This window comes from Cryobacterium sp. CAN_C2 (genome assembly GCF_015751745.1).
GTDB lineage: Bacteria > Actinomycetota > Actinomycetes > Actinomycetales > Microbacteriaceae > Cryobacterium.
On the sequence record NZ_JADOUX010000010.1, the window covers coordinates 1 to 57,245 of the forward strand.

56 protein-coding genes (1 of these 56 running past the window's edge) are annotated in these 57,245 nt (G+C 63.5%); 33 read left to right on the top strand and 23 right to left on the bottom strand.

Annotation, left to right across the window (positions count from 1 at the left end; all coding sequences use genetic code 11):
• Positions 1-105 precede the first annotated feature (105 nt).
• The gene (locus tag IWX77_RS09480) at positions 106-681 is read right to left on the bottom strand and encodes a hypothetical protein (RefSeq protein ID WP_196844275.1); all 576 of its coding nucleotides are present in this window, start codon (positions 679-681) and stop codon (positions 106-108) included.
• Positions 682-878: 197 nt separating this feature from the next.
• Here IWX77_RS09480 and IWX77_RS09485 point away from each other — a divergent pair, with 197 nt between their 5' ends.
• Entirely contained in the window at positions 879-1,019 is a 141-nt protein-coding gene (locus IWX77_RS09485) for a hypothetical protein (RefSeq protein WP_196844276.1), read from the top strand.
• A gap of 230 nt (positions 1,020-1,249) precedes the next feature.
• On the opposite strand, the gene IWX77_RS09490 is transcribed toward IWX77_RS09485, so the two are convergent.
• Complete coding sequence (locus tag IWX77_RS09490) at positions 1,250-1,828, bottom strand: transposase (RefSeq protein WP_196844277.1); 579 nt, start codon at positions 1,826-1,828, stop codon at positions 1,250-1,252.
• A 158-nt stretch (positions 1,829-1,986) separates the two neighbouring features.
• Between IWX77_RS09490 and coaE the strand changes: the two genes are divergently transcribed.
• Positions 1,987-2,652 carry a dephospho-CoA kinase gene (gene coaE, locus IWX77_RS09495; RefSeq protein WP_196844278.1) on the top strand — a complete coding sequence of 222 codons (666 nt, stop codon included), beginning with the start codon at positions 1,987-1,989 and terminating at the stop codon, positions 2,650-2,652.
• Between the two features lie 29 nt (positions 2,653-2,681).
• Positions 2,682-4,745 (top strand): excinuclease ABC subunit UvrB, encoded by a 2,064-nt coding sequence (gene uvrB / locus IWX77_RS09500; RefSeq protein WP_196844279.1) that lies wholly within the window; start codon positions 2,682-2,684, stop codon positions 4,743-4,745.
• 120 nt (positions 4,746-4,865) lie between these two features.
• On the opposite strand, the gene IWX77_RS17135 is transcribed toward uvrB, so the two are convergent.
• Together IWX77_RS17135 and IWX77_RS09505 are read right to left on the bottom strand one after the other, a co-directional pair.
• Positions 4,866-4,991, bottom strand: coding sequence for a hypothetical protein (locus tag IWX77_RS17135; protein ID WP_297413036.1), 126 nt, complete (start codon positions 4,989-4,991; stop codon positions 4,866-4,868).
• Positions 4,992-5,118: 127 nt separating this feature from the next.
• Positions 5,119-5,766, bottom strand: coding sequence for a PadR family transcriptional regulator (locus IWX77_RS09505; protein WP_196844280.1), 648 nt, complete (start codon positions 5,764-5,766; stop codon positions 5,119-5,121).
• 201 nt (positions 5,767-5,967) lie between these two features.
• Between IWX77_RS09505 and uvrA the strand changes: the two genes are divergently transcribed.
• The 10 genes from uvrA (at position 5,968) to IWX77_RS09555 (ending at position 17,541) form a co-directional block, all read left to right on the top strand.
• Positions 5,968-8,835: an excinuclease ABC subunit UvrA gene (gene uvrA / locus IWX77_RS09510; protein ID WP_196844281.1), complete on the top strand. Its 2,868-nt coding sequence runs from the start codon at positions 5,968-5,970 to the stop codon at positions 8,833-8,835.
• Positions 8,836-8,849: 14 nt separating this feature from the next.
• The gene (gene uvrC, locus IWX77_RS09515; RefSeq protein ID WP_196844282.1) at positions 8,850-10,760 is read left to right on the top strand and encodes an excinuclease ABC subunit UvrC; all 1,911 of its coding nucleotides are present in this window, start codon (positions 8,850-8,852) and stop codon (positions 10,758-10,760) included.
• Between the two features lie 71 nt (positions 10,761-10,831).
• Positions 10,832-11,707 (top strand): RNase adapter RapZ, encoded by an 876-nt coding sequence (gene rapZ, locus IWX77_RS09520; RefSeq protein WP_196844283.1) that lies wholly within the window; start codon positions 10,832-10,834, stop codon positions 11,705-11,707.
• Positions 11,708-11,791: 84 nt separating this feature from the next.
• Positions 11,792-12,781, top strand: a complete 990-nt coding sequence (gene whiA / locus IWX77_RS09525; protein WP_196844371.1) for a DNA-binding protein WhiA — start codon at positions 11,792-11,794, stop codon at positions 12,779-12,781.
• A 108-nt stretch (positions 12,782-12,889) separates the two neighbouring features.
• Positions 12,890-13,516, top strand: a complete 627-nt coding sequence (locus IWX77_RS09530; RefSeq protein WP_196844284.1) for a superoxide dismutase — start codon at positions 12,890-12,892, stop codon at positions 13,514-13,516.
• 115 nt (positions 13,517-13,631) lie between these two features.
• Positions 13,632-14,639 (top strand): type I glyceraldehyde-3-phosphate dehydrogenase, encoded by a 1,008-nt coding sequence (gene gap / locus IWX77_RS09535; protein ID WP_196844285.1) that lies wholly within the window; start codon positions 13,632-13,634, stop codon positions 14,637-14,639.
• Between the two features lie 10 nt (positions 14,640-14,649).
• Positions 14,650-15,864: a phosphoglycerate kinase gene (locus IWX77_RS09540; RefSeq protein WP_196844286.1), complete on the top strand. Its 1,215-nt coding sequence runs from the start codon at positions 14,650-14,652 to the stop codon at positions 15,862-15,864.
• Positions 15,855-16,655, top strand: coding sequence for a triose-phosphate isomerase (tpiA, locus tag IWX77_RS09545; protein ID WP_196844287.1), 801 nt, complete (start codon positions 15,855-15,857; stop codon positions 16,653-16,655). Before IWX77_RS09540 ends, tpiA begins: the two co-directional genes overlap by 10 nt.
• Before the next feature lie 131 nt (positions 16,656-16,786).
• The gene (gene secG / locus IWX77_RS09550; protein ID WP_196844288.1) at positions 16,787-17,038 is read left to right on the top strand and encodes a preprotein translocase subunit SecG; all 252 of its coding nucleotides are present in this window, start codon (positions 16,787-16,789) and stop codon (positions 17,036-17,038) included.
• Positions 17,039-17,172: 134 nt separating this feature from the next.
• Positions 17,173-17,541, top strand: a complete 369-nt coding sequence (locus IWX77_RS09555; protein WP_092107849.1) for an RNA polymerase-binding protein RbpA — start codon at positions 17,173-17,175, stop codon at positions 17,539-17,541.
• A gap of 85 nt (positions 17,542-17,626) precedes the next feature.
• Here IWX77_RS09555 and pgl read toward each other — a convergent pair whose 3' ends face one another.
• From pgl to tkt, 6 genes are all read right to left on the bottom strand, one after another.
• Entirely contained in the window at positions 17,627-18,436 is an 810-nt protein-coding gene (gene pgl, locus IWX77_RS09560) for a 6-phosphogluconolactonase (RefSeq protein ID WP_196844289.1), read from the bottom strand.
• Entirely contained in the window at positions 18,433-19,401 is a 969-nt protein-coding gene (locus tag IWX77_RS09565) for a glucose-6-phosphate dehydrogenase assembly protein OpcA (RefSeq protein WP_196844290.1), read from the bottom strand. Before IWX77_RS09565 ends, pgl begins: the two co-directional genes overlap by 4 nt.
• A complete protein-coding gene (gene zwf, locus IWX77_RS09570; RefSeq protein ID WP_196844291.1) occupies positions 19,398-20,939 on the bottom strand; it encodes a glucose-6-phosphate dehydrogenase in 1,542 nt (513 codons plus the stop codon). Before zwf ends, IWX77_RS09565 begins: the two co-directional genes overlap by 4 nt.
• A gap of 136 nt (positions 20,940-21,075) precedes the next feature.
• Positions 21,076-22,677, bottom strand: a complete 1,602-nt coding sequence (locus IWX77_RS09575; RefSeq protein ID WP_196844292.1) for a glucose-6-phosphate isomerase — start codon at positions 22,675-22,677, stop codon at positions 21,076-21,078.
• Complete coding sequence (gene tal, locus IWX77_RS09580) at positions 22,677-23,804, bottom strand: transaldolase (RefSeq protein ID WP_196844293.1); 1,128 nt, start codon at positions 23,802-23,804, stop codon at positions 22,677-22,679. Before tal ends, IWX77_RS09575 begins: the two co-directional genes overlap by 1 nt.
• A gap of 118 nt (positions 23,805-23,922) precedes the next feature.
• Positions 23,923-26,016, bottom strand: a complete 2,094-nt coding sequence (gene tkt, locus IWX77_RS09585; RefSeq protein ID WP_196844294.1) for a transketolase — start codon at positions 26,014-26,016, stop codon at positions 23,923-23,925.
• Positions 26,017-26,347: 331 nt separating this feature from the next.
• Here tkt and IWX77_RS09590 point away from each other — a divergent pair, with 331 nt between their 5' ends.
• A complete protein-coding gene (locus IWX77_RS09590) occupies positions 26,348-27,268 on the top strand; it encodes a heme o synthase (RefSeq protein WP_196844372.1) in 921 nt (306 codons plus the stop codon).
• 41 nt (positions 27,269-27,309) lie between these two features.
• On the opposite strand, the gene IWX77_RS09595 is transcribed toward IWX77_RS09590, so the two are convergent.
• Positions 27,310-27,897, bottom strand: coding sequence for a hypothetical protein (locus IWX77_RS09595; RefSeq protein ID WP_196844295.1), 588 nt, complete (start codon positions 27,895-27,897; stop codon positions 27,310-27,312).
• Positions 27,898-28,087: 190 nt separating this feature from the next.
• On the opposite strand from IWX77_RS09595, the gene IWX77_RS09600 reads away from it, so the two are divergent.
• Complete coding sequence (locus IWX77_RS09600; RefSeq protein ID WP_196844296.1) at positions 28,088-28,627, top strand: NAD-dependent epimerase/dehydratase family protein; 540 nt, start codon at positions 28,088-28,090, stop codon at positions 28,625-28,627.
• A 3-nt stretch (positions 28,628-28,630) separates the two neighbouring features.
• The gene (locus IWX77_RS09605) at positions 28,631-29,008 is read left to right on the top strand and encodes a hypothetical protein (RefSeq protein WP_196844297.1); all 378 of its coding nucleotides are present in this window, start codon (positions 28,631-28,633) and stop codon (positions 29,006-29,008) included.
• A 40-nt stretch (positions 29,009-29,048) separates the two neighbouring features.
• Here the strand turns inward: IWX77_RS09605 and IWX77_RS09610 are convergent, their stop codons facing one another.
• Positions 29,049-29,993 carry a COX15/CtaA family protein gene (locus tag IWX77_RS09610; protein WP_297413159.1) on the bottom strand — a complete coding sequence of 315 codons (945 nt, stop codon included), beginning with the start codon at positions 29,991-29,993 and terminating at the stop codon, positions 29,049-29,051.
• Positions 29,994-30,326: 333 nt separating this feature from the next.
• On the opposite strand from IWX77_RS09610, the gene sufB reads away from it, so the two are divergent.
• The 8 genes from sufB to IWX77_RS09650 all read left to right on the top strand — a co-directional run bounded on the left by sufB (position 30,327) and on the right by IWX77_RS09650 (position 38,430).
• Complete coding sequence (gene sufB / locus IWX77_RS09615; RefSeq protein WP_196844299.1) at positions 30,327-31,745, top strand: Fe-S cluster assembly protein SufB; 1,419 nt, start codon at positions 30,327-30,329, stop codon at positions 31,743-31,745.
• Entirely contained in the window at positions 31,746-32,993 is a 1,248-nt protein-coding gene (sufD, locus tag IWX77_RS09620; protein ID WP_196844300.1) for a Fe-S cluster assembly protein SufD, read from the top strand.
• 2 nt (positions 32,994-32,995) lie between these two features.
• Positions 32,996-33,322 carry a non-heme iron oxygenase ferredoxin subunit gene (locus IWX77_RS09625; protein ID WP_196844301.1) on the top strand — a complete coding sequence of 109 codons (327 nt, stop codon included), beginning with the start codon at positions 32,996-32,998 and terminating at the stop codon, positions 33,320-33,322.
• Positions 33,323-33,363: 41 nt separating this feature from the next.
• Positions 33,364-34,128, top strand: a complete 765-nt coding sequence (sufC, locus tag IWX77_RS09630) for a Fe-S cluster assembly ATPase SufC (protein ID WP_196844302.1) — start codon at positions 33,364-33,366, stop codon at positions 34,126-34,128.
• Between the two features lie 4 nt (positions 34,129-34,132).
• On the top strand, positions 34,133-34,462 hold the full coding sequence (locus tag IWX77_RS09635; RefSeq protein WP_092107875.1) for a metal-sulfur cluster assembly factor: 330 nt from the start codon (positions 34,133-34,135) through the stop codon (positions 34,460-34,462).
• A 304-nt stretch (positions 34,463-34,766) separates the two neighbouring features.
• Entirely contained in the window at positions 34,767-35,396 is a 630-nt protein-coding gene (locus IWX77_RS09640) for a TetR/AcrR family transcriptional regulator (RefSeq protein WP_196844303.1), read from the top strand.
• 117 nt (positions 35,397-35,513) lie between these two features.
• The gene (locus tag IWX77_RS09645) at positions 35,514-37,112 is read left to right on the top strand and encodes an ABC-F family ATP-binding cassette domain-containing protein (protein ID WP_196844304.1); all 1,599 of its coding nucleotides are present in this window, start codon (positions 35,514-35,516) and stop codon (positions 37,110-37,112) included.
• 55 nt (positions 37,113-37,167) lie between these two features.
• Positions 37,168-38,430 (top strand): glycosyltransferase, encoded by a 1,263-nt coding sequence (locus IWX77_RS09650; RefSeq protein WP_297413162.1) that lies wholly within the window; start codon positions 37,168-37,170, stop codon positions 38,428-38,430.
• 39 nt (positions 38,431-38,469) lie between these two features.
• Here IWX77_RS09650 and IWX77_RS09655 read toward each other — a convergent pair whose 3' ends face one another.
• Positions 38,470-39,318, bottom strand: coding sequence for an SURF1 family cytochrome oxidase biogenesis protein (locus tag IWX77_RS09655; RefSeq protein ID WP_196844305.1), 849 nt, complete (start codon positions 39,316-39,318; stop codon positions 38,470-38,472).
• A 268-nt stretch (positions 39,319-39,586) separates the two neighbouring features.
• Entirely contained in the window at positions 39,587-39,865 is a 279-nt protein-coding gene (locus tag IWX77_RS09660; RefSeq protein WP_196844374.1) for a DUF3099 domain-containing protein, read from the bottom strand.
• Between the two features lie 252 nt (positions 39,866-40,117).
• On the opposite strand from IWX77_RS09660, the gene IWX77_RS09665 reads away from it, so the two are divergent.
• Positions 40,118-40,828, top strand: coding sequence for a beta-ketoacyl-ACP reductase (locus IWX77_RS09665; RefSeq protein WP_196844306.1), 711 nt, complete (start codon positions 40,118-40,120; stop codon positions 40,826-40,828).
• 31 nt (positions 40,829-40,859) lie between these two features.
• Here IWX77_RS09665 and serB read toward each other — a convergent pair whose 3' ends face one another.
• On the bottom strand, positions 40,860-41,513 hold the full coding sequence (gene serB / locus IWX77_RS09670) for a phosphoserine phosphatase SerB (RefSeq protein WP_196844307.1): 654 nt from the start codon (positions 41,511-41,513) through the stop codon (positions 40,860-40,862).
• The gene (locus tag IWX77_RS09675) at positions 41,510-42,754 is read right to left on the bottom strand and encodes a glucose-1-phosphate adenylyltransferase (RefSeq protein ID WP_196844308.1); all 1,245 of its coding nucleotides are present in this window, start codon (positions 42,752-42,754) and stop codon (positions 41,510-41,512) included. The genes serB and IWX77_RS09675 overlap by 4 nt, the downstream gene beginning before the upstream one ends.
• 79 nt (positions 42,755-42,833) lie before the next feature.
• Between IWX77_RS09675 and glgA the strand changes: the two genes are divergently transcribed.
• From glgA to IWX77_RS09690, 3 genes are all read left to right on the top strand, one after another.
• A complete protein-coding gene (gene glgA / locus IWX77_RS09680; protein ID WP_196844309.1) occupies positions 42,834-44,015 on the top strand; it encodes a glycogen synthase in 1,182 nt (393 codons plus the stop codon).
• Positions 44,016-44,097: 82 nt separating this feature from the next.
• On the top strand, positions 44,098-44,880 hold the full coding sequence (locus IWX77_RS09685) for an ABC transporter ATP-binding protein (RefSeq protein ID WP_196844310.1): 783 nt from the start codon (positions 44,098-44,100) through the stop codon (positions 44,878-44,880).
• A 194-nt stretch (positions 44,881-45,074) separates the two neighbouring features.
• Positions 45,075-45,326: a type B 50S ribosomal protein L31 gene (locus IWX77_RS09690; RefSeq protein ID WP_092107894.1), complete on the top strand. Its 252-nt coding sequence runs from the start codon at positions 45,075-45,077 to the stop codon at positions 45,324-45,326.
• Between the two features lie 144 nt (positions 45,327-45,470).
• On the opposite strand, the gene IWX77_RS09695 is transcribed toward IWX77_RS09690, so the two are convergent.
• From IWX77_RS09695 to treS, 4 genes are all read right to left on the bottom strand, one after another.
• Entirely contained in the window at positions 45,471-46,157 is a 687-nt protein-coding gene (locus IWX77_RS09695; protein WP_196844311.1) for an exonuclease domain-containing protein, read from the bottom strand.
• Positions 46,158-46,246: 89 nt separating this feature from the next.
• Entirely contained in the window at positions 46,247-46,960 is a 714-nt protein-coding gene (locus tag IWX77_RS09700; RefSeq protein ID WP_196844312.1) for a GAF and ANTAR domain-containing protein, read from the bottom strand.
• A gap of 28 nt (positions 46,961-46,988) precedes the next feature.
• Positions 46,989-47,681 carry a GAF and ANTAR domain-containing protein gene (locus IWX77_RS09705; RefSeq protein WP_196844313.1) on the bottom strand — a complete coding sequence of 231 codons (693 nt, stop codon included), beginning with the start codon at positions 47,679-47,681 and terminating at the stop codon, positions 46,989-46,991.
• Positions 47,682-47,827: 146 nt separating this feature from the next.
• Positions 47,828-49,525, bottom strand: coding sequence for a maltose alpha-D-glucosyltransferase (treS, locus tag IWX77_RS09710; RefSeq protein ID WP_196844314.1), 1,698 nt, complete (start codon positions 49,523-49,525; stop codon positions 47,828-47,830).
• Between the two features lie 116 nt (positions 49,526-49,641).
• Here treS and IWX77_RS09715 point away from each other — a divergent pair, with 116 nt between their 5' ends.
• Both IWX77_RS09715 and IWX77_RS09720 read left to right on the top strand, forming a co-directional pair.
• Entirely contained in the window at positions 49,642-50,577 is a 936-nt protein-coding gene (locus tag IWX77_RS09715) for an alpha/beta fold hydrolase (RefSeq protein ID WP_196844315.1), read from the top strand.
• Complete coding sequence (locus IWX77_RS09720) at positions 50,574-51,644, top strand: glycosyltransferase family 4 protein (RefSeq protein ID WP_196844316.1); 1,071 nt, start codon at positions 50,574-50,576, stop codon at positions 51,642-51,644. The genes IWX77_RS09715 and IWX77_RS09720 overlap by 4 nt, the downstream gene beginning before the upstream one ends.
• A 299-nt stretch (positions 51,645-51,943) precedes the next feature.
• Here the strand turns inward: IWX77_RS09720 and IWX77_RS09725 are convergent, their stop codons facing one another.
• Both IWX77_RS09725 and IWX77_RS09730 read right to left on the bottom strand, forming a co-directional pair.
• Positions 51,944-52,537 (bottom strand): histidine phosphatase family protein, encoded by a 594-nt coding sequence (locus IWX77_RS09725; protein WP_297413167.1) that lies wholly within the window; start codon positions 52,535-52,537, stop codon positions 51,944-51,946.
• Between the two features lie 66 nt (positions 52,538-52,603).
• Positions 52,604-53,527 carry a Sir2 family NAD-dependent protein deacetylase gene (locus IWX77_RS09730; protein ID WP_196844317.1) on the bottom strand — a complete coding sequence of 308 codons (924 nt, stop codon included), beginning with the start codon at positions 53,525-53,527 and terminating at the stop codon, positions 52,604-52,606.
• A gap of 129 nt (positions 53,528-53,656) precedes the next feature.
• Here IWX77_RS09730 and IWX77_RS09735 point away from each other — a divergent pair, with 129 nt between their 5' ends.
• Both IWX77_RS09735 and IWX77_RS09740 read left to right on the top strand, forming a co-directional pair.
• A complete protein-coding gene (locus IWX77_RS09735) occupies positions 53,657-54,466 on the top strand; it encodes a TrmH family RNA methyltransferase (protein ID WP_196844318.1) in 810 nt (269 codons plus the stop codon).
• Positions 54,467-54,519: 53 nt separating this feature from the next.
• Positions 54,520-55,761, top strand: a complete 1,242-nt coding sequence (locus IWX77_RS09740) for a D-alanyl-D-alanine carboxypeptidase family protein (RefSeq protein ID WP_196844319.1) — start codon at positions 54,520-54,522, stop codon at positions 55,759-55,761.
• A gap of 25 nt (positions 55,762-55,786) precedes the next feature.
• Here the strand turns inward: IWX77_RS09740 and IWX77_RS09745 are convergent, their stop codons facing one another.
• Positions 55,787-56,575 carry an SGNH/GDSL hydrolase family protein gene (locus IWX77_RS09745; RefSeq protein WP_196844320.1) on the bottom strand — a complete coding sequence of 263 codons (789 nt, stop codon included), beginning with the start codon at positions 56,573-56,575 and terminating at the stop codon, positions 55,787-55,789.
• 84 nt (positions 56,576-56,659) lie between these two features.
• On the opposite strand from IWX77_RS09745, the gene IWX77_RS09750 reads away from it, so the two are divergent.
• Positions 56,660-57,245: the start of a DEAD/DEAH box helicase gene (locus tag IWX77_RS09750; RefSeq protein ID WP_297413168.1), read on the top strand. 1,232 nt of this gene lie beyond the right edge of the window; only the first 586 of its 1,818 coding nucleotides appear in the window; the start codon lies at positions 56,660-56,662; its stop codon lies beyond the right edge, outside the window.

Consider the following 57,245-nt stretch of genomic DNA (forward strand, 5'->3'; position numbering starts at 1 on the left):
CGGAAATATTCGGTGGCCCCGAAACGCGCTACTCGCCACATCACCCCGTGGCCCCGAACGTCAATAACACTGGCCCCCACGAGCGCAAATACTCAGTGGCCCGCATCAAAACCCGGTAAGCGCCTTTTGCAGAGCCTCAGATGAATCGTGCGTCTGCGATGAGATCAGCAGGATTCGTCCCCGCACCGACAACGCCCATTCACCGTCCATTGGAAGTACGTAGACACAGGCGAGTCCACGGCCGAAGGCTTCTTCGGCTGCTCTCGCAATATCGGGATAGCGAGATCCCAGCGGTTCTGGGGTCATGATCCGCATCCTCCACTCAACGAGGCCTTCGGCCGTCAGCGTCGACGGAGCCGCGAGAGATTTCCAATCGAGCGGCTCCGGGATCTCCGCGGCCAGAACAGAATCGTCAAGTGCAGCCGAGTACATGGCCCATACGCTGTCCCAGGCTGCAACCCAAATCTGAGCGAGGCGCTGGCGTTCCGTCGGCGATGCCGGCGATTCGGTTGTCACTAATTGAGGGCTCGCAGCTGGTACGCCGCCCAACTCCTCGAGGCCCCACACCGCGCGTGCGTAAATCAGGTGCTCTGATTCCGAGTCGCTGTAGAGAAAGATTGGGCCCTCACTGGGCGTGTAATCCGCATCCTCGCGAATGTCGATCCGATCGATGTACTGCACGGTGCCATCCCTCCATCGTTTGGAACTTATTACTACCTGTTCCCTCTGCGAGGCTAACGAGGAGACGTCCCAGAGGGAACATCAATGTTTCGCCGGAAGCCCGTTCTGGCGCTCTCGATGCGCATAGTCAAGTCCAGCATAGACATGCTCTCTAAGGTCATTCATAGGGGCAAGCCATAGGGCCGACCTCGGCCGTCTTGATCGTGCTGATCGTGCTGATCGTGCTGAACGTGCTGAACGTGCTGAACGTGCTGAACGGTAGTCAGGGCCAGAGGAGGATCGGTCCGGATATTCGCGCCAAGAGGGCGACCACAGAAGTAACGCGAAGTCGGGTCTGACCAGTATTGGAACGGTGGTTGGCGCTAAGCCGTAGCTCCAGGTCATTAGCCACGCCGTCGACGTCGACTGGGACCCTTGGGGTCTCAGTTCCCACCCTCAACCGATGGGTCCCCGCGACCGACCGCTGAAACTGCGCCTTACCGTACTCTGAGCTCCTTTTTCTCAAGCGCCCCAGATGGCCCGAACTCGGGCGTTAGCGTCGGATATTTCACTTTTTCACAAGCCACCCCTACCCGGCGGAAAGTGGGATGAAGTTGGGCTCGAAACCGAGGGATACCATGCGGCTTTGCAGTCGTTTCTTGGCGCGTTCGGGGATTGTTTTGTCGTAATGATCGACGCCGAATTCTTCATAAGCGACCCCGTCGTGGAGCCTGTTCCAGACGATGACGAGCAGGGTGTGTTGGAGTGCGCCGACGGCGCTCGGGGCGCCGGTATGGGATTGGATGCGCCGGTATTTCACTGCAAGATACGTCGTTTTCGACCGGGACACGGGCAGCGTAGCGATTACCAGTGCGGCTCTGAGGTAGTGGTCGCCGGGGCGGGTCTGGGTGGATTTGGTACGTCCGGCGGACTCGTTCCGGCTCGGACACACTCCCGCCCACGATGCTAAATGTCCCGCCGTGTCAAAGACCTTCATGTCGACGCCGGCTTCGGCGATGATGACGTTGGCGACATTTGTCGAGATCCCGGGAATGGTCATCAGCAGCTCCCGGGCGAAGGAAAAAGGTTCCAGCACCGTGTCAATGCGGGCGTAAAGGGTCGTGAGGGTCGCCTCGATCTGGTCGATACGGTCCAGGTGCAGCTTCACCTTGAAACTTCTCAGGAATGCGCAGGGCGGGGCCGTTGGAGTGGGAAGCGTTGTGGACTCAGGGTCGACCTTCACCAGCTGGTTTCCGAACCGTGAGGCTCCCGAACCGTGGGGCGCCGACGCCCAATTCGAAGGATGCGACCAGATAGCATTGCGGAATGTATCTGATTGGGCTGACGGGCGGGATCGCGTCGGGCAAGAGTACCGTGACGAAGCGACTGGCCTCCTGGGGCGCCGTGGGTATCGACGCCGACCAGCTGGCCCGTGAAGTGGTTGAACCCGGCACGCGTGGCCTCGCCGCGATCGCCGCCGAATTCGGCAACGATATCCTGCTGGCCGACGGCACGCTGAATCGACCAGCGTTGGGCGCCGTCATCTTCACCGACCCGATCCGGAGGGAGCGGCTGAACGCCATCACGCATCCGGCGGTGCGGCAGCTCACCCGTGACCGGGTTGCAGCCGCAGCAGCCGCCGACCCGCACGCGATCGTCGTCTACGACGTCCCGCTCCTGGCCGAAGCTATCGCCGGCGGCCTGGTCACGTTTGATCTGATCGTCGTCGTGCAGGCCGACGCCGAAACCCGAATCCAGCGCATGGTGCAGTTGCGCGGCCTGACCAGGGAGGAGGCGACGCACCGCATCTCCGCGCAGGCGAGCGACGCGGACCGCCTCGCCCTGGCCGATGTCGTCATCGACAACACCGGCACCGTCGACGCCACCCTGGCCCAGGTCGACGCACTCTGGGAACGGGTGCGCGCGGCTGAAGCCGGCGAGAGCGCCCCGAGCAAAGACATCCGCTCGCCGCAGTCAGCCCGCGAAAGCTGAGTGTCAGACCCCCTTTGTAGAATGGAATCATGGAACCAACGCGCTCTGTGAACCCGTTTGAAGTCGTCAGTGAGTACACGCCGAGCGGCGACCAGCCCACTGCGATCGCTGATCTGGCTGCCCGCATCAATGCTGGCGAAACCGACATCGTATTGCTCGGCGCCACCGGCACCGGTAAGTCGGCGACGACGGCTTGGTTGATCGAGCAGGTGCAACGTCCGACGCTCGTTCTGGCCCACAACAAGACGCTAGCGGCCCAGCTGGTCAACGAGTTTCGCGACCTCATGCCGAATAACGCGGTCGAATACTTCGTCTCGTACTACGACTACTACCAGCCGGAAGCCTACGTTCCGCAGACCGACACGTTCATCGAGAAGGACTCGTCCATCAATGAAGAAGTCGAACGGCTACGGCACTCCACCACCAACTCGCTGCTGAGCCGCCGCGACGTCATCGTGGTGTCGACCGTGTCCTGCATCTACGGCCTCGGCACCCCCGAGGGCTACCTCGAAGCCATGATCGCGCTGCAGGTCGGCCAGAGGATCAGCCGGGACTTTCTCGTTCGTAAATTCGTCGCGATGCAGTACAAGCGCAATGACGTTGATTTCTCCCGCGGAAACTTTCGAGTGCGCGGCGACACCATCGAAATCATCCCCATGTACGAAGAACTTGCCATCCGTATCGAATTGTTCGGCGACGAGATCGAGGCGCTGTACAGCCTGCACCCGCTCACCGGCGACATCGTCAAGAAACTTGACGCGGTCTCCGTCTTTCCCGGCTCGCACTACGTCGCGAGCGACGACGTCATGCGCCGGGCGATCGGCACCATCCAGATTGAACTTGCCGAACGCTTGGGGGTGCTCGAGCGTGAGGGCAAGCTGCTCGAAGCCCAACGGCTGCGCATGCGCACCACCTTCGACCTCGAGATGATGGAGCAGATCGGCTTCTGCTCCGGCATCGAAAACTATTCCCGGCACATTGACGCACGCGAACCGGGCGAGGCCCCGCACTGCCTGCTCGACTATTTTCCCGACGATTTTCTGATGGTCATCGACGAGTCGCACGTGACCGTGCCGCAGATCGGGGCCATGTACGAGGGCGATTCTTCTCGCAAGCGCACCCTGGTTGACCACGGCTTCCGACTTCCAAGCGCGCTTGATAACCGACCGCTTAAATTTAACGAGTTCAAGAACCGGGTTGGTCAAACCGTGTACCTGTCGGCGACGCCGGGTAAGTACGAGATGGGTATCGCCGATGGCATTGTCGAGCAGATTATTCGCCCGACCGGGCTGATTGACCCGCAGATCATCGTCAAGCCGAGCGCTGGACAGATCGACGACCTGCTCGATGAGATTAAGAAGCGCACCGAACGCAATGAACGCGTGCTCGTTACGACGCTTACCAAGAAGATGGCCGAGAACCTCACGGACTTTCTCACCGAGGCGGGGGTGCGGGTGCGCTACCTGCACTCGGACGTCGACACGCTGCGCAGGGTGGAACTGCTCACCGAACTGCGAGCCGGTATCTACGACGTACTCGTCGGCATCAACCTGCTGCGTGAAGGCCTCGACCTGCCCGAAGTGTCCCTCGTCGCCATCCTCGACGCCGACAAGGAAGGGTTCCTCCGTTCCGCCACGTCGCTCATTCAGACCATTGGTAGGGCCGCCCGCAACGTGTCGGGCGAAGTACACATGTACGCCGACCGACTCACCGCCTCGATGGAGAAAGCCATCGACGAGACCGATCGGCGCCGCGAGAAGCAGGTCGCCTACAACACCCTGCACGGCATCGACCCGACCCCGCTACGCAAGCGCATCGGCGACATCACGGAGGCGCTCGCCCGTGAGGAAGCCGACACCGCCGAGCTGCTCGCCGGCCGTGACGCACGCCGCAAGAGTTCAACGCCCACGCGCCGGGTCGGCCTCGCCGCCAATGGTGCCAATGACCTCGAGTCGATCATCTCCGACCTCAACTCGCAGATGCTCGAGGCGGCCGGAGAGCTCAAATTTGAGCTGGCCGCGCGCTTGCGCGATGAGCTCTCGGAGCTCAAGCGCGAATTGCGTCAGATGGAGAAGGCCGGCCACCTGCAGTAGCTCCGCAGCGCCGAACCGTCGCCGAACCGTGAGTTTCGGCCCTGATTTTGTGGGCAACTGGTCCGAAACTCACGGGTCGGCGACGACTTCACCGGTCTACCGGGCCGGTTAGACCCTGGCTCAGCCGATCACGATCGCCTGGCTGAGCCTGTTGCCCTCGATGACGACCTCGCTGCTGGTCGGTGGAGTCAGCCCGCCCGCCACGGTCAGCAGGGCCGATTCACCCGAAGCGGATGACCCCATCACCGCGACGAGTTAGCCGCGCCTAACGGTGAGGTCGACCCCGGCCCGAGCTGTGATCGCGGTCTCGGCGCGACCGTACCGTATCGAGACGCCGTCACGACTCAGCAGCACGTCACCAGCACGTCGTCGGTCATGAGCGCCCCTGCGCTGCCGTCATATGCGCTGCGGGTGCCTCCGTTGAAGCAGCAGCCTTGGCCGGGCGGCCCCGCTTGGGCACCTCGGTGTTCAGGGGCAGGGGAGCGGCTGTTCCGGCGCCCACCGCGCGTGCCAGCCGGGCCTCGCAGTGGTCGAGCCAGCGCGCCTCTGACTCCGTTGCGAAGATGAGCGAGTCGATCACGAGCAGCCAGGCGAGTTGCTCAGATGATCCTGGGTCGGTGGTTGAGTTTTTCGTACGGTTCAGCTCCTGGAGCGTGCGCACTGTCGCGCTGCGCTGCACGTGGATCACGTGGGCGATGTCCACGCCCGGAAGCGTCACGGCGATCGCGAGCTTGATGGCGAGCTCGTCGCGGGTTGCCCTCGTGCGCACGACCGGGGAGCCGAGCCAATCGGCGACCTCTGCGCGCCCGGCGGCCGTGATCTCGACATAGTTCTGGCCACCGGCGTCGATATCGGCCTTCTGCACCAGGCCGTCCCGCTCAAGGCGGTCGAGCGTGTTATAGATCTGGCCGACGTTGAGCGGCCAGGTCGACCCGGTACGACGATCGAACTCGGCCCGGAGCTGGTAGCCGTAACACGGCCCCTGGTTCAGGATGGCGAGCAGACTCTGGCGAACAGACATACGGCCTCCGGCAATTCTTACGGCTAATAAGTACCGAGTATATACATACCCGGCAGCTAGACGTGTGATCTCGTGGCGCGTGTCTACGAAAGCGGGACTCGTTGCAACCGGGCAATGGCGGCACACGTGCCATGAGCGCAATCCGCGGATGAATGGCGCCTCCGGTACGAGACTGTCGGTGGCGTTGCATAGACTCGATGGGTGTCGATTACGAAGGTAGAAACAGGTCCGAAACTCAGTGTGCGCGGAGCCCGCGTACACAACCTCCACAACGTTGATCTGGAGATTCCGCGCGATTCGCTCGTCGTCTTCACCGGGCTCTCGGGCTCGGGCAAGTCGTCCCTCGCCTTCGACACGATCTTTGCCGAGGGCCAGCGCCGCTATGTGGAGTCGCTCTCGGCCTATGCCCGGCAGTTTCTCGGCCAGGTCGACCGGCCCGACGTCGACTTCATCGAGGGGCTGAGCCCGGCGGTCTCGATTGACCAGAAGTCAACCAACCGCAACCCGCGCTCCACGGTCGGTACGATCACCGAAATCTATGACTACATGCGCCTGCTCTGGGCCCGTATCGGCGTGCCGCATTGCGCTATCTGCGGCGAGGTCATCCAGTCCCAGACGGTGCAGCAGATCGCCGACCAGCTCATGGAGCTGAAGGCTGGCATCCGATATCAGGTGGTTAGCCCCGTCATTTCGCAGAAGAAGGGTGAGTTCGTCGACCTGTTCCAGGAACTCGCCGGCGGAGGCTACTCCCGCGCGATCGTCGATGGCACCCAGATCCAGCTGAGCGAACCGCCCGTGCTCAAAAAGCAGCAGAAGCACGACATCTCCGTCGTCGTTGACCGGCTCGTGGCCGGCCCCGAGCTGCTCAGCCGCCTCACCGACTCACTCGAAACTGCCCTTAAACTCACCGACGGCCTCGTGCAGATCAACTTTCTCGACGAAGAAGGCGACAAGGCCTGGCAGAACTACTCCGAGAAGTTGTCCTGCCCGAACAACCACCCGGTGCAGCTGACCGAAATCGAACCGCGCACCTTTTCCTTCAACGCCCCGTTCGGCGCCTGCCCGGAATGTTCCGGCCTTGGCACCCGAATGTCCGTTGACGAAGACCTGTTGCTCGGCGACCCCGATCTAAGCATCGCCGAGGGCGTCGTACTGCCCTGGACCACCCAGGGCAAAGGCCTGTTCCAGTACTACGAAAAGCTGCTCGATGGCCTCGCTCGCGATCTCGGCTTCTCCCTCGACACTCCGTGGGGCGATCTGAACGGTGAGGTGCAGAACGCCGTCATGCGTGGCGACAACTTTGAGGTGCGGGTCAAGTGGAAGAACCGCTACGGCCGTGAAATGAGCTACACCTCGGGTTTCGAGGGTGTCGTGCCCTACATCGAACGCCAGTACCTGCAGGCCGAGAGCGACACGCAGCGTCAGCGATGGGCGGAATATCTGCGCGAGGTCGACTGTCACGTCTGCAACGGCACCAGGCTCAAGCCCGAGGTACTCGCTGTGCTCGTGCACGAGCACAGCATCGCCGATGTCTGCGCACTCAGTTTGAGCGACGCCCGCGAGTTCATGGCCAAGCTGACCCTGACCGACCGGGAAGCGGTCATCGCCGCGCAGGTGCTGCGCGAAATTCGCGCGCGCCTCGACTTTTTGATTCGGGTCGGACTGACCTACCTCAACCTGTCCAGGGCCGCGGCGACCCTCTCGGGTGGTGAGGCGCAGCGCATCCGCTTGGCAACCCAGATCGGGTCGGGCCTCACCGGGGTACTCTACGTGCTCGATGAACCGAGTATCGGCCTGCACCAGCGCGACAACCGTCGCCTGATCGAAACCCTGGTCACCCTGCGCGACCTCGGCAACACGCTCATCGTGGTCGAACACGACGAAGACACCATCAAAACGGCCGATTGGATCGTCGACATCGGCCCGGGCGCCGGGGTCAATGGCGGTCACGTCGTGCACTCCGGCTCCTATAAAGGTCTGCTGGCGAACACGAAATCACTCACCGGCGACTACCTGGCCGGGCGCAAGTCCATTGCCACTCCGCAGACCCGCCGCCCGATCGACCCGGAACGCATGATCGGTGTGACCGGTGCGGAGGTCAATAACCTGCAGAAGGTATCGGTGACGTTCCCACTCGGCACCTTCACGGCCGTCACCGGGGTCAGCGGCTCAGGCAAATCGTCGCTCGTCAACGACATTCTCTACCGGGTGCTCGCCAACCGCCTCAACGGTGCCCGCAAGCTGCCAGGCAAGCACACCCGCGTGACCGGGCTGGAGCAGCTCGACAAGGTCATCCACGTCGACCAGGCGCCGATTGGCCGTACCCCGCGCTCCAACCCGGCCACCTACACCGGAGTGTTCGACAAGATTCGCACCCTGTTCTCCGAAACCATCGAATCAAAAACCCGCGGCTACCTGCCCGGACGGTTCAGCTTCAACGTCAAGGGCGGACGCTGTGAAGCCTGCTCCGGGGACGGCACGATCAAGATCGAGATGAACTTTCTGCCCGACGTCTACGTGGCGTGCGAGGTGTGCGGGGGAGACCGGTACAACCGCGACACGCTCACCGTGCACTACAAGGGCAAGAACATCGCCGAGGTACTGGACATGCCCATCAGCGAGGCGGCCGATTTCTTTGAACCGATCTCGTCGATCCACCGCTTCCTCAAAACTCTCGTCGAGGTGGGCCTCGGCTATGTGCGCTTGGGCCAGAGCGCCACCACCCTCTCCGGTGGCGAAGCGCAGCGGGTGAAGCTCGCCACTGAGCTGCAGCGTCGGTCCAACGGGCGCAGTGTGTACGTGCTCGATGAGCCCACCACCGGGCTGCACTTTGAAGACGTGCGCAAACTGCTACTCGTGCTCAACAGCCTCGTCGACAAGGGCAACACCGTCATCGTGATCGAGCACAACCTCGACGTGATCAAGTCCGCCGACTGGGTCATCGACCTCGGTCCCGAGGGAGGTTCCGGCGGCGGCAAGGTACTCGCCGTCGGCACCCCCGAGCACATCGCCACGGTTAAAAAGAGCTTCACCGGCACCTTCCTGAAGGAGGTCCTGGCTGCCGGCTAGGCGGCCGCTCGGCCATGTCTGACGCCCTGAGCTATCGCCCCAGAACGGGCGAGATTCCCACGACCCCGGGGGTCTACCGGTTTCGTGACGCAACCGGGCGCATCCTCTACGTCGGTAAGGCCAAAAACCTACGGGCGCGCCTGAGCAACTACTTCGCACCGCTGAGCAGCCTGCACGATCGCACACGACGCATGGTGACCACCGCGACCGGCGTGGAGTGGACCGTCGTCGGCACCGAGGTCGAGGCTCTGCAGCTCGAGTGGATGTGGATCAATGAGTTCGATCCCCCGTTCAACGTGCAGTTCAAGGACGACAAGTCCTACCCGTACCTGGCGGTGACCCTGGGCGACGAGGCACCGCGCGCCCTGGTCACCCGCACCGAGGGCATCAAGGGCGCACGCTATTTCGGACCGTACCCCAAAGTCTGGGCCGTGCACGAAACCATCGAGCTCATGCTCAAAGCCTTCCCCATCCGCACCTGTAACAATGCCAACTACAAGCGGGCGACGCAGAGCGGCAAACCGTGCTTCGCCGGCCAGATCGGGCGGTGTTTCGGTCCGTGCTCCGGCCTGGTGTCCATCGAAGATCACCGCAAAATCGTGAACAAATTTGTGAGCTTCATGGGCAGCCACGACAAGAAGCTCATCAATGAGCTCACCCAGGAGATGAAAGACGCCGCGGCCGCCCAACAGTACGAGATCGCGGCGAAGCGACGGGACCAGGTGCGGGCCCTCAACGCCGTGCTCGAGAAGAGTGCGGTCGTGCTGCGCGATAACGTCGACATTGACCTTTTCGCCGTCGAGCAAGACGAACTCGCGGCCGCCGTTCAGCTGTTCATTGTGCGCGGCGGACGCATTCGCGGTGTTCGCGGATGGATGGTCGACAAGGAACTCGACGTCACCATGAGTGAACTCATCGACTCCATGATGCAGACGGCCTACAACCACGACACCAGACCGCCGCGGGAGATCGTGCTCCCGGAGCTGCCCGACGACGCCGAAGCCCTCGAAGCCTCGCTGGCCGAGCTGGCCGGTCGCAAGGTGCGTCTCGTCGCTGCCCAGCGTGGTGAAAAGGCGGCCCTGCTCGTGACGGCCACCAATAACGCTAAACAGGCGCTCATGCTCTACAAGACGCGGCGGAGCTCCGACTTCGTGGCACGATCCAAGGCGCTCGAAGACATCCAGGACGCCCTTGAGATGCCGGCCGCTCCGCTGCGCATGGAGTGCTACGACGTGTCGCACCTGAGCGGCACCAATATCGTCGCGTCGATGGTCGTCTTCGAAGACGGGCTACCCCGCAAGGACGAATACCGCCGCTTCAATATTCCCGAATCGTCCGACGACACTGACTCGATTTACCAGATTCTGACTCGACGGCTTGCCTACTTGAAACCCGAGTCCGCGCCAGCGGATGCCGCAGGTCCAGCGCCGAGCGTCGTCGCCGCTGTCGACCCGACCGACATCGCCCAGATCGAGCACAAGCGCGCCAAATTCAAATACCAGCCGAACCTGCTCATCGTTGACGGCGGCCAACCGCAGGTTGCCGCCGCCAAACGTGCCCTCGCCGAGTCCGGCGTGACCGGCATTCAATTGTGCGGAATCGCCAAGCGACTGGAAGAAATCTGGCTTCCCGACTCCGACTACCCGGTGATCCTGCCGCGCAACAGTGACGCATTGTTTCTGATCCAGCGAATCCGCGATGAAGCACACCGGTTCGCGATTACGCATCAGCGCATCCGACGCAAGAAAGACATTTCCTCGATTCTGGGTGAAATCGCCGGACTCGGGCCGGCTCGGGTGAAAGTATTATTACAACATTTCGGGTCGGTGGCGCGACTCAGGGTTGCCTCCGTGGCGGAAATAGCGGATGTTCGCGGCATCGGCCCGGTGCTGGCCGAGTCGATCCACGCCCACCTGCGCGCCTGAAGGAACCGGAACGCCCCGGCGCTGGGTAGGCTTGATAGTCCACCCACTTCTCATTAAGGCGCTTTCAACGAATGACTACGGACCCCGACAAGCAGGAAGTGCTGATCGTTACGGGAATGTCCGGGGCGGGACGATCCACCGTCGCCAACGCCTTAGAGGACCTCGACTGGTACGTCGTTGATAACCTTCCACCGCAAATGCTGCGGCCGCTGGTCGATCTGGTCGAACGGGCCGGCGCCAACTTGCCCAGAATCGCGGCGGTTGTCGACATTCGGGGCCGCGACCTGTTCGGTGACTTTCTGGAGACCGTGCAGCAGCTGCGCAGCGGCGCCCAGGTGCAGGTGATCTTCCTTGAAGCCCGGGATGACGCGCTCGTGCGCCGTTTTGAATCCGTGCGTCGGCCGCATCCACTGCAGGGCGACGGAACGCTTCTCGACGGGATCGCGGCCGAGCGGTTCCGCCTACTTGCTGTTCGGGAGTCCAGCGACCTCGTCATTGACACCTCCGACCTCAACGTGCACCAGCTCGCGACGACGATCACCGAGCGGTTTGCCGCCGAGGGACGCGCGGGTGTGCAGCTGACCATCATGAGCTTCGGCTTCAAATACGGCATGCCGACGGACGTCGATCTGGTCGCGGATGCCCGCTTTCTGCCGAACCCGTTCTGGATCCCCGAGCTGCGCGCGCACACCGGCGTCGATCCGGAGGTGAGAGACTTTGTACTTGCCCAAATTGGTGCCCTCGATTTCATCGACCACTACGCCGCCGCCATGGCGCCGGTGTTGGCTGGCTTCCAGAGAGAGAACAAACGCCATGCCACCATCGGCATCGGGTGTACCGGAGGCAAACACCGCTCCGTCGCCATGGCCAGAGAACTGGCGTCTCGGCTCGAAAAACTTCCCGGCGTTGCGGTCAATATCAAACACCGCGACCTCGGACGCGAATAAGCGAGGCCGGGAGCAGCAGCCGCTGCTCCTCCGGGCTCTCACCACTCAGACCTAACGCAACGGATCAACAGAATGGAAAAGCGATTGGCACTCACCGCCGACGTTAAAGATGAACTTTCGCGCGTGGAGGTCTCCAAGACCACCGTGCGCGCGGCCGAACTGGCCACAATCCTCCGGTTCTCGGGCGGTTTGCACATGATCAGTAGCCGCATCGCGATCGAATCCGAACTTGATACCGCGATCCTGGCCCGACGGGTCCGTAAGGACCTCGCCGAACTCTACGGCGTGCGCAGTGCCATGCAGGTCATCGCCGCCACCGGCATCCGTCAGTCCAGCCACTACCTCGTACAGGTGATCGAGGGAGGCGAAACACTGGCACGTCAGACTGGCCTGTTGGATGCCCGCCGTCGACCGATTCGCGGTCTGCCGAACCGGCTGACCACCGGTTCGAAAGAAGAAATCGCCGCCGTCTGGCGCGGAGCGTTCCTCGCCCACGGTACGTTGACCGATCCGGGCCGCTCAGCGGCTCTCGAGGTCGTCTGCCCCGGCAACGAGGCCGCTATGGCGCTCGTGGGCGCGGCCGGACGCCTCGGTGTTGCGGCGAAGGCACGCGAGGTCCGCGGCGTGCACCGCGTCGTCATCCGCGACGGCGACGCCATCGGCGCGATGCTCGTGCACATGGGCGCGACCAACACGGTACTCAACTGGGAAGCTCTCCGCCAGCGCCGCGAAGTGCGCGCCACAGCGAATCGGCTGGTCAACTTCGACGACGCGAACCTGCGCCGCTCCGCAGAAGCTGCCGTCGCAGCCTGCGCCCGCGTGCAGCGGGCCATGGATATCCTCGGCGAAGACATCCCCAAGCACCTGCGTTACGCCGGAGACCTGCGCCTGAACTTTCGCGACTCCAGCCTCGACGAACTCGGCCACCACGCCGAACCGCCGATGACCAAGGACGCCGTCGCCGGCCGAATCCGACGCCTGCTCGCCATGGCCGACAAGAAAGCGATCGAACTCGGCGTCGAAGGAACCGACGTTGGCTATCCGGTTCACCCCGATGATGTGGCGCTCCTATAACGCTCAAGATCGCGAATTCTGTGGGTCGCAACGCCCGCGGGTAGACTAAGTGTCGCTTACAACGCCGCCGCACCCGGTGCGGCGGCAACACTCACAAGGAGATAAGTAATGGCCGAATACACCCTGCCCACCCTTGACTATGACTACGCGGCTCTTGAGCCCAGCATCAGCGGCACCATCATGGAACTCCACCATGGTAAGCACCACCAGGCGTACGTCACCGGCGCCAACACGGCACTGGCCCAGCTCGCGGACGCCCGCGATAGTGGAAACCTTGCCAACGTGAACAAGCTGGAGAAGGATCTCGCCTTCAACCTCGGCGGCCACGTCAACCACTCCATCTTCTGGACGAACCTGTCCCCGAACGGTGGCGACAAGCCAGTCGGCGAGCTCGCTGCGGCGATCGACGATCACTTCGGCTCTTTCGACAAGTTCCAGGCGCACTTCACCGCTGCAGCACTCGGCGTTCAGGGTTCCGGCTGGGCCGTCCTCGCCTGGGACTCCATCGGACAGCGTCTGATCATCCAGCAGTTCTTTGACCAGCAATCCAACTTCGCAGCCGGAACCGTTCCAGTTCTCATGCTCGATGTCTGGGAGCACGCCTACTACCTCGACTACCGCAACGTGCGCGCCGATTACGTCAAGGCTTTCTGGAACATCGCCAACTGGGCAAACGTGCAGGAACGGTTCACCGTCGCACGCGAGAAGACGAGCGGCCTCCTGCTCCTTTCGTAGCCTCCTGCTAGTTTCGTAGCCTGCTGGTGCCCCGAACGAATCGGGGCATCAGCGTTCCCCTCCCGCTTTACTTTCACTGCGCCCCGCGGCGCCTTTTCACAATCAGGAGCTATTTATGTCCGTAAAGATCGGCATCAACGGATTCGGCCGCATTGGTCGTAACTACTTCAGAGCAGCCCTTTCCAAGGGCAGCGACATCGAAATTGTCGCAGTCAACGACCTCAGCGACCCCGCGTCGCTCGCCCATCTGCTCAAGTACGACTCTGTCGGTGGCCGGCTCAACGCCACTGTTGAGGTTGACGGGGACAACATCGTTGTCAACGGCAAAGCCATCAAGGTGCTCGCCGAGCGCGATCCCGCCAACCTGCCCTGGGGCGCACTGGGCGTTGAAATCGTCATTGAGTCCACCGGACGCTTCACCAAGGCCGTCGATGCCCAGAAGCACATTGAAGCCGGCGCCAAGAAGGTCATCGTTTCCGCTCCCGCAACCGGAGCCGACGTGGCGACGCTCGTGCTCGGTGTGAACGAAAACACCTACGACGCCGCGATCCACGACATCATCTCGAACGCGTCCTGCACCACGAACTGCCTCGCGCCGCTCGTAAAGGTGTTCCTCGACAACTTCGGCATCGAGCGTGGCCTCATGACCACCATCCACGCGTATACCGCGGACCAGAACCTGCAGGACGGCCCGCACAATGACCTGCGTCGTGCCCGCGCCGCCGCGCTCAATATCATTCCGACGTCGACCGGCGCTGCCAAGGCGCTCGGCATCGTCATTCCGGAGAGCGTCGGCAAGCTCGACGGCTACGCCCTGCGCGTTCCGGTTCCGACCGGCTCGATCACCGACCTCACCCTCACCGCCTCGCGTGCGGTGACGGTCGAAGAAGTGAACGCCGCCTACAAGGCCGCAGCCGAGGGACCGCTCAAGGGCATCCTCAGCTACACCGAGGACCCGATCGTCTCGAGCGACATCGTCGGCGACCCGCACTCCTCGATCTTCGACGCCGGGCTCACCAAGGTGATCGGCGACCAGGTCAAGGTTGCGTCCTGGTACGACAACGAGTGGGGTTATTCCAACCGTCTCGTCGACCTCACCGAGTTCGTCGCCGAGCGACTCTAACGGCCGCGCGGTGACGTTACGCACGATTGACTCGCTCGGGCCTCTCAGCGGCAAGCGGGTTATTGTCCGCTTCGACCTGAATGTTCCGTTGAAGAACGGTCAGATCACCGACGACGGGCGAGTGCGGGCGTCACTGCCCACCCTCAACGCCCTCGTCGCTCAGGGCGCCCGCGTGGTGATCGTCTCTCACCTCGGGCGCCCCGACGGGGCCGTTGATGCCAAGTACAGCCTGAAACCCGTTGCCGCTCGATTGAGCGAACTGGTGAATCTCCCGGTCGCGTTCGCCACCGACACGGTCGGCGACTCAGCGACCACGGCCGTAGCGGCGCTGCAGAACGGCGATATCGTCGTTTTGGAGAACCTGCGCTTCAACGCCGGTGAAACCAGCACAGCGGATGCCGTGCGCCTCGCGTTCGCGGAGCAGCTCGCGCTGCTCGGAGACTCACTCGTGTCCGACGGATTCGGGGTCGTGCACCGCAAGCAGGCAAGCGTCTTCGATCTCGCGTCGCTGCTACCGAGCGCTGCAGGCCTGCTCATCGCGGCTGAACTCGACGTGCTTGAGCGTCTCACCGAGAAGCCGGAGGCCCCGTACACGGTCATCCTCGGCGGCTCGAAAGTCAGCGACAAGCTCGGTGTCATCGGACACCTGCTTCCCCGCGTGAATTCCCTGCTCATCGGCGGCGGCATGCTGTTCACCTTTCTCGCCGCCCAGGGGCACACGGTCGGTGCCAGCCTGCTGGAGAGCGACCAGATTGAAACGGTTCGCGGCTATCTTGCCGAAGCCGAACGTCTCGGCGTGAAAATTGTTCTCCCGACAGATGTCATAGTTGCGTCGAAGTTCGGCGCGGACGCTGAGCACGTCATCACCGCAGCTGACGGAATCGAGAACACTCCGTTCGGCGCTACCGGCCTCGGCCTGGACATCGGGCCTGACACGGCGGCGGCGTTCGCCGACATCATCCGTGCGTCCAACACCGTGTTCTGGAACGGTCCGATGGGCGTTTTTGAACTCGCTCCGTTTGCGGAGGGCACCCGCACGGTGGCTGCCGCGCTCACCGAGGTCACCGGCCTCAGCGTGGTCGGTGGCGGCGACTCAGCCGCGGCCGTTCGTATTCTCGGTTTCCACGACGACCAATTTGGTCATATTTCTACCGGCGGTGGCGCAAGCCTTGAATTCCTCGAGGGCAAGCGTCTACCAGGACTGGAGGTCCTCGGATGGCAGTGAACATCAACCCTCGGCGTACACCGCTGATTGCGGGCAACTGGAAGATGAACCTGGACCACCTCCAGGCCATAGCTTTCGTGCAGAAGCTCGCCTGGAACCTCAAAGACGCCGGTCACGACTTTACCGCAGTCGAGGTCGCGGTCTTTCCGCCGTTCACCGACCTGCGCAGCGTGCAGACGCTGGTGTCGGCCGACAGGCTTCCGGTGGCCTTTGGAGCTCAGGACGTGTCCGCTCAGGATTCCGGCGCCTACACGGGTGAGATCTCGGGTGCCTTCCTGGCCCAGCTGGAATGCCAGTACGTCATCATCGGGCATTCCGAGCGCCGAACCCTGCACAATGAGACCGACGAGCAGGTGGCTGCCAAGGTAACCGCCGCGTTGAAACACAACCTCGTGCCGCTGATCTGCGTCGGTGAAAGCGCCGAGGATCTCAAAGTGCACGGTCCGAGCGCTGTTCCGGTCGCCCAGCTCCGTGCCGCCCTCACCGCTGTCACTCACGCGGCCGACATCGTCGTTGCGTACGAGCCGGTGTGGGCGATCGGCTCCGGCCAAGCTGCCACCCCGGAGCAGGCCGAGCAGGTTGCCGCTGCGCTCCGCGGCGTTCTCGCCGACACCCTCGGACAGGATGTGGCCGACAAGACCCGCATTCTCTATGGTGGCTCGGTCAAGAGCGGCAACATTGCCGCATTCATGCGCGAGCCCAACGTTGACGGGGCATTGGTCGGCGGTGCCAGCCTGGATATTCCGGAGTTCTCGAGCATTATTCGGTATCACAAGCACGTCGGCCTCTAAACCGACACGTTCCTGAATTTGCGGGAGCGGGGTGGCTGCCCTCGGGGCAACCACCCCGCTCCTGCCTGAAGGGTATAATTACTATGGTCTGGGCGCCAGAGTTGCGCCAACCGTTTTTTGAAAGGTTTCGTGTGGAGATTCTCCAGGTTGTCATGCAGGTGCTCGTCGGTATCACGAGCCTCCTGCTCACCATGCTCATTTTGCTGCACAAGGGTCGGGGTGGTGGATTGTCCGACATGTTCGGCGGCGGCGTTACCTCCAACCTCGGAGCATCGGGCGTTGCCGAGCGCAACCTCAACCGCATCACCATTATTCTGGGCCTGCTGTGGGTATCCTGCATCGTGGTCCTCGGATTGATCACCAAGTTTGACACCGGGGCTTAACTTTTCGCACTGTGCGGGGTTACCCTAGGCTTTCCACGAGCACATCTCTTCATCAGCAGCATTACCAATCGCAGCAGCACCAAGAACTGCTCGAATCTGCAGCGCATACCTGCACGATTTAACGGAGGAACAAGATGGCATCAGGCGGCAGCGCAATCCGTGGCTCGCGTGTAGGCGCGGGCCCCATGGGCGAGCAGGACCGCGGTTTTCACGCGGACCGCATCAAGGTCTCCTACTGGGATGCCCTCGGCAACGAGACCGTACGGTACTTTGCGGCGAGCCTTCCCGACGAGGAGATCCCCGTCACCATCGATTGCCCCTCATCCGGCCTTCCGGCCGGCCGCGACAAGGAGAATCCTCCCTCCGTGGTGAAGCTTGAGCCCTACAAGACGCACTTGGCCTACGTCAAGGAACGTCGAACCGAGGAAGAAGCCGAGTCTCTCCTGGAAGAGGCGCTCAATCAGTTGCGCGTTCGTCGCGGCAAGCTGTCACCTACGAACTGACTCGGCACACCAAAACCGGCTCTCGAGCATTCGAGAGCCGATGTCATAGCGTTACACTCCGCGCTTTCGGCAGCGATTGACGGGCCTAATAGGCCGGTGCGATGAGGTTTTCGGGAACCTGGGCCGCGGCATCGCTGTCGACGAAGAACATCGTGCGATAGCGTCCCTTGATTCCCGCCGCGGGAACTTCGTCGCGGCTCGCGCCGGCCAGCGCGAGTCCGAGGGCTGATGCCTTGTCTGACCCGGCCAGAACCAGCCAGACCCGGTCCGAGGAGTTGAGCACGGGCCGCGTGAGCGACAAACGAACAGCGGGTGGCTTGGGGGAGTCCCGCACGGTGATCACACTGGCCTCACGCTCGCGAATGCCCGATCGGTGCGGGAACAGCGACGCGATATGCCCGTCGGGTCCGACTCCGAGAAACGTCACGTCGAAACGGGGGTATCGAGCACCCTCCGGGGCGTGGGCAAGCAATTCAGCCGAATACCGTGCGGCCGCAGCGTCCAGCGGGTCGCCGTCGCTGGTCGCAGTCGCGTCGTCGCTGGTCGCAGTCGCGTCATCGGAAGCACCGAACGAATGGATGTTTGCTGGTGGAACGTCGATGTGATCCAGCAGAGCTTCGCGTGCCTGCCACTCGTTGCGCATGGGATCGGCGCGAGGAACCCAACGTTCGTCTCCCCACCAAAAATTCACCCGGGACCACTCAATGGTGTCGCGGGCCGCTGACTCGTTAATGGCTGCCAGCACGGCGATGCCCACGGAACCACCGGTCAGCACTACATTCGCTTCGTGCCGCTCCTGCAATACGTCCACCATGTTTGTCAAGAAGCGGGCAGCGACCGACCCGGCCAGCGCTTGCCTGCTCCGATGCACCAGCACGCGTCGATCATGTGTCACGGTCGCGCTCCGGTCCCTTGGGTCACCACGTCCTCGAGTTGCGGCAGGCCGCGGGTGATGACCTCACCATACAGCTCGTCGGGGTCGAGTCGGCGCAGTTCGTCGGCCAAGCAGTCGCGCAGGCTGCGACGCTTGAGCGTCAGGTCCTGCATTGGCTGTCCCGGCTGGTTGAGCGTGGCGATGTCGGGCACCTCGCGTTCGAGCGAGATCGTTCCCGACGCGCGGGTGAGGTGAACCCCGTGCACGCCAATGGCGAGGGGGTCTGTGGTTAGCTCGCAGTCGACGGGCACCTGAAGCTGCATTTGCAGCCATGCGGCCAGCAGGGTGGTCGACGGTGAGGCGGCAGCGCCGGTGACCTCAATTCTCGTGATCGGTTCGTAGGGCGGCTGGTCCAGCACGGCGGCCAGCTGAGCGCGCCAGGGGGTCAGTCGGGTCCAGGCGAAGTCGGTGTCGCCGGGACGGTAGCTTTCGCACAGGTGGTGTAGCGCAGCCTGCGGATCCGGCTGCGCCGAAGCATCCGTTATTCGGCGATAGGCGATGCGCCCCAGGGGAGAATCGCTGGGAACGGCCGGGGCCGTTCCGGGCCACCAGGCGACCACGGGAGCGTCCGACAGCAGCAGACCGGTGACCAAACTCTCCGGGTCTTTTGCGGCGTCGCCGCACACGCGCAAGACGATGACCTCACTGGCTCCGGCGTCGCCGCCCACCCGAATTTCCGCATCGACCCGTGCTTGTGGTGTCTTCGCGGACGCGACGGTCTCCTGGGTTGAGACGACGATGACGCGCATCGGATGCTCACGGGAGGCCTCATTGGCGGCCGCAATGGCCTCTTCCTCGTGTCCGAGGGTTGCGGCAATGATCAGGGTTAGCACGCGGCCGAGAGCGACAGCGCCGCCCTCTTCCCGAATGCGCACAAGCGCTTTCGAGATCTTCGCGGTGGTGGTGTTGGGCAGATCGACGATCATGGTCGCCTCCAGGTACGGCCATCGCGGGCCAGTAGGTCATCAGCGGATGTGGGGCCCCACGTTCCGGGGCGGTACTGCTCCGGCTGGCCCTGGGTAGCCCAGTACTCTTCGATCGGGTCGAGAATCTTCCAGGACAGTTCGACCTCTTCGTGACGGGGAAACAGCGGCGGGTCGCCGAGGAGCACATCGAGAATCAATCGCTCGTACGCTTCCGGGCTCGCCTCCGTGAAGGCATGGCCATAACCGAAATCCATGGTCACATCGCGCACCTGCATAACCACTCCGGGCACCTTTGAACCAAACCGGATCGTGACGCCTTCGTCGGGCTGAACGCGAATAACCAGGGCGTTGTGGCCCAGTTCAGCCGTCTGGCCGGGGGCAAAGAGGTATTGCGGGGCGCGTTTGAAGACCACGGCGATTTCGGTGACGCGGCGACCGAGTCGTTTGCCGGCGCGCAGGTAGAACGGCACTCCAGCCCAGCGGCGCGTGTCGATTGTCAGGCGCATGGCGGCGTAGGTCTCGGTGACCGACTCCGGGTTCATGCCGTCTTCCTCAAGAAACCCGGCCACTTTTTCGCCGCCCTGCCACCCGCCGGCGTACTGTCCGCGCGCGGTGCCGAGGCCGAGATCGGCGGGTAGCCGCACCGAGGCGAGCACCTTTTCCTTCTCGGCGCGCAGGTCGGCAGCGTCGAAAGAGATGGGCTCTTCCATCGCTGTCAGCGCGAGTAGCTGCAGCAGATGGTTCTGAATCACGTCGCGCGCTGCGCCGATACCGTCGTAGTATCCGGCGCGGCCACCCACACCGATGTCCTCGGCCATGGTGATCTGCACGTGTTCGACGTGGTTGGCGTTCCAGAGTGGTTCGAACATTTCGTTGGCGAAGCGCAACGCCAGAATGTTTTGCACCGTCTCCTTGCCGAGGTAGTGGTCGATCCGAAAAACGGAGTCGGGCGGAAAGACCGACTCGACGACATCATTGAGCTGCCGTGCCGTCTTGAGGTCGCTGCCGAACGGCTTTTCAATAACGACGCGTCGCCACTGGCCGTTCTTTTGCTCCGCCAGACCGGAGCGGCGCAGCTGCTCGGTGACCTGGGGGAAGGCCTTGGGCGGAATGGCCAGATAGAACGCATGGTTGCCCATAGTTCCCCGTTCACGATCGAGGTCGTCCACAGTCTGGGTGAGGCGGGTAAATGCCTCGTCGTCGTCAAAAGTGCCCGAAACAAAACGTATGCCCTCGGACAGCTGTGCCCAGACATCTTCGTGGAACTCGGTACGGGCGTGCTCCTTGACGGCGTCATGCACAACCTGCATGAAGTCTTCGTTGTCCCAGTCTCGGCGGGCGAAGCCGACGAGAGCGAAACCGGGAGGTAACAGCCCACGGTTAGCGAGGTCATAGACCGCGGGCATGAGTTTCTTGCGCGCGAGGTCACCCGTGACGCCGAAGATTACGAGGCTGGAGGGCCCGGCAATTCGATTCAGGCGATAGTCGGAGGGGGATCTGAGCGGGTTAAACTCCGGAGTAATTTCCACCGGGGACATGCAGCTCCTTTGACGGGACAGTGCAGAAATATTGGGGATGAATCAGGGGTATAACGGGCGGGGATGCTGCGAAAAGAATAGTGCGTTCAGCTGGTTGATTCCTCGCGGGCAGCGCCCGGGAGGAACCAACCCCCGGCTAGGCCAAGGCCTGAAACAGGGTGGAGATGTTCTGCTTCGGCTGGGTCAGGGTCAGGGTCAACACGGGGCGCCCGTGCTCGGCGAGTACGCCTGCGTCGCCACTGGCCTGCGCCTGGATCAGTTCGCCAAAGGTAAAGGGGCGCTCGGGAATGTCGAGGTCCTCCGCCGGCGTGGCCAGAATTTGCAGGTACACGGCGGTTGCCGGCCCACCCTTGTGGAACTGCCCGGTGGAGTGCAGAAAGCGTGGGCCCCAACCAAATGTGACCGGACGCTTGGACAGTAAGGCGAGCTTGTTGCGAATGTCGGCCAGTTCCGGAAGGGCGAGGCGGTCGACGTAGGCCTGAACGGCAACATAACCGTCGGGGCCGAGCTCTTCGAGCAACGCGTCGATCGCCGAAGCGAGGTCGCTTGCCGCACCGATGATGTGCGGGGTGCCACGCACTTCGATGCCGTCCGCGATGAATGCGGCCGGTTCTGCCGCGGGGCGCGCGTCGAGAAGACCTCGGGTGGCGATCTTGGCGGACTCCACGTCGGGCTGGTCGAACGGGTTGATCCCGAGCAGACGCCCGGCAACGACGGTTGCGTATTCCCAGACCAAGAATTGTGCGCCGAGAGTTCCGCTGACGCGAATCTCGTCGCCCGTTTCGTTAAACAGGTTGGTGCCGGCGTCAGCGACGACCCGCACGAGCTGCAGGTCTGGAAGCGTCTCGGTCAGTTCGGGAGCGTCAAGCTCAAGCACGACCGGCAAAATACCGGTGCCACGCTTGCCTGTGGATTCGGCGATGAGTTGTTCGACCCAGTCGGCGAGCCCCACAATGTGGGTACCGTCCGAGATGATGGCGAGCTTGTCACGGCGCGGGCTGGTGGCGGCGATCGCCGCGCCGAGCACGAGTCCCGGGTTCTCGGGCGAGTCCGCGGCCAGAGCCAGCGAAATAGACTCAGCCTCGTCGAGCAGCGCACCGATATCAACGCCGGCCAGTCCCGACGGCACGAGACCGAAAGCTGTCAATGCGGAGTAGCGTCCGCCCACGGTCGGGTCGGCGTTGAAGACGCGGTAGCCGGCTTCTCGAGCGAATGTCTCGAGCGGCGACCCGGGGTCGGTCACGACGATGATGCGTTCGGCCGGGTCGATGCCGATGGTCTGGAAGGCGCGTTCGAACACGCGGCGTTGGCTGTCGGTTTCGACGGTTGAACCGCTCTTGGAGGAGACGACGAGGGCCGTTCCGGCCAGGTTGTCGTTCAGTGCCGAGAGCACCTGGCCGGGGGCGGTCGCGTCGAGCACGGTCAGATTCATGCCGGCGGTGCGGGTGATGACCTCGGGGGCCAGTGACGACCCACCCATGCCGGCGAGAGCGATCTGGGTGACACCGCGAGCCTGCAGGCTAGCCCGCAGGCTCGCGATTTCGGCTACGAGCGGGCGTGACACGGCGACGGATTCGGTAAAGCCGAGGCGCAGTGCGGCTTCGGCTTCGGCCTCCGGCCCCCACAGGGCGGGGTCGAGGGCCGTGATGCCGGAGGCGACGAGATCTGTGACCAGGGTGGGTACCGTGGCGCGTACGGCATCGGCCGCGGCGCCACTCACCGAGATGCGAAAGCTCATCACACGGCCGACGTGGTCGAGGCAGCGGTGAGGGCCGCCTGCACCGTGTCGAGCAGTTCGTTCCAGGACACCGCAAACTTCGATAGGCCCTCTTCTTCGAGCAGGCGAGTGACATCGTCATACGAGACGCCCTGGGCGGCCAGCGCGTCGAGCACGGCGTTGGCCGCGGCGTACGAACGGGTCACCGAGTCGGCCGGGATGACGCCGTGGTCGGCGGCGGCCTGCATGGTCTTTTCGGGCATTGTGTTGACGACCTCGGGGGCGACCAGCTCGGTTATGTAGAGGGTGTCGGGCAGGCTGGCGTCCTTGACACCGGTCGAGGCCCAGAGCGGGCGCTGTTTGGTGGCGCCGGCCTTGATCAGGCCGAGTGCACGCTCACTGCTGAACGCCTGCTCGTAGACCTGGTAGGCGAGCTGTGCGTTGGCGACGCCGGCCTTGCTCTTGAGGGCGAGGGCTTCGGGCGTACCGATCGCTTCGAGGCGGGCGTTGATTTCGGAGTCGACGCGCGAGACGAAGAATGAGGCAACCGAGTGAATCGTGGAGAGGTCGATGCCGGCAACCTTGGCCTGCTCGAGTCCGGCCAGGTAGGCGTTGATGACCTGGCGGTGACGCTCCAGGCTGAAGATCAGGGTGACGTTGACGCTGATTCCGAGGGCGATGGTTGCCGTGATGGCCTCCAGGCCTTCGACCGTCGCGGGAATCTTGATCATCGCGTTGGGACGACTGACCTTCTTCCAGAGCTGCTGGGCCTCCGCGACCGTGCCGGCAGCGTCGCGGGCGAGGCTCGGCTCGACCTCGATCGAGACGCGGCCGTCCTGGCCATTGGTCGAGTCGTAGACCGGGCGGAAGATGTCGCAAGCGGCGGCGACGTCGTCGGTGGTGATGGCGAAGACGGCGTCGGTCACGTTCGTGCCGGCGGCGGCCAGTGTCGCGACCTGCTCGGTATACGCCTCGCCCTTGGCCAGGGCGCCGGCGAAGATCGTCGGGTTGGTGGTCACGCCCACGACGTTGCTGTTCTCGATCAGGTCCTGCAGTCCGCCGGAATTGATGCGATCACGGGAAAGGTCGTCGAGCCAGATACTGACGCCGGCTGCGGACAGCTGGGCGAGGGGGGTGGGGTTTGTCATAGTTGAAATCTCCTGATCGTGCTGCCGTCAGGCAGCTGGCTGTAGCAATGAGGTGAAAAAGGGGGGAGGTACGGAAGCATCGTGCAGACTAATACCGAACCGGGCCCATGGTTGCGGGTCAGGCTGCGCTGATGGATTCCTTGGCGGCGGCGACAACGGCTTCGGTGGTGATGCCGAATTCGCGAAACAGCGTCTGGTAATCAGCGGATGCCCCAAAGTGCTCGATCGAGATGCTGCGGCCGGCATCGCCGACGTAGCCTCGCCAGGTCAGCGCGAGGCCGGCCTCGACCGACACCCGGGCAGTGATCGCGGCGGGCAACACCGATTTGCGGTAGGCGCTGCTCTGCTCTTCGAACCATTCCAAGCACGGGGCACTCACCACGCGGGCATTGATGCCCTCGAGGGCGAGCTGGGCGCGGGCTTCAACAGCGATCTGCACCTCGGAACCGGTGCCGATCAGTATGACGTCGGGGGTTCCGCCGGCCGCTTCGGCCAGCACGTAGGCGCCACGTGCCACATTTTTGGCCGAGGCGAAGATTTCAGCGGATGCTGCGCCCTCGCCCCGCTCATACACCGGAATGTTCTGACGGGTCAGGGCGATCCCGGCGGGGCCGCTTCGGCGTTCCAGGATGGTTTTCCAGGCCCAGGCGGTTTCGTTGGCGTCGCCGGGACGCACAACGTCGAGACCCGGAATGGCTCGCAGGGTCGCGAGCTGTTCGATCGGCTGGTGGGTGGGGCCGTCCTCGCCGAGTGCGACGGAGTCGTGGGTCCAGACGAAGATGGACGGAGCCTTCATGAGCGCGGCCAGACGCACCGCGGGACGCATGTAATCGCTGAAGATCAGAAAGGTCCCGCCGAATGGGCGGGTGTTACCGTGCAGCACGATGCCGTTGAGAATGGCCGCCATGGCGTGCTCGCGAATGCCGAAGTGCAGCACGCGGCCGTAAGAGTTCCCGGCCCATTCACCGGTTGAGTGCTCGCTCGGAATGAACGAGGCGGCACCATTGATGGTGGTGTTGTTGGATTCGGCGAGGTCGGCCGAGCCGCCCCACAGCTCGGGGATCACACCGCCGAGGGCGGTGAGTACCTTTCCGGACGCCGCACGGGTCGAGACCGCGGTGCCGCCGGCGAAGACCGGAAGGGCCTCGTCGACGCCGTCGGGCAGGTTGCCGGAGAGTACCCGGTCGAGCAGAATCTTGCGCTCTGGGTTGGCCGCGGCCCACGCGTCGAACTGCACGGTCCACGCTGCGTGCTGGGCCGCACCACGTTCGAGGGCCTGCCGGGTGTGGGTGATGACCTCCAGAGCCACGTCGAAGGTCTTCTCCGGGTCAAAGCCCAGGACAGTCTTGACGCCAGCGAGTTCCTCGGCACCGAGGGCGGAGCCGTGGATCTTGCCGGTGTTCTGCTTCTTCGGGCTCGGCCAGCCGATGATCGTCTTGAGAATGATCAGGCTGGGCTTGCCGGTTTCGTTCTGGGCGGCCTCAATGGCCTTGTGTAGCTCGGCGACGTCTTCCACGTAGGAACCGGTCTTCTTCCAGTCCACCGTCTGCACGTGCCAGTGGTAGGCGGCATAGCGAGCAGCGACATCCTCGGTGAAGGCGATGTTGGTGTCGTCCTCGATCGAGATCTGGTTGCTGTCGTAGATCGCAATGAGGTTGCCGAGCTGCTGGTGACCGGCGAGAGAGGAGGCCTCGCTCGTGATGCCTTCCTGCAGGTCGCCATCGCTGGCGATGACGTACACGAAGTGGTCGAACGGGCTCGCGCCGGCGGCGGCATCCGGGTCGAGCAGGCCACGCTCGAAGCGAGACGCGTAGGCGAACCCGACAGCGGAGGCGAACCCCTGGCCGAGCGGGCCGGTGGTGATCTCGACGCCGTCGGTGTGCCCGTATTCCGGGTGGCCGGGGGTCTTGGATCCCCAGGTGCGCAGGGCCTTGAGATCCTCGAGCTCGAGGCCGTAGCCGCCGAGGTACAACTGCACGTACTGCGTCAGTGAACTGTGGCCGGCAGACAGAATGAAGCGGTCGCGACCGATCCACTCGTTGTCGACGGGGTCGCGGCGCATGACCTTCTGGAACAGCAGATACGCAGCGGGAGCGAGGCTCATCGCGGTACCGGGATGCCCATTCCCAACCTTCTCGACGGCGTCAGCCGCCAGGATGCGTGCGGTGTCGACCGCTTTGTCGTCGATGGAATCCCACTGCAATGCTGCCACGTTTATTGACCCTTCTATAAAGCGAAGATGGCGAGTTGTTGTCAACCCGTCCTGTGTTTGTCGTCACACGAATAGAGTTCGAAACCTGCTGGTTCTTCGATACCCGCCAACCACCACGAGGTGGCACCCTCAGCTGATCGGTAGCGGTTCACCACGAGGTGGCTCGCCGAATGGCAGAGAATGTGGGGGGACTCTTCAAGTATACGGAAACCGTGTCGAGGCCCACGGATCGTATGACGTTACATGAAGATGCAATCAGCATTCGGTCCCGGTGGAGTGCCCGTGAGGGCGTGACCTAGAATGAGAAGACTTGCCTAGCGTTAGAGGAACAATGGACGTCGCCCTGAAGAACCCGGTCCAAAGCGGACCGCGCACACGAAAGCGCACCCTGAAAGCGTACGTGTCCCTGACAAAACCGCGAGTTGTCGAATTACTCCTGGTTGTCACCGCACCCACAATGCTTCTCGCCGAACGGGGGATTCCCAGCCTGGGACTGATCCTCGCCACGCTCGTTGGCGGGTCGCTCAGTGCGGGTTCCGCCGGTGCGTTCAACTGTTACCTCGATCGCGATATCGACCGGCTCATGAAGCGCACGAAGAATCGCCCGTTGGTCACCGGAGAGCTCAGTGACCGAGAAGCGTTGATTTTTGCGTGGGCATTGGGCGCAGCATCCATTCTCTGGCTGGGATTACTGACCAACTGGCTCTCCGCTGCGCTGTCGTTCGGCGCAATTTTGCTCTACGTCGTGTTCTACACCATCATTCTCAAGCGTCGCACCCCCCAGAACATCGTCTGGGGTGGGGTGGCCGGCTGTATGCCCGTGCTCATCGGTTGGGCCGCCGTGACCGGGGACCTGTCCTGGCCACCAATCATTCTGTTCATGATCATTTTCTTGTGGACGCCGCCGCACTACTGGCCGCTATCGATGAAGTACCGCAGCGACTATCAGGCCGCCGGCGTTCCGATGCTCGCTGTCGTGCGTGGTCGGGCTCAGGTTGGCCTGCAGGTCATCCTCTACGCGTGGGCCACCGTTGCCTGCTCGTTACTGCTGATCCCGATCGCCGACATGGGTTTGTTGTACAGCTTCACCGCTCTTGTCACCGGCGGCTGGTTCATCTTCGAAACACACCGCCTGTATAGCCTCGCGATCCGGCGCGAGCATGTCTCACCGATGCGCGTTTTCCATGGCTCGATCGCCTACCTGACATTGCTCTTCGTGGCCGTCGGAGTCGATCCACTGCTTCCGTTCTAGGGCCACCTTCTGCGGGATTGCATCCAGACCCGGCGCAGCAGCTAGACCCGGCGGGTGAGTCGGGTGTCGATCTTGGCGACGTCGGCCATATGAATCACGACCGTCACCACGCGTCCGGCCAGAGCCATCGCTGTGCCCGTGAAGTCGGAGGCCGTGACGGTGATGGCGGGCAGCGCCGTGTCGTCGACGATCAGGTTCGACCGGTGTGCCAGCGCGACTTCGATCTCCGACTGCTGTTGAGTATGCCGCTCGGCCCACAATTCCGACCCGAAGTCGTAGGGGTTCTTGGCATGGTTCATTACGATGTACTGCAGGTGCTGGTTGAGTGCGTCCCGAATCGGGTCGCCGCCGCGATTGGTGGAGCCCGGCACATCGGTGAACACGAATCCGCGCAGTTCGGCGATCCCGACCGGACCGGCTGGCGAATCTTCGAACCAGAAATTACCCGCGGGGTCGGCAAGCCAGTAGTGCGCCTGTGCTTCCAGCGTGCGGCCGTGATTGCCGTACCAGCTCCAGCCGCGTTCCTGAATACGTGATTGCGGCACGAAACCGAACACGGGCGGACCGAACAGGGCAAGGCGCGCCGCGTCGTCTGGCGGCTTCCATTTGGCTCCCGGAGCGAGATGCATGTCTGGAGAGTACACCGGCGGCCACCGTCGGGGGAGAGCCACGCAGCAATTCATGGGCGTTGTTCACTCCAGCGGCGCCACACATTCTGTTGCCACTTGAGTTGGGCCGCGATACCTGACAGGGCGAGGGATGTCCCCGAGCTGTCCTTCTGGCAGACTCGACTGCACCCGATCGAATCGAATGGAAGCCATGAAAACGCATCTCGTTGTTGGAGCGGGCCTGATTGGGCATCCGCTCGCCGAGCGCCTCGCGGCGCGAGGCGACTCGGTGACCATCGCGACCCGCTCCGGCTCCGCTGCTTTCGGCGCCGCCGCCCTGGTTCTCGATGCGAGTGATCCGGCCGCATTTTCGCGAGCAGCCGGTGGCATGTCAACGATCTTTCTGTGCACGAATCCGCCGTACACCGACTGGGCTGCCCAATGGCCGCCGATCTTCGATGCGGCGATTGCCGCCGCCTCCGCAACGGGCTCCCGCATCGTCGTGATGGGCAACCTGTACCCGTATGGGTCGCCGATCGTCGCCATGACCGAACACTCGCCCGAGACGACCACCGAAGCCAAGGGACTGATTCGTCAGGCCGGATGGGCAAAGATGCGCGCCGCACAGGACGCCGGCACCATCCGTGCCGTCGAGGTGCGGGCCAGCGACTACTTCGGGCCGGGAGCCACGGGCGCCGCACACCTCGGCGAATCATTTTTCACGGCGGTCCTCCGGTCCAAGACCGCCTAAGTCGTGGGCAAAGCACAGCTCGAACACAGCTGGAGCTACCTACCCGACATCGTGACTACGCTCATCGCCGCCGCAGACCATACCGGCGACTGGGGCCGAATCTGGCATGTTCCCAGCGCCACCGTCAGCCGCACGGACATCGCCGCGCAGCTCAACTTGCACTTTGGAACCCGGGGAAAGGTCTCCGGGTATCCGCAATGGCTGTTGCACGCGTTCGGTGTGGCCAATCCGATGATGCACGAAGTGTGGGCTTCGAGCTACCAGTTCATGGTGCCGTACGTCATCGACTCGACCGAAACCGAGAGCGTACTCGGCGTCGCCGCCTCACCCTGGAACGAGGCCCTCCTCGCCACGGCTGAGAGCTACCGCAGCAGGAAATGACGGCCCGGATCCCGGCCGACAATCCGCCACGGATGACGAACTACCGGCCGCTGGCCTCATGTGCCAGCGCAAATTCCGTGGCGTGGGCGGTAACACCGGCCGGGGCCTTGAGATTCAGCACGACGGCGGCCATCGTTGCGGCGAGCACACAGGCGAGCACCATGTGCAGGCCGACGAGCACCGGCGGTAGACCCAGGTTTGCCTGCAGCAGTCCGACCACAATCTGCACGAGCTCAATCACCAACAGCGTGACGACGAACGAACGCACGGGCAGTCTGCCGCGAACGGATGCCACCAGCAGCACGATTGTCAAAATCAGCGTCGCGTAGCCCGGCCAGGCATGCAGGTGCGCGAGCAACTCAGAATTGAAGCCCGTTCGACCCGCGGCAACATCACCCGAATGCGGTCCGGAGGCTGTGGTCAGCACGCCCATAATCACGGTCAGCGCGACGGCGAAGCTCGTGACATGGGCCAGGCCGGCGAAGCCGACCGGAACGACGAGGGCGCGCGGCCCCGGAGCGATATAGACCCGGTGCACGAGCACCGTGGCAATACAGACCATGATGAGCGACACAGTGAAGTGAAAGCCGACGATGAACGGGTTGAGGCCGGTCAACACGGTGATGCCGCCGACGACCGCTTGGGCGAGAACACCGGCGGCGAGGATCACGGCAAGTATGAAGAGGTCCTTGCGTTGCTTGCGCAAACGCACGAGCAGAACGACTGCCGCGATTGCAATGATGCCGATCAGTCCGGTCATCAGGCGGTTGGCAAACTCAATGACACCGTGCACACCCATCTCCGGCGTTGGCACCAACGAGCCGGCAACACAGGTCGGCCAAGTGGGGCAGCCGAGTCCCGAACCGGTGAGGCGAACAGCGCCGCCCGTTCCGACAATCACAATCTCCGTCACGAGGGACAGCCAGGCAACCACGCGGATGCGTACGTCGATAGCGCTCGGTAGCCATTGGTATATCGGATTCACGGGTTCTGCTCCCACTGTCTTTCTCATGATCGCGTGTCTTCTGATCGTGCCCTGTTCAAATGTGAATCGACCGGCAAGCACGCGTATCCTGCTGATCAACCTGTAGAATTGAAACTTCCATGGAGATCATTCGCGCGGTCAAGGTGATTGCACGATTTTATCGAAACTGAACAGTGCCTCAACAGGCTCTGGCCGGTTCAGATTTTTGCTCCATGAATATTCTAAGTACGCAACGTAGCTGTCCACACAACCCGTTCCTCGTGGTCTCCACCGAGATCGCCCGGGAATGACCGGACTAATATCCGGGTTGTGCTGGGTGGAGAAGAGGTAATTATGTCGGATGTCCTGCTAGACCGTCCCGACCTTGAGGGGATTGGCACCTACGAATTCGGGTGGGCCGATTCAGACAAGGCCGGCGCATCCGCTCGCCGTGGTATTTCCGCCGAGGTCGTCACGGACATCTCGAACCTGAAATCCGAGCCTGACTGGATGCTGCAGCGGCGCCTCAAGGCCCTGCAGCTGTTCGAACGCAAGCCCATGCCCACCTGGGGCGCCGACCTCTCCGAGATCGACTTCGACAACATCAAGTACTTTGTGCGCTCCACGGAGAAGCAGGCACAGACCTGGGAAGACCTGCCCGACGACATCAAGAAGACCTACGAGAAGCTCGGCATCCCCGAAGCTGAGCGCCAGCGCCTCGTCTCCGGTGTCGCCGCCCAGTACGAGTCCGAAGTGGTCTACCACCAGATCAACGAAGAACTCGAAGCGCAGGGCGTCATCTTCATGGACACCGACACGGCTCTCCGGGAGCACCCGGAGTTTTTCGAGGAGTACTTCGGCACGATCATCCCCTCCGGTGACAACAAGTTCGCCGCGCTGAACACGGCGGTCTGGTCGGGCGGATCATTCGTCTACGTGCCGCCCGGCGTGCACGTGGAGATTCCGTTGCAGGCCTACTTCCGCATCAACACGGAGAACATGGGCCAGTTTGAGCGCACGCTCATCATCGCCGACGAGGGCAGCTACGTGCACTACATCGAGGGCTGCACCGCCCCGATCTACAAGTCTGACTCGCTGCACTCCGCCGTCGTCGAGATCGTCGTGAAGAAGAACGCCCGTGTTCGCTACACAACCATCCAGAACTGGTCGAACAACGTCTACAACCTCGTCACTAAGCGGGCCACGGCCGGCGAAGGCGCCACCATGGAGTGGATCGATGGCAACATCGGTTCCAAGGTCACCATGAAGTATCCGTCCATCTATCTCATGGGCGAGCACGCCAAGGGTGAGACACTCTCGGTGGCCTTCGCAGGACCCGGCCAGCACCAGGACGCCGGCGCCAAGATGATCCACATGGCTCCCTACACCCAGTCGTCGATCGTTTCCAAGTCCATCGCTCGCGGTGGCGGACGCAGCGGGTACCGTGGTGAGGTTCGGGTGGATGCCTCCGCGCACCATTCCGCCAACACCGTGCGTTGCGATGCCCTCCTGGTCGACACCCAGTCACGCTCCGACACCTACCCGTCCATCGACATCCGTGTTGACGACGTGCAGCTCGGGCACGAAGCCACCGTCTCCCGCGTCAGCGAAGAGCAGCTGTTCTACCTGATGAGCCGCGGTATGCCCGAAGACGAGGCGATGGCCATGATCGTTCGCGGCTTCATCGAACCGATCGCTCGGGAGCTCCCAATGGAGTACGCCCTCGAACTCAACAAGCTCATTGAAATGGGCATGGAAGGATCCGTCGGCTAAATGTCCGCCGCTTCAGCGCTCTCACAGAGCGCGTCAAAAACTGTGCCCGCATCACCCGCACCCGCTGCCGGCTCGTCCGCTCTCCCGACCGGCCAGCACGGAATCAAGGAACACTCCGACGGACGTTTCGGCTACGTGCCGGTGCAAACCCGCTCGGACCGCTTCAAGAGCGTCAGCGTCGCCGACTTCGAGGCTGTCACCGGCCGCGAGGCCGTGTGGAAGCACTCGCCCGTCGCGAAATTCACCGACCTCACCGGCGGCGAACTCGACGGATCTCGCTACCCGATCGAGTCCACCCCGGCATCGGATATTTCCGTCGAGTGGGTGCCCAGAACGGATGCCCGCATCGGCACCGCCGGTCTGCCGGAAGAACGCGCAGCCGCGAACGCCTGGGGTGTGTTCGACGAAGCCCTCGCCATCACGGTGAGCGGCGAAGAAGCCAAGGAGATCACGGTCACGCGATCGACTCTCGGCAACTCCGCGCGCGGCGCCCACACGGTCATTGAGGCCAAGCCGTTCAGCCAGGCCACGGTCATCCTGCACAACACGGGCGACGCGCGGTTGAGCGAAAACGTCGAGATCATCCTCGGTGAATCCGCGAATCTCACGGTCGTTTCTCTGCAGGAATGGAACGACTCCGCGGTGCACCTCGCCAACCATTTCGCATCCATCGGTCGTGACGCCCGCCTCAAGCACGTCGTCGTTTCCCTCGGCGGCAGCATCGTGCGGGTCAACCCCTCGGTGCGGCTGGCCGGTCCCGGCTCCGACACGCTGCTCCTCGGCCTCTACTTCGCGGATGCCGGCCAGCACCTGGAACAGCAGGTGTACGTCTTCCACGACGCCCCGAAGAGCCGCAGCCGGGTCAACTACAAGGGTGCGTTGCAGGGTCAGGACGCCCGAACGGTCTGGATCGGCGACGTGCTGATCGGCAACACGGCGGCCGGTACCGACAGCTACGAACAGAACCGCAATCTTGTGCTCAGTGAGGGCACCCGCGCCGATTCCATCCCCAACCTGGAGATTGAAACCGGCGACATCGTTGGGGCCGGTCACGCCAGTGCCACCGGACGCTTCGACGACGAGCAGCTGTTCTACCTTCAGGCTCGCGGCATCACCGAAGAAGAAGCGCGGCGCCTCGTCGTGCGCGGATTCCTCACCGAGGTCGTGCAGCAGATTGGTTCCCCCGAACTTGAAGCTCGGTTGCAACTCGCAATCGAAGCCGAACTCACTGGAACGGACGTCAAGTAAGCATGGCCGCAACGAAGATCTGCGCTCTCGATGAGCTCGAAGTTAACCAAGCCGTCAAGGTCGAAATTGATGGCGTCGCCATCGCCCTCGTGCGTGACGCCGCTGGCGACGTCTTCGCCATCGGCGACACCTGCACGCACGGCGATATCTCCCTGTCCGAGGGATTCGTGGAGGGACAGACTCTCGAGTGCTGGGCCCACGGCTCGATGTTCTCCCTCACCAGCGGCAAGCCGCTGTCCCTACCGGCCTACGACCCGGTCCCGGTTTACAACGTTGAGCTCATCGATGGTTTCGTCTTCGTCGATCCTTCCGTCACCGTCGCGGTTTAACGACCGCCTCACCAGCCATTTTAGAAAGGGATAAGACATTCATGTCTGTTCTTGAAATCAAAGACCTGCACGTCAGCGTCGAGACCGACCAGGGCACCAAGCAGATTCTGCGCGGCGTCAACCTCACCATCAACGAGGGCGAAATCCATGCCATCATGGGCCCGAACGGCTCAGGCAAGTCCACCCTCGCCTACACGATCGCCGGCCACCCCAAGTATCACGTTGAGAGCGGGTCCGTCCTGCTCGACGGTGCCGAAGTGCTTACCATGACGGTGGATGCCCGCGCCCGCGCGGGCCTGTTCCTGGCCATGCAGTACCCGGTCGAGATTCCCGGAGTGACGGTCACCAACTTTCTCCGCACGGCCAAGACGGCCATCGAGGGTGAAGCCCCGCCGATCCGCACCTGGATCAAGGATGTGCGCCAGGCGATGACCAACCTCCGCATGGATAAGACCTTCGCCGAACGTAACGTCAACGAGGGCTTCTCCGGTGGCGAGAAGAAGCGCAACGAGATTCTCCAGCTCGAACTGCTGAGGCCCAAGTTCGCCGTACTCGACGAGACCGACTCCGGCCTCGACGTCGACGCGCTCAAGATCGTTTCCGAGGGCGTCAATCGCGCCAAGGCCAATACCGGCCTTGGACTGCTCCTGATCACGCATTACACGCGCATCCTGCGCTACATCCACCCCGACTTCGTGCACGTCTTCGTCAACGGCAGGATCGCCGAACAGGGCGGCCCAGAGCTCGCCGACCGCCTTGAGGATGAAGGCTACGATCGCTTCCTTGTCCCGTCGGTCGTAGGCTAGTCCAATGGCTTCAACACTCAGTCCGGCTCGCTTCGACGAAATCGAAGAAGCCCTCAAAGACGTCATGGACCCGGAACTCGGCATCAATGTCGTTGACCTCGGCCTCATCTACGACCTCGGCTGGGATGACGAGAACAACGCGCTCATCATTCACATGACCCTCACCTCGGCCGGCTGCCCGCTGACCGATGTGCTCGAAGAGCAGACGGCTGAGGCGCTCGATGGCGTCGTCGACCAGTTCCGCATCAACTGGGTCTGGATGCCGCCGTGGGGTCCCGAGAAGATCACCGACGACGGCCGCGACATGATGCGGGCCCTCGGCTTCGCAATGTAGCTCCTGTATTTCCCGAAGGCCCCGTTCGCGCCCGCAGCCGGGGCCTTTCGGTCTGTGAACAATCTGTTTTTGGCTGGGTCGCGGCGGTGTGCTCCGGTGCCATTCGGGTGGGTCACGGCGTGTCGTCCCACAGCATGACCCAACGGCATGACCCAACGGCATGACCCAACGGCATGACCCAACGGCATGACCCAACGGCATGACCCAACGGCATGACCCAACGGCAAGACACAACGGCAAGACACAGTCGCGACCCGCGACAGCTAGCAAGCCGCTCTAGCGAGTGGAACGGTATGCTAGTTGTGTGGATACAGGGGAAAACGGAGCGATTCGGCGGCGGGCAGCCCAGGCAGCGGAAACGCGTGCTGAGATCGTCATGGCGGCCGGCCGGCTCATGCTCGAGCGCGGCTATGTGCGCACGTCGGTCGCGGCGATTGCGGGGGAGGCCGGCGTCGTCGTGCAAACGATCTACAACTCGGTGGGCTCGAAAGCCGAGCTGCTCGCGGCGGTGCTCGACCGGGTTGCTGAGGAACCGGATGCCCCGGCCTTGCTGTCCGGAGCTACTCGCGAACGCATTGCCGAGGCCCACACGGCGACCGAGGTCATTCGCATTCTTGCCCGCGCAAGCGCGCTCGTGAATGAGCGCACCTCGGGCATTTTGCGCATTGTCAGCGAAGCGGCCGTGGTCGATCCCGACGTGGGCGAGTTCGAGAAGAAGCGTGATGCGGCCCGGTTGCACGGCTTTGGCGAGGTGGCGGTTGCGCTGCGGGAGAAGCGCGGACTGCGCGGGGGAGTCAGCGATCACGAGGCAGCGGCGACCATGTGGGCGCTGGCTCATCCGCATACCTTCAGAACGCTGGTTCTGTCACTCGGCTGGTCCACGGAGGCGTACTTCAACTGGTTGGAAAAGTCACTTATGGCTGCACTGCTCTAGACCAGAGCGGGTACCCGTGTGCCGAGCACAGCCTGAAGGCAAATATACTAGTGAGTTGGGCCGCTCTGGCCCACCCACACTTCACACCCGTACAAACACTTCGAATGGACTATTGCTGTGCTCAACGTGCAAGATCTCGAAATCCGCGTTGGAGCCCGCGTGCTCATGGAGGGCGTCAACTTCCGCGTCGCGAGCGGTGACAAGATCGGCCTCGTCGGCCGTAACGGTGCAGGCAAGACGACACTGACGAAGACGCTCGCCGGGGAGACGAACCCGACCAAGGGTTCGATCAGCCACTCGGGTGAGATCGGCTACCTGCCCCAGGACCCGCGTGCCGGCGACCCGACCATGCTCGCCCGCACCCGCATCCTCGATGCGCGTGGCCTCGGCACCATCGCCCTCGGCATGCACGAGTCCAGCCTGGCCATGGGCGACCCCGATCCCACGATCAGCGCCGTGGCCATGAAAAAGTACGGCCGCCTGACCGACGAGTTCAACGGCCTCGGCGGTTATTCCGCCGAAGCTGAAGCCGCGTCGATCGCCAGCAATTTGAAACTGCCCGACCATATTCTCGACCAGGCGCTCAGCACTCTCTCGGGTGGTCAACGTCGTCGCATCGAGCTCGCTCGCATCCTGTTCTCGGCTGCTGAGATGATGATTCTTGACGAGCCCACCAACCACCTCGACGCCGATTCGGTGGCCTGGCTGCGCGAGTTCGTTAAGAATTATAAGGGCGGTGTCATCATCATCAGCCACGACATCGAACTCGTCGGCGAAACGGTCAACCGGGTGTTCTACCTCGACGCGAACCGCATGATGATCGATATCTACAACATGAACTGGAAGAACTACCTGCTCCAGCGCACAGCGGATGCTGACCGTCGCAAGAAGGAACGCTCCAACGCCGAGAAGAAGGCCTCAACCCTGCAGCTGCAGGCCGCGAAGTTCGGCGCCAAGGCCAGCAAGGCCGCCGCAGCCCACCAGATGGTGGCCCGTGCCGAGAAGCTTCTCTCCGGGCTCGACGCCGTGCGTGCCGTGGAACGCGTCGCCAAGTTGCGGTTCCCCGAGCCCGCACCGTGTGGCCGAACTCCGCTCATGGCCAAGGACCTGTCGAAGAGCTACGGTTCCCTGGAGATCTTCACCGCCGTCGACCTCGCGATCGACCGCGGGTCAAAGGTCGTTATTCTCGGGCTCAACGGTGCCGGAAAGACCACCCTCCTGCGGATGCTTGCGGGCGTCGACGAATCCGACACCGGCTCGATCGAACCCGGCCACGGCCTGCGCATCGGTTATTACGCGCAGGAACACGAGACAATCGACGTCAAACGCAGCGTGCTCGAGAACATGGTCTCCTCGTCTCCGAGTATCACCGAGATGGAAGCCCGCCGGGTACTCGGCTCGTTCCTGTTCACCGGTGACGACTCCAACAAGCCGGCCGGCGTGCTGTCCGGTGGCGAGAAGACCCGTCTCGCGCTGGCCATGATCGTGGTTTCGGGCGCCAACGTGCTGCTGCTTGACGAGCCCACTAACAACCTCGACCCGGCCAGCCGCGAGGAGATCCTCGATGCTCTGGCGCACTATGCCGGAGCCGTCGTGCTCGTCAGCCACGATGAAGGCGCCGTTCAGGCTCTCAATCCGGAGCGCGTCTTGATCATGCCCGAGGGTACCGAGGACCACTGGAACAAGGACTACCTCGACCTGATCGAGCTGTCCTAACGATTCTCTGATTTGGCGTAGTCGCGCCGGATCGTCCAAGACAAAGGAGGCGTGCGTGCTGCCGCTGGAGAAGTCACTGCGCATCGCGCTGGTCTGCCTGCACACCTCGCCGGGTGCGGACCCGGGTGCCGGTGACGCTGGCGGCATGAACGTCGTTGTCCGCCATCAGGCGGAAGCTCTCGCAGCCCTCGGCCACGATGTGAGCATTCTGACCCGCCGCTCAGCGGCGGATCAGCCGGCCTCGATGCAGCTCGCACCCGCCGTGACCCTGCAATTCCTTGATGCCGGTCCGGCAGTCACCCTGCCCAAGGGTCAGCACGAACATTGGATCGAGAAGTTTTCCGCGCGGCTGGCCGCCCTCCCGCCGTATGACATCATCCACTCGCATCACTGGTTTTCCGGCATGGCCGCCCTGCCGGTCGCTCGACGGTGGGGCATTCCGCACGTGCAAAGCTTCCACAGCATCGCCGCCGACAACACGACGCCGCTGTCAGCCGGTGAACGGGCCGAATCACCGGGACGGATGCTCGGCGAGGCCTGGTTGGCGCGTGAATCGGATTCTGTTGTCGCGATCAGTGCGGCCGAGTCTGCGACGATCACGGGGCGATTGGGCGGTGCTGCGCAGCGCACGGCCGTCGTGCTGCCCGGTGTGGACAGCGGAATGTTCTCTCCGGCCGGGCATGCCGATCGGGTGATACCGGCCGGAAGCGGCGGTTATGTCCTCGTCGCAGCCCGTCTGCAGCCCCTGAAAGGCCTCGACCTGGCGATTGCGGCGATCGCCGCTATCCCGGCGGGCATTCGACCGGCACTCGTGATCGCCGGAGCGGCCTCGGCCGACTACGACGGCTACGTCGACGAGTTGCGGGCACTCGCCGAGCGGGTCGGGCTCACCGACGAGCTTCGATTGGTCGGCCCCCGGTCCCGGGTCGATCTAGCCAGCCTGTTTCGCGGTGCCCGTCTCGTGCTGGTGCCGTCCCACTCGGAAACTTATGGTCTCGTCGCGCTCGAAGGCGCGGCGAGCGGCGTGCCGGTCATCGCTGCGGCATCGGGGGGCCTGCGAGAAGCCGTCGTCGACGGGGCAACCGGCCTGGTGCTCGAGTCGCGCGATCCGCGGGTCTGGGGCGACGCGATCGCTCGCCTTCTCACCGATCCGCAGCGCGCCCGGCGGCTGTCGGTGGCCGCTCGGGAGCACGCGGTTCAACTCGACTGGACGCGGTCGGCCACGTCCCTGCTCAAGGTCTACCGCGAGCTGCTCGCCCCGGGAACACCCGACCACGGCTTGGCCGGCAGCTGCCAGCACCACCGCGCCGTCGCCTGACTCCTGAGTTTGAGCGACCGTGATCGGCCGCCCTCTGAACTAGTGCAGTTGGCGGTCGAGCAGCTCGTCTTCAATCTCCGCATCATTGCGCGGCTTCGCGGCTCGTTTGCGGGAACGCTCGTCGGCTCGTTCGCGCTCCTCGGGGTCTTCAGCATTCACGCTACGATATTCTTCCCGCAAGGCCCAGCCGAGGCCGATGAAGGCGAGCAGTCCGAATACGAACCATTGGAAGGCGTACGACAGGTGGGGGCCCTCATCGCGCACCGGTTTCAGCACGGCAGCCGGGCGCTCGTCGGCCGCGGCGGGGCTCTCGGTGTCCATCAGACCGTAGGCCCCGGTGTACGTGGGATGGTCGAGCCGCTCGGCAATGGTGGTGAGGTTGATCGTGGCGACCTGATTACCACTGGCAGTTCGGCCGGGCAGGTCGGGTTCAGTGGCTTTGAGCCGGGCGACCACGGTGACCGTTCCTCTCGGTGGCGAGGGCACCGTGTCCGGAGCATCCTGTTTCTGCCCGGTGGGCAGCCAGCCGCGGTCGACGATGAAGATCGTGCCGTCGGAAAGCAGCAGCGGGGTCAGCACCTCGAAGCCCGGATTGACGTTGAGCGGGCGGTTGCGCGCGAGCATCTCATCGTCGATGAGGTAGGTGCCGGTCAGTTCTACCGGCATCCACTTCTGGGATTCGGCGAAGGCGGTCAGACCGGGCAGTGCCTCGGCGACGGGAACCGGCGTCGAATCGAAATTGGAATCGATCTTGAACAGCTCAGTGAGGGCCTCGTCGCGCCGGGCCAATTGCCAGACACCGAGCCCGGAACATACCGCCGCGAAGAGAATGGTGAGCGCCAGATAACCCGCCCAGCGACGGCTGAAAGCGAATTTCCAGCCCGTCATTGCCCATCTCCGGCGGGGTCCGGTGCGCTGGCATCAAGCGGGCTCACTGTGAGAGGAAAATCGCGGGCGGCCAGGAACTCGCGCAGGTACTCGACGTGTGCGTCGCAGGCCAGCCAGGTTTTAACGCGGTCGGTCGAATGAATGCGTGGGTTACGCCAGTCCAACCGCCAGCTTCCCGGATTCCGACAGTCCGCTCGCGAACAAGTGGACGACTCCAGGGGTGCGCCCAGTCCGATCATCGGACTCGTCGCAGCAGACGCGCAAACACTCACTTCACCTCATCGTCGGCATTGCGATAGATCTCCACGCTACCGGGCCGCCGGACTTCGCCTCCGCGCGGCGCTATTTTCACGTTGGCGACAACGACGGCGAAGTAGGGCAGGGCGATCGCACCTATGGCGCACAGCACCAGCCACCAGCCCTGCACGAACAACATGAGCACAATGCAGACGACACGGATGCCCATAGCAATCGAGTATTTGATCATCCGCTTGCGTCGTTCGACCTCGGGGGAGGCGGGGAGCGAGGTGATCGACTGCTGCTTCATAGGTCCATAGAGTTCGTCATCGGGTTTGATATCGGCTTTGTCATCGGGTTTGACATCGAGTTTGACATCGGGTCGTCGGTGGGCAAAATTCCCCGCCTTCAAGCCTACGACTGCACGGCCTGATTGTTGCACGCCTTAAACTTGAATCTGCCGGGTATTTCGTTGAACCGAGCCCCGCATCCCCGCATTCCTCCATCCCTCCATCCCTCCATCCCTCCATCCCCCCCCCAGTATGCACAGAACAGGAATTTCATGACTACGGCTCGAACAGTGCTCGTCACCGGTGGTAACCGCGGCATCGGTTTTGCCATTGCGGAGGAATTCCTCGCCCAGGGACACCGCGTCGCCGTAACCTCGCGGTCCGGGCACGGGCCCTCCGGAAGTCTCACCGTGCGCGCCGACGTGACCGACGCGGCATCCATCGATGCCGCCTTCACGGAAATTGAGGTGACCTACGGTCCGGTTGAAATCGTCGTGGCCAACGCCGGAATCACCCGCGATACCCTGCTCTTGCGCATGTCCGAGGATGACTTCACCGCGGTGATCGACACCAACCTGAGCGGTGCTTTCCGTGTGGTCAAGCGTGCCAGCAAGGGCATGCTCAAGGCTCGTTTCGGGCGGATCGTGCTCATCTCAAGCGTTGTGGGCCTCTACGGCTCCGCCGGGCAGGTGAATTATTCGGCGTCGAAGAGCGGTCTGATCGGATTGGCCCGATCGGTCACCCGCGAGCTCGGTGCCCGCGGCATCACCGCGAATGTTGTCGCCCCCGGTTTCATCGAAACCGACATGACCGCAGCCTTGCCCCAAGCGCAGCAGGCTGACTACAAGCGCAATATCCCGGTCGGGCGATTCGCCACTCCACTAGAAGTTGCTCGCGTCGTCACCTGGCTCGCGAGCGATGACGCCGCGTACATCTCCGGTGCGGTCATCCCGGTCGACGGCGGCCTCGGTATGGGCCACTAGGCAACTGGAGCAAACCGGCGAGGGCCAGGTCTCAGCCGCGCAGGCCAAGCAGCGGCAGGACCTGGCTGAGGTTGCAGTGGTCGATGATGAGGTCGGCTTCGCGCTGTACTCGCGGTTTGGCGTTGAACGCGACGGCGAGTCCGGCGGCGTTCATCATCAGCAGATCGTTGGCGCCGTCCCCGACCGCCACGGTCTGTGACAGGGCGATGTGGTCGACTGCGGCCCATTCGCAGAGAGCGACCGCTTTAGCCTCGGCGTCGATGATCGGTCCGAGCACTCGCCCAGTGAGACGGCCCGCTTCGACTTCGAGTCGGTTGGCCCGTAAATGGTCCACACCGAGGTCGGCCGCGAGCGGGTCGAGCAGCTCGTGAAAACCGCCAGACACCACGCCGACGACGCCCCCGCCGGCGTGAATGCCGGCGATAAGTTCGTGCACCCCCTCGGTCGGGCGGATACGCCGCCCCACCTCCGTGAAGACGCTCTCTGGCAGTCCCGCCAGGGTCAGTACCCGCTCGCGCAGGCTCTGTGCGAAATCGAATTCGCCACGCATGGCACGTTCGGTCAGGTCGGCGACCAGTTCACGCGAGCCGGCGGCATCCGCCAGCAGCTCGATCACTTCGTCTCGAATCAGGGTGGAGTCGGCATCAAGGACGACCAGGAAGCGCGGTGCGGTAGCGAGGTTCACGGAGTGACGAGCACGCCCTTACCGACGACGGTAATTCCGGATTCGGTCACGCTGAAGCCGCGCGCCAGGTCGCGATCCCGATCGACGCCGACCGTGGCGCCGGCCTCGACGATCACTTCCTTGTCGAGAATGGCCCGGCGCACGATGGCACCCGGCCGAATCTGCACCCGGTCGAACACGATGGAGTCGACGACCTCGCAGGCTGAACCGATCGAGGTCCACGGTCCGAGAACGCTGCGCTCGATGTGAGCGCCCGAAATGACGCAGCCCAGCGAGACGATCGAGTCGATCATGGTGCCGAGGGCGCCATGGCCGTCGCGTACGAATTTCGCCGGTGGCGAGTTCAGTTGCATGCTGAAGATCGGCCACTCCTGGTTGTACAGGTTGAACACTGGAAGCGCCGAAATGAGGTCCTGGTGTGCCTCGAAGAAAGAATCAATCGTTCCCACATCGCGCCAGTAGTAGCGGTCGCGATCGGTGGACCCTGGCAACTCGTTGCGTTGCAAATCGTACACGGCCGCGTCGCCGCGCGAGACGAAGTCGGGAATGATGTCGCCGCCCATGTCGTGGCTCGAGTCGGTGCGCTCACCATCGCGGAGCACCGCCTCGATCAGGGCGTCGGTGTTGAAGACGTAGTTGCCCATCGAGGCGAACACCTCGTGAGGCGCGTCGGCGAGACCGACGGCGTCTTTGGGCTTTTCCCGAAAATCGGAGATCCGATCCGGGGCGGCAGCATCCACTTCGATGACGCCGAACTGATCAGCCAATCCGATGGGCTGGCGAATGGCCGCGACCGTGGCCGACAGGCCCGACGCGATGTGCGCATCGATCATCTGGCTGAAGTCCATGCGATAGACGTGGTCTGCTCCGACGACGACAACAATGTCGGGTTTTTCGTCGTGAATGAGGTTCAGGCTTTGCAGGATCGCGTCGGCCGAGCCGCTGAACCAACGTTTGCCGAGGCGCTGCTGAGCGGGCACCGAGGCGATGTACGAGTTGAACAAGCCGCCGGAGACATGCCAGGTCTGGGAGACGTGGCGGTCGAGGCTGTGTGACTTGTACTGGGTCAACACCACGATCTGCGTGACGCCGGAATTGATGAGGTTGGACAGGGCGAAATCCACCAGGCGGTAATGCCCGCCAAAGGGGACGGCGGGCTTGGCCCGGTCCTCGGTCAGCGGCATGAGCCGTTTTCCCTCACCACCAGCGAGAACGATTCCAAAGATTTTCTTGGCCTTCATAGGTACAGAGTAAGGCCAACCGGGCAACTCGACTAGCACCCTGGGTGTGCGTCGGCTCGGGCTGCGCTACCTTTGCTCCATGCGAGTGGATCTGATGACCAAGGAGTACCCCCCGGAGATTTACGGGGGAGCGGGCGTGCACGTAACGGAGCTCGTGCGGGCGCTCCGCGAAGATATCGACGTGTCGGTGCGGTGCTTCGGCGCGCCCCGCTCGGATACCGATACCTTTGCCTACGAGGTGCCCGCCCAACTGGTCGAGGCCAACGCAACCCTGGGCACTCTCGGTGTCGACCTGCAGATGGCGCAGGACGCTGCTGGTGCCGATCTGGTGCACTCACACACCTGGTACGCCAACGCGGCCGGGCACCTTGCGAAGATGCTGCACGGCATTCCGCACGTCGTCACCGCCCACAGTCTCGAACCATTGCGCCCGTGGAAGGCCGAGCAGCTCGGCGGCGGCTACCGTGTATCGAGCTGGATCGAGAAGACGGCCTTTGAGGCAGCGGATGCCGTGATCGCCGTCAGCGACGGCATGCGTCGCGATATCCTGCGCAGCTACCCCGCACTCGACGAGAGCCGGGTGCACACGGTGTACAACGGCATCGATCTCGACCGCTGGAAACCTCGACTCGACGCCGACTTCGTCCGCGGACTGGGAATCGATCCTGACCGTCCGTCCGTGGTTTTCGTCGGCCGCATCACGCGGCAGAAGGGACTTCCGTACCTGTTGCGCGCCGCAACATTGCTACCGCCCGAGGTGCAACTCGTGCTGTGCGCTGGCGCCCCCGACACTCCAGGCATTCTGGCTGAAGTGACCGCCGGAGTGGAGGCGTTGCAGCTGCAACGCTCGGGAGTCGTCTGGATCAACCGGCTCCTGGCCCAGCCCGAGCTGGCAGCCGTACTTTCCCACGGCACGGTCTTCGTCTGCCCGTCCATTTACGAACCCCTCGGAATCGTCAACCTGGAGGCCATGGCGTGCGGCCTGGCCGTCGTCGGAACGGCCACCGGAGGTATCCCGGAGGTCGTCGCCGACGGCCAGACCGGGCGACTGGTTCCGATCGAGCAACTCACCGACGGCACGGGCACCCCGTTGCGTCCGGAGCAGTTCGTCGCCGACCTGGCCCGCATTCTCACCGAGGTGGTGAACGATCCGTCCCGCGCAGCCGAAATGGGGCGTGCCGGCCGCCTGCGCGCAGAGCAGGTGTTCGGCTGGAGCCAGATCGCCACCCGCACTCGAGAGATCTATGCGTCTCTGCTCTGAATGACCCGGTCAGGCTGCCGGACCCGTCGCTGCGACGGGCCCGGCGTCTTTCGCGACCGGCCCTGCCCGATAACATGGATATATGGTCAACGTTTTGCATTTCACCGACGTCTCCGTTGTCCGGGGTGGCACCACCATCCTCGACTCAGTGAATTGGAGCGTCGACGACGACCAACGGTGGGTGATTCTCGGTCCGAACGGTGCCGGCAAGACCACCCTGCTGCAGATCGCCGCCGCTTTCATGCACCCGTCGAGCGGTGAGGCCGAGGTGCTGGATGAGACGCTCGGTGGGACGGATGTCTTCGAGCTGCGGCCCCGGATCGGGTTCGCCTCGACCGCTCTGGCGCGCAAGGTCCCCGGCCAGGAAAAGGTTCTCGACGTCGTCATGACGGCGGCATATTCGGTCACCGGCCGATGGAACGAGGAATACGAGTCCATTGACGAACGCCGTGCCCAGCGTGTTCTGCAGGAATGGAACCTCGACCAGCTCGCCGACCGCAAGTTCGGCACGCTGAGCGACGGCGAGCAGAAGCGCGTGCAGATCGCCCGCTCGGTCATGACCGACCCGGAGATTCTGCTTCTCGATGAACCTGCCGCAAGCCTCGACCTCGGCGCCCGGGAGTCCCTCCTGCAGCTGCTCAGCGGGTTCGCAAAGGAACCCAACTCGCCAGCCATCATCATGGTCACCCACCACGTTGAGGAGATTCCGCTCGGTTTCACCCACGTGCTGCTGTTGTCGGGCGGCAAGGTCGTCTCCGTCGGCCCGATCGGTGAGGCCCTGACTGCCCAGTCCCTCACGGACACTTTTGGCCTGACCGTCGAACTCACCGAGACCGACGGCCGCTACTCGGCACGCTCGCTTTGAGAGGACGTTTGAACACTAGGGTTCGGGGACGAGGTCTCGAACACGAGCGCTCGCACTGCCGGGCTTTCTGCTAAAGTAAAGGCTGGTCATTTGGCCAACCAGCTTGTCGTCGTCTCAGGCGGCGGGGCCCAACAATCGAACAGCACTGTGACCAGTTACAAGTCTGTCCACCAGAAGTGCAAAAGGAAATTTTCATGAAGTCTGATATTCACCCCGAGTACGCTGCCGTCGTGTTCCGCGACCTCGCCTCCGGCGCGACCTTCCTGACTCGTTCGACGGTCTCCAGCAAGAAGACCATCGAGTGGGAAGACGGAACCACGTACCCGGTCATCGACGTGGAAATCTCCTCCGAGTCGCACCCGTTCTACACGGGCAAGCAGCGCATCATGGACTCCGCCGGTCGGGTCGAGAAGTTCAACTCGCGTTACAAGGGCTTCGGCAAGTAGCACCCGGTTTTCAGAACAGGGAAAGCGACCATCTTCGGCTGGTCGCTTTCCCTGTGTCGGCTTCACGGGGATTCACGGGGCTTCACGGGGCTGGGCAGGGCTGGGCAGGGCTGGGCAGCTTGCACCCCCGCAGCGTTATCGCGGTCAGCGCTGGGGCCAGGCGGTGTCAGCCTGAAATTCGGGATCGCGGCCGCGCCGCATATATTCCTGAAAGCTTTCGGCCTGCTGGCGATACCAGGTGACCTGCAGCGCATGCATCTCGTCGAGAGTGGTCGGCAGGGCGCCTTCGTGCGCGCGGTAAATCGCCTGCGCGACACGACCGGCCGCAATCGCGTCGGCTCCGGCATCATGGGCATCCTCGAGAGTGACCCCATAGAACGCGCTCGTGACCTCGAGGGTGCGCTTTCCCTTGCGATACTTGTCCACGGCCTTGTCGATGACGAGGGGATCGACGACCGGACTGGGGGAGACCAACGGGGCAACGCCGTAGCGCGCAGCTTCACGGTCGAGCAGGGTGAGGTCATATGGAGCGTTGTAGGCCACGATGGGCAGACCGTCGCTCAGATAACCACGCAGGGCCGCAACGATCTCGGCCACAGCCTCAGCCGCGACACGGCCGTGCTCTACGGCATGCCGTGTCGTAATGCCGTGCACGTTGGTAGCCCCGGCCGGAATGTCGACGCCCGGATCGACGAGCCAATCAATGCGCTCCACGGCCGTACCGCTCGCGTCGAGAACGGCGACGGTGGCCGACACGATGCGGCAGGTTTCCACGTCGATGCCGGTGGTTTCAAGGTCGAATACGGCGAGGTGATCGCTCCAGGTGCTCATGCTCCCACCCTAGGGCCGACCACCGACAGGCAGCTGCTGCACTCGCCCGGCAGCTGCTGGGATGGTGGCAGCATCAATCCCTGATGGGATCAGAGCGTGATGCGCCGGTTGATGACGTTTTCGGCGCTCTCGCGCATGGTGTAGTTGTTCGCCCGGGCATCCGCTCGCAGTCGCTTGAAGGCTTCGTCCATGTCCACCGTGCTGATCTGGGCAATGACCCCCTTAGCCTGTTCAATCAGAATGCGACTGTTCAGCGCCCGCTGCAGCTGTTCGTTGACGACGGCGTCTTCGCGCACGGTGCGTTCCTGCAGGATACTGATTGTGGCGACATCGGCCATGGCTTGGCCGATCGCAGCGTCTTCGGGGGTGACATCGCCGGGCTCGGTGCGAAACAGATTGAGCGCCCCGATCGTCCGATGGTGCACCCGCATCGGGATGGCGTGGACCGAACGAAAACCCTGCGACAGCGCGGCTGCCACGAAAACCGGGTAGGTGTCAGCGAAAGCGGCTATGTCGCCGAGGGTGACGACTTTGCCGGTGAGGTAGCAGTCCACGCACGGACCGGTGCCGGCCTGCTGCTGTAAAACCTCCACGAGGTAGCTTTCTTCGCTCGTCGAAGCGACGACCTGGAGTTCCCCGGTCGGGTCGGCCAGCAGGAGGCCGGCCGCAGTGGCGTCGAGCAACTCAACGCATGCCTCAACGAGAGTGTGCAGCACGTCGAGAACGTCATATTCGCCCACCAGAGTGTCCGTCAACTTCACGAAGGCGGCGCTCACCATTGAGGCGCGAGTCTGAGTGACCATGACTGAATTCTAGAACGATTTCTGTAATTTAGTCAGAGTCTGGCGTGAATAGCAGACGTCGTGCGACGACGTCCCCGGCGACGGACCGAACGGTTCGACCATGCGAATATGCGTGCGCGCGAAGCAACAGGAGGGCATCCGTCGGTGTGACGTTCATCTGCACCAGCACCATGCCAGTGGCCTGGTGAATTTCTCGCCGCGACAGCGGAGAGGCTGCCGACACCGCCGACGCCGCCGACCCGGTGACGGCTGATTCCTGCACCCGGAGCAGTCGATCGAGCAGGTTCCACGCGGTCTGGTTGGCCAGCACCAGGGCCTTCGCCCGGTCTGTGCGATCGAGCGCCCCCGGGGTCGTGCTGTAGAGCTCAACGATACCGACATTGATTGCGCCGAGCGTGAGGGGAAAAACGTAGAGCGCTGCGACGTCGGTGTCCATCAGCGCCGTGTGAAAGATCGGCCAGAGAGAATGCTCCACCTCGCGTACCCGCGGTTCGAGGACGGGAAGGCGAGTGCGGGCCGCTTCCCAACGCGGACCCTCGCCGAGATCGAACTGCAGCTCATCGAGACGGGCGGCGAGGCCATCGGTGGCACAGACGACCGTCTCGGGAACCGCCCCACCAAACACGGACACCGCGGCACCGTTCACCGGTAACTCGACGAGAAAACGGGCGCACAAGCGCGTGTCTTCGACTCCACCGTCTGTGCTGGACCATTCCGCCACGATCGGCCGGCCTCCAGACCCTGGGCGATTGCTTGCCTAGCCCCAGAATACGTGGTGAGAGCGTCGCGACAAAGAAATTGTCGGTGTCTAACGCGACAATTCTTCACGGTCCGCCGGCAACCAGCCCGTCTGTGTTCGATCCGCAGTTATCCGCAGTGCAACCAGTAGAAACTCTGCGCGCCGAGCGTGAGGGTGAGCGAGCCTTCCTCGTTGAAACTGGGAAAAACTGCACCGCCGAACAGGTCGTACAGCCGGGTTCCGGCCATGTCGACATCGTCGATCGTGAACGCGACCGGGTTGTGCGAAAAGCTGAATACGCACATCACGGTTTCTGGTTGGTCACCGAATATAGAACCGGAGCCGGCATGACTGCGGGTGAACACGAGTACCGATTCGTGGTTGGTCTTGAGTACGCGGATCGTGCCGAGCCCAAAGGTTGGATGCGCCTTGCGCACGTGGATCACATTGCGAATCCAGTGCAGGAGCGAACCGGACTGGGCCAGTTGGGATTCCACGTTGGTCTGCGTAAAATTGTAGACGAGGGACTGCACGATTGGCAGGAAGAGCTTGCCGGGGTCGGCATCGGAGAAGCCGGCATTGCGATCGGGAGTCCACTGCATCGGTGTGCGTGAACTGTCCCGGTCGGGAAGCCAGATATTGTCGCCCATGCCGATCTCATCGCCATAGTAGAGAAACGGGCTGCCGGGAAGGGCAAAGAGCAGGGCGTGGGCGAGCTCCAGCTCGGCTCGGGAATTGTCGAGCAACGGCGCCAGCCGTCTGCGAATGCCGATATTTGCGCGCATCCGTGGGTCGTAGGCGTACCAGCCATACATGGCCTGGCGGTATTCCTCGCTGACCATTTCGAGGGTGAGCTCGTCGTGGTTGCGCAGAAAGACGCCCCAACCGGCCCCTTCTGGAATGTCGGTCGTTTCAGAGAGTACCCGCACCAATTCATTGGCCTGCTGTGAGCGCAGGGAATAGAAGATGCGCGGCATGACCGGAAAATCGAACGCCATGTGGCATTCCGGTTCGTCTTCGGTGCCGAAGAAGGCGGCGACTTCGCGCGGCCATTGGTTCGCTTCGGCGATCATGACCCGTCCGGGGTAGTCCCGGTCGACCATGGCACGCAACCGTTTGACGAACTCGTGGGTCGGCGGCTCGCCCTCGCCGTTGCCCTCCTCGGACTCGAACAGGTAGGGGATCGCATCCAGCCGAAAGCCATCGACGCCGAGGTCGAGCCAGAAGCGCACGACATCGAAGATGGCCTCCTGTACGGCCGGGTTCTCGAAATTGAGGTCGGGCTGGTGCGAGAAGAACCGGTGAAAGAAGAATTGCCGACGCACCGGGTCGAAGGCCCAGTTCGATTCTTCGGTGTCGGTAAAGATGATGCGAATGTTGGGGTAGCGCTCGTCGGTGTCACTCCAGACGTAGAAATCTCCGTAAGGTCCGTCGGGGTCTTCGCGGGACTGCTGGAACCACTCATGCTGGTCCGAGGTGTGATTGAGCGGAAAGTCGATCACGATGCGCATATTGCGTTCGTGCGCCTTGGTTACGAGGTCCTTGAATTCCTCGAGGGTGCCGAATTCCGGCAGAATCGTGCGGTAGTCCGAGACGTCATAGCCGCCATCTTTCAGCGGAGTGTTGAAAAACGGCGGAATCCACAGGGCGTCGATGCCGAGCCACTGCAGGTAGTCGAGCTTGGAAACCAGGCCCGACAGGTCGCCCGACCCGTCGGCATTGCTGTCAACAAAGGACCGGATCATTACCTCGTAAAAGACGGCACGGCGATACCACCGCGGATCGAGGGCCAAACCGGGCAGCTGAATGGGTGCGGTAAAGCTCACGGCTTTCCTTCCGTCCCCGCGAAGGGCTTTTTCGATGCATATGGTGGGTAGAGTCTAGATCGACCACCCGGGTCCACGTCCAGCCTTGTGTGAGTCTCGCGCCTAAACTAGGGCCGATGATCGTTTCTTCTCCCTACGACAAGCTTATGGAGCGCCTGCCGGTGCGTGAGCTCACCGCATCCGTTCCAGGCCTCGACCGAGCGTGCAGTGACACTCGGTACTGGGAGTATGGCGTCCCCACCGCGGCCACCATTCTCGTGCTCGTTCACGGCTTTCGCGGCGACCACCACGGTCTGCAACTGATCGTGGCCGAGCTGCTCTGTGGCGACTCGAATCCGCCCGACCTATACATCGTGGCACCCGACCTTCCCGGTTTCGGCGAGTCGGCCCCGCTCCCCGACGGCGAGCATTCCCTGACCGGATACGCCTGTTGGCTCCGGGAGTTTCTCCGAGTGCTCGCCCCGGCCGGGCGCCTGGTCGTGCTGGGCCATTCTTTCGGTTCGATCGTGGTCGCTGCGGCCGTGGCCGAAGGCCTGACGGCCGACGATGTCATCCTGATCAATCCGATCGCCGCGCCGGCCCTGTCCGGGCCGCGTGGTGTGCTGACCCGACTGGCGGTGTTTTACTATTGGGTCGCTGCGACCCTGCCGGAGCGCTGGGGCTACGCACTGTTGCAGAACCGTGCCATCGTGCGCATGATGAGCGTGAGCATGGCCAAGACGCGGGAGAGTGCCCTGCGGCGCTGGATTCACAATCAGCACGACCGCTACTTCAGTGCCTTCGCCAACCGTCAGGTCGTGATGGCCGCGTTCACCGCCTCGGTCAGCCATGACGTGAGCGAGTTCGCCGCGCGCATCCGGCAGCCAACACTTCTGATCGCGGCCGACAAAGACGACATCACGCCGCTGTCCGCCCAGTATCGGTTGCAGACGCTGTTTCCGAACGCGACGTTGCGGGTCATCGAGAACGTCGGCCACCTCATCCACTACGAAAAGCCGAAACCGGCCGCCGTGTTCATTCGGGAATTTCTTGCCGAGGAGCGACCGCTATGAGAATTGTCATCGACTGCCGCTATGTGCGCCTCGATCAGCACGACGGCATCAGCCGTTACACGGCGGGGTTGGTCACCGAACTGGGCCGCCTGCATCCGCTCACCATGCTGATCAGCGACCATCGTCAGCTCGCGATGTTGCCGGCCCTGCCCTGGCAGCTCGTGCGGGCCCCGACCAGCCTGCTCGAACCGCTGGTCGCCCTGTCGGTCAACCGGCTGAAGCCCGACGTGGTGTTCAGCCCGATGCAGACGATGGGCTCCTGGGGCCGCAAATACCGGTTATACCTGACCGTGCACGACCTTATCTACTACCGCAACCGCACACCGCCACGTGATCTCTCCCTGTTTATCCGGCTGGTCTGGCGCGCCTACCACCTGTCGTGGTGGCCACAGCGGATGCTGCTGAACGGCGCCGACGGCATCGTGACGGTATCCGAGACCACACGTTCGCTGATCGCTGATCACCATCTCACCCGGCGCCCGGTCACCGTGGTGCCGAACGCCGCCGATACCGTTCCGGGCAGACCCAGCCACCGGAGCATTCCGGAAACCACACGGTTGATCTACATGGGTTCCTTCATGCCGTACAAGAACCTCGACACGCTCGTGCTGGCCCTGGCCGATCTGCCGGAATACGAGCTGCACCTGCTCAGCCGGGTGTCGGCGACCGAACGGGCCCGGTTGGCCCGTCTGGCACCGCAGGCCCGGCTCGTCTTTCACGACGGGGTGACCGATGAGGAGTACCATCGCGTGTTGCGCACGGCGACCGCGCTCGTGACCGCCTCACTCGATGAGGGCTTCGGAATTCCCCTGGTCGAGGCGATGAGCATCGGCATCCCCGTCGTGGTCAGCGATATTCCGATCTTTCGTGAAATCGGCGGAGACGCGGCGCTGTACTTCGACCCGCACAGCGCTGCTGCCATTGTTTCGACCGTTCGACGCCTTGCGTACCAGGGGGAGTGGGAAGCCCGGTCCGCCCAGTCGATCGATCAGGCCGCCCGATTCACCTGGGCGGCGTCGGCCCGCACGCTGCTCGGAGTGTTGGAGGGAACCGAGCGCACCGTGTAGCCCGGTGCGCGCCGTCGATCCCGTCCAAGCGCCCTGGATTGAAGGCCTCGACGGCCCTCCTGGAGAGCATTTCACGGCGCGTGGGAGTTGCGCCACTGCGCGGGAGGCGCAACTCGGGCGCAGCGGCGCAGGTCCCGCGCGACGCGTGGCGTGCGATCTGTGGCCGGGCCACAACTCCCGCGCAGCGGCGCAACCCCCGCGCCGCGGCGCGAGGCCTCGCGGCAGTCCGACCGAACGCTCGCTCTATCGCGATTGATTCGTGCCGGATAGAAGGATTGGTGGAGATCAGACGGCGGGCCTCACCGCACGGGCGACGCGGCGGTATCGCCGCGATCGTCCGGCGTGCGCGGCGTCGCGTCGAAGTGGGTCAGCAGCAGTTGATCATTCTCCCACCGAAAATCGTGCACGGATCCGTTGGCAATGGATTCGCCGTGTCGTGGCCGCTCGCCCGCGGTCGCGTGGCGAAGAAGCGTACCAATGATGCCGCCATGACTGAGCACCAATACGCACTGGCCGGCTCGCCCAATCGCCAGGCTCGACAGGGCGGCCAGAACCCGATCGACGACATCACGCCGGGTTTCCAACCCCGGAACAGCCATGCCGTCCGGAAATCGGTGTTGCCGCTCGGCGAAGGTGAGTCCTTCGATGGCGCCATGGTGGCGTTCGGTGAGTGCCGGAACAATCTGCGGGTCGTTCAGACCGAGTTCTGCCGCGATGATGCGGGCTGACTCCGCCGCGCGCGCCAGCGGACTGGACACAATGGCATCCCAGCGTCTGCTCTGCAGTCGCTTCGCAGCGGCGGCAGCCTCCGCTCTCCCGGTCGCGTTCAGCGGAATATCCGTACTGCCCTGAATCCGTTGGTAGAGGTTCCAGTCGGTCTGACCGTGACGCACGATGCAAAACGTCGTCGTGGCTGATTCATCCTCGACATCCCTGTGTGCGTCGGCGAACACGCGAGTTCAGCCCAGCAGCCGGTAGGCCAGTGCGGCGAAGGTTTCGGATGTGCCGGCTTCGAGTTTGTGCAGCGCCCGCCCGTCACCCTTGGTCACGCCGCGGTTGATGACGATGATCGGCAGCTTGCGGCGGCGAGCCTGTTCCACCAGACGGATGCCGGAATTCACCGCCAGCGACGATCCGGCCACGATGAGGGCCTCGGCGCTCTGAATCACAGCGGATGCTTCGAGAAAGGTCTCCGTTGGCACCAGCTCCCCGAAAAACACGACGTTGGGCTTGAGCATGCCGCCGCAGACCGTGCACTCCGGAACCACGAAGTCATCGATATTTCCCACGTCGGCGTCGCCGTCGGGAGCGATGCGAATATTCTTCGGGTCGCGGAGCACCGGGTTGTCCGTTTCGAGCCGCGTAGCGATGCTGTCCCGGCCGAAGGCCTGACCACAGGCCAGGCAGATGACCCGGTCGAGGGAACCATGCAGCTCGACCACGTGGCGGGAGCCAGCGCGGGTGTGCAGGCCGTCGACGTTCTGGGTGATGACACCGGCAATGGCGCCGGCGCTCTCCAACTGTGCGAGCGACCGGTGCCCGAGGTTGGGTTCAGCCTGGCGGAACACAGGCCAGCCCAGGTGACTGCCGGCCCAATAGCGTTTGCGTGACCGTTCGTCGGCGACAAAGGTCTGAAAGGTCATCGGGGTGCGCTTCGGCGCGCCCTCTCCGCGATAGTCGGGGATGCCAGAATCGGTGCTGAGGCCAGCGCCGGTGAGCACGGCGGCACGTTTGCCGCGCAGCAACGTGGCGACAGCATCCACTGCCCGCTCGGAATCGAGGGCGACCGCCGAGTCGAGCACGGCGGCGGCATCGGGAGCGTCAGCCGGCTCGAGCGCGTCGACCAACGACGTGTCGCTGGGCAGAGCCGCGTCGGCTGTCATCGGCGCTCCTTTCGGCAGGGCGAGCAGAAAAGGATGCCCGTCCCCTGATTCTAAACTCGTCTGTTTTCCTGTTTGACTACCCACCTGTCAGGCTTGCGCTTAATCACTCGTCCCGAAAGGCACTTTTTCGTGCAGATCACCCGCATTACCGACCTGTCCAGTGCGGGTCTCGCCGACTATTCAAGTTTGACCGATGTCGCCCTCCGACGGGTCCTGGAACCGGCAGGTGGCCTGTATATCGCCGAGTCACCCAAGGTGATCGCCCGGGCGCTGAACGCCGGGCATCGGCCCCGGTCGTTGCTCATTCAGGAACAGTGGATGGCCGACGCCGAACGGTTGCTGGCCGACTGGCCCGACGTTCCGGTCTACGTCGGTGATGCTGGCGTGCTGGAGCAGCTCACCGGCTACCACCTTCACCGCGGCGCCCTCGCCGCCATGCACCGCCCGGCGCTCGAACCGGTGGAGGCGCTGCTGACGCGTGCCCGCCGCATTGTCATCCTCGAAGATATCGTTGACCATACCAATGTCGGTGCCATCTTTCGCTCCGTCGCCGGGCTCGGCGCGGACGCCGTGCTGATCACACCGCGATGTGCCGACCCACTCTACCGGCGCAGTGTCCGCGTGAGCATGGGCACCGTGCTGCAGGTGCCGTGGACTCGGCTGCCGGAGTGGAGCGTGGCCACCCCGCTGCTGCACGCCGCCGGCTTTCACCTGGCCGCCCTGGCTCTGGCCGACTCCGCGGTCTCCCTCGACGTGTTCGCCGAGGCGGCGCCGGAACGGCTCGCCATCATCCTCGGCGCCGAAGGCGACGGTCTCAGCCAGCACGCTCTCGCCGCCGCGGACACGGTCGTGACGATTCCGATGCTGCACGGCGTCGACTCGCTCAACGTCGCCTCCGCGAGCGCGGTCGCGCTGTACGCCCTGCGCGTGCGTTCGTGAATACCCGGGGCCGACGGGCCGGTTTCACACTTCGAAGAAGTTAGGCTGAACGAATGTCCCCTTCCCGGCGCGTTCTTCTCCGACGGCGGCGACTCGCCGTCGTCAGTGTCCTTCTCGTGGTGGTGGGCGGAGTGGGTTATGTCGGCGCCACCAACCTGGCCCCTGTGCCGGCGAGCGCCGCAGCCCTCGTGCAGCCGGTCGCTCTGACCCAGCCGGTCGCCGCACCGACTTGGCCGGCCTTCGGCGAGAGCGCGTTCGGCGCGGTCGGTTTTCCCGGTGTCCTGGCCTCGAGCGGCCAGCAGGACACGGTGCCGATCGCGAGCATCACCAAAATGATCACCGCCCTCGTCATCCTCGATGCGAAGCCGATCGGCGCCGGTGAAACCGGGCCTGACATCACCTTCACCGCCGCCGACGTGGATATCTACTACGACGTGATCGCCGAAAACGGTTCGGTGGCTCCCGTCGTGTCCGGAATGGTGCTCACTCAGCGTCAGGCCTTTGAGGCAATGCTGCTGCCCTCGGCGAACAACTATGCGGCGTCCCTCGCGGTATGGGCGTACGGATCTGTGGACAACTATCTGGCGGCCGCGACAACCTGGCTAGCCGACAACGCCCTGACCCAGACCAGCGTCGCCGACACCAGCGGCCTATCAACGCTGAGCGTGAGCAGCCCAGCCGATCTCGTCGAGATCGGCAAACTCGTGGTCGGTCACCCGGCCCTGGCCGAAATCGTGGCCTTACCGTCCGCGGTCCTGCCTCTGATCGGCTCCATCACCAACACGAACAAGTTGCTCGGCCGAGATGGTGTTGACGGCATCAAGACGGGCACAACGGATGTCGCCGGTGCCTGTCTGTTGTTTTCGACCGATTTCACGGTCGGCACCAGCACGGTCACCCTCGTTGGCGTTGTACTCGGCGGCGCTACGCACTCCGAACTCAATTCTGCGATCTCCGCGCTGATCAAGAGCGTGCAGCCCGGCTTCCACGACGTCGTCCTGGCCGAGGAAGGTGCTGTGTTCGGCAGTTACACGACCCAGTGGGGTGACGTGAGCGACATTGTCGCCGAACGGGCGGCATCCGTTCTGGTCTGGTCGGACTCACCGATCACCGGCGCCGCGATGGCGGCCGAGGTACAGCTCGGCCGCGCCGGCGACGAGGTGGGCACGGTGTCCTTCACGATCGGCGCAGCAACTCCCACAACCGTGACGGTGCCGCTCGAACTGAAGCACAGCCTCACCGATCCGGGCCCGGCCTGGCGCATGGGGCACCCCGGCGAACTCGCCGCAGGCTGACCGCGCTCTCAACCGGCGCACCCGCTCAGACCGGCGGCAGGGCGAAAGGGCCGGCGTCGGGGCGTTTGGGCAGTACGTGGTCGCCGGACGACTGGTGACGCACCCGCCGCAGCACCCAGGGTACGAGGTATTCCCGCGCCCAAGCGAAGTCTTCGGTGCGAGCCTGACGCCAGCTGGTGCCGGGCATCGGCTCGGGTGCGCTCGGTTCGAGAGAATTCTTCACATTGAGGGTCGCCAGCACCATGCGCGCTACCGTATGGTGGCCGAGCGCGTTCAGGTGCAGTCGGTCCGGGGCCCACATGCGCGGGTCCTGGATCTCGGTCAGCTGCCACATATCGGCCACGATGCAGTCGTAGTTCGTGGCGATGGCCCGCAAGTTCTCGTTGTAGATCGCGACCTTGCCGCGAATGCTGCGAAAAACGGGGGAGAAGCCCACGTCGGCACCGGTGAACAAGACGATCGTGGCACCGTCCTGGCTCAACCGGGAAATTGCTTCCTCACAGCGGCTCGCAATGAAATCCGGGTCGGTACCGGGGCGAATCACGTCATTGCCGCCGGCCGAGATGGTGATGAGATCCGGGCGCAAGGCCAAGGCCGGCGCAATCTGTTCCTCGGCAATCTGCCGAATGAGTTTGCCTCGCACGGCAAGGTTGGCATAGGCAAAATCCTCGGTGCCGTCACTCAAGATTTCGGCGACTCGATCAGCCCAGCCCCGGTGTCCGCCGGGGCTCTGCTCCTCAGGATCGCCGATGCCCTCGGTAAACGAATCACCGAGCGCGACATAGCGCGACCATGGATGCTGTTGCTTTGTCATCAAACCATTCTGTCGGAACACCCCTCCCTGGTCGAACCCAGTGACGCACGCGAAGGCCGATGGGCTTTGGTAGATTTAGCAGAAGTGAATACTCCATCGGTTTTCGGTCCCGCACAGGGAACACGTGCAGCCGAACACCTGTCGCCGTCCTTCCCCGAACGTGCGGCCTGGGGTACCGCCGGTAAGCTGCGCGCCTGGCAGGCCGAGGCGCTAGAAGCCTATTTTGTGCACGAGCCACGCGACTTTCTGGCCGCGGCCACCCCCGGCGCCGGCAAGACCACCTTCGCCCTGCGCCTCGCCGCCGAACTGCGTTCTCGTCGCACCATCGACCGCATCACCGTCGTGGCCCCCACCGAGCATCTCAAGAACCAGTGGGCGGATGCGGCAGCACGCGCGGGCATCCGTCTCGATCCGATGTTCAAGAATGCCGACCGTAGCTACGGCAGCCACTATCACGGGATCGTCGTCACCTACGCTCAGGTGGCCGCTCGCGCTGCGCTGCACAAGCAGCTCACCGAGTCGAGCCGCACCCTCGTCATTCTCGATGAGATTCACCACGGGGGAGACGCCCTGAGTTGGGGCGACGCGATTCGCGAGGCCTTCGGACCGGCCACCCGTCGGCTGTCACTGACCGGTACCCCGTTCCGCTCCGACACCTCGCCGATTCCGT

Excerpts from the sequence above, each read along its gene's own strand:
- uvrB (WP_196844279.1), top strand. The coding sequence starts at position 2,682 with ATGGAACCAACGCGCTCTGTGAACCCGTTTGAAGTCGTCAGTGAGTAC.
- sufC (WP_196844302.1), top strand. The coding sequence starts at position 33,364 with ATGTCTGTTCTTGAAATCAAAGACCTGCACGTCAGCGTCGAGACCGAC.
- IWX77_RS09505 (WP_196844280.1), bottom strand. The coding sequence starts at position 5,766 with ATGTCTGTTCGCCAGAGTCTGCTCGCCATCCTGAACCAGGGGCCGTGT.
- IWX77_RS09595 (WP_196844295.1), bottom strand. The coding sequence starts at position 27,897 with ATGCATCTCGCTCCGGGAGCCAAATGGAAGCCGCCAGACGACGCGGCG.
- IWX77_RS09720 (WP_196844316.1), top strand. The coding sequence starts at position 50,574 with ATGAGAATTGTCATCGACTGCCGCTATGTGCGCCTCGATCAGCACGAC.
- IWX77_RS09575 (WP_196844292.1), bottom strand. The coding sequence starts at position 22,677 with ATGAGCTTTCGCATCTCGGTGAGTGGCGCCGCGGCCGATGCCGTACGC.
- IWX77_RS09625 (WP_196844301.1), top strand. The coding sequence starts at position 32,996 with ATGGCCGCAACGAAGATCTGCGCTCTCGATGAGCTCGAAGTTAACCAA.
- zwf (WP_196844291.1), bottom strand. The coding sequence starts at position 20,939 with ATGTCCCCGGTGGAAATTACTCCGGAGTTTAACCCGCTCAGATCCCCC.
- IWX77_RS09600 (WP_196844296.1), top strand. The coding sequence starts at position 28,088 with ATGAAAACGCATCTCGTTGTTGGAGCGGGCCTGATTGGGCATCCGCTC.
- IWX77_RS09675 (WP_196844308.1), bottom strand. The coding sequence starts at position 42,754 with ATGAAGGCCAAGAAAATCTTTGGAATCGTTCTCGCTGGTGGTGAGGGA.
- sufD (WP_196844300.1), top strand. The coding sequence starts at position 31,746 with ATGTCCGCCGCTTCAGCGCTCTCACAGAGCGCGTCAAAAACTGTGCCC.
- IWX77_RS09635 (WP_092107875.1), top strand. The coding sequence starts at position 34,133 with ATGGCTTCAACACTCAGTCCGGCTCGCTTCGACGAAATCGAAGAAGCC.
- IWX77_RS09740 (WP_196844319.1), top strand. The coding sequence starts at position 54,520 with ATGTCCCCTTCCCGGCGCGTTCTTCTCCGACGGCGGCGACTCGCCGTC.
- tpiA (WP_196844287.1), top strand. The coding sequence starts at position 15,855 with ATGGCAGTGAACATCAACCCTCGGCGTACACCGCTGATTGCGGGCAAC.
- gap (WP_196844285.1), top strand. The coding sequence starts at position 13,632 with ATGTCCGTAAAGATCGGCATCAACGGATTCGGCCGCATTGGTCGTAAC.
- coaE (WP_196844278.1), top strand. The coding sequence starts at position 1,987 with ATGTATCTGATTGGGCTGACGGGCGGGATCGCGTCGGGCAAGAGTACC.
- IWX77_RS09690 (WP_092107894.1), top strand. The coding sequence starts at position 45,075 with ATGAAGTCTGATATTCACCCCGAGTACGCTGCCGTCGTGTTCCGCGAC.
- rapZ (WP_196844283.1), top strand. The coding sequence starts at position 10,832 with ATGACTACGGACCCCGACAAGCAGGAAGTGCTGATCGTTACGGGAATG.
- tal (WP_196844293.1), bottom strand. The coding sequence starts at position 23,804 with ATGACAAACCCCACCCCCCTCGCCCAGCTGTCCGCAGCCGGCGTCAGT.
- IWX77_RS09590 (WP_196844372.1), top strand. The coding sequence starts at position 26,348 with ATGGACGTCGCCCTGAAGAACCCGGTCCAAAGCGGACCGCGCACACGA.
- IWX77_RS09715 (WP_196844315.1), top strand. The coding sequence starts at position 49,642 with ATGATCGTTTCTTCTCCCTACGACAAGCTTATGGAGCGCCTGCCGGTG.
- IWX77_RS09700 (WP_196844312.1), bottom strand. The coding sequence starts at position 46,960 with ATGGTCACTCAGACTCGCGCCTCAATGGTGAGCGCCGCCTTCGTGAAG.
- IWX77_RS09745 (WP_196844320.1), bottom strand. The coding sequence starts at position 56,575 with ATGACAAAGCAACAGCATCCATGGTCGCGCTATGTCGCGCTCGGTGAT.
- IWX77_RS09660 (WP_196844374.1), bottom strand. The coding sequence starts at position 39,865 with ATGAAGCAGCAGTCGATCACCTCGCTCCCCGCCTCCCCCGAGGTCGAA.
- IWX77_RS09730 (WP_196844317.1), bottom strand. The coding sequence starts at position 53,527 with ATGACAGCCGACGCGGCTCTGCCCAGCGACACGTCGTTGGTCGACGCG.
- IWX77_RS09665 (WP_196844306.1), top strand. The coding sequence starts at position 40,118 with ATGACTACGGCTCGAACAGTGCTCGTCACCGGTGGTAACCGCGGCATC.
- IWX77_RS09565 (WP_196844290.1), bottom strand. The coding sequence starts at position 19,401 with ATGATCGTCGATCTGCCCAACACCACCACCGCGAAGATCTCGAAAGCG.
- IWX77_RS09695 (WP_196844311.1), bottom strand. The coding sequence starts at position 46,157 with ATGAGCACCTGGAGCGATCACCTCGCCGTATTCGACCTTGAAACCACC.
- sufB (WP_196844299.1), top strand. The coding sequence starts at position 30,327 with ATGTCGGATGTCCTGCTAGACCGTCCCGACCTTGAGGGGATTGGCACC.
- glgA (WP_196844309.1), top strand. The coding sequence starts at position 42,834 with ATGCGAGTGGATCTGATGACCAAGGAGTACCCCCCGGAGATTTACGGG.
- IWX77_RS09530 (WP_196844284.1), top strand. The coding sequence starts at position 12,890 with ATGGCCGAATACACCCTGCCCACCCTTGACTATGACTACGCGGCTCTT.
- uvrC (WP_196844282.1), top strand. The coding sequence starts at position 8,850 with ATGTCTGACGCCCTGAGCTATCGCCCCAGAACGGGCGAGATTCCCACG.
- IWX77_RS09685 (WP_196844310.1), top strand. The coding sequence starts at position 44,098 with ATGGTCAACGTTTTGCATTTCACCGACGTCTCCGTTGTCCGGGGTGGC.
- IWX77_RS09555 (WP_092107849.1), top strand. The coding sequence starts at position 17,173 with ATGGCATCAGGCGGCAGCGCAATCCGTGGCTCGCGTGTAGGCGCGGGC.
- IWX77_RS09655 (WP_196844305.1), bottom strand. The coding sequence starts at position 39,318 with ATGACGGGCTGGAAATTCGCTTTCAGCCGTCGCTGGGCGGGTTATCTG.